53 protein-coding genes (1 of these 53 only partly in view) are annotated in these 56409 nt (G+C 66.5%); 27 read left to right on the top strand and 26 right to left on the bottom strand.

Annotation, left to right across the window (positions count from 1 at the left end; translation table 11 throughout):
* Window positions 1-1605, bottom strand: the 5' portion of a protein-coding gene (locus tag BC358_RS17935) for an acetate--CoA ligase family protein (RefSeq protein ID WP_079366887.1). 546 nt of this gene lie to the left of the window's left edge; only the first 1605 of its 2151 coding nucleotides appear in the window; its start codon is at window positions 1603-1605; its stop codon lies off the left edge, out of view.
* An 83-nt stretch (window positions 1606-1688) separates the two neighbouring features.
* On the opposite strand from BC358_RS17935, the gene BC358_RS17930 reads away from it, so the two are divergent.
* Genes BC358_RS17930 through BC358_RS17920 form a run of 3 tightly spaced genes read left to right on the top strand, consistent with a single transcriptional unit; the run spans window position 1689 to window position 4677 of the window.
* Window positions 1689-2402, top strand: a complete 714-nt coding sequence (locus BC358_RS17930; RefSeq protein ID WP_066150258.1) for a TetR/AcrR family transcriptional regulator — start codon at window positions 1689-1691, stop codon at window positions 2400-2402.
* Window positions 2399-3658 (top strand): alkyl sulfatase dimerization domain-containing protein, encoded by a 1260-nt coding sequence (locus tag BC358_RS17925; RefSeq protein WP_079366886.1) that lies wholly within the window; start codon window positions 2399-2401, stop codon window positions 3656-3658. The genes BC358_RS17930 and BC358_RS17925 overlap by 4 nt, the downstream gene beginning before the upstream one ends.
* Window positions 3659-3702: 44 nt before the next feature.
* Complete coding sequence (locus BC358_RS17920) at window positions 3703-4677, top strand: tripartite tricarboxylate transporter substrate binding protein (RefSeq protein WP_079366885.1); 975 nt, start codon at window positions 3703-3705, stop codon at window positions 4675-4677.
* On the opposite strand, the gene BC358_RS17915 is transcribed toward BC358_RS17920, so the two are convergent.
* The 4 genes from BC358_RS17915 to grpE all read right to left on the bottom strand — a co-directional run bounded on the left by BC358_RS17915 (window position 4664) and on the right by grpE (window position 8812).
* Complete coding sequence (locus BC358_RS17915) at window positions 4664-4924, bottom strand: hypothetical protein (protein WP_143434359.1); 261 nt, start codon at window positions 4922-4924, stop codon at window positions 4664-4666. The genes BC358_RS17920 and BC358_RS17915 overlap by 14 nt on opposite strands.
* 41 nt (window positions 4925-4965) lie before the next feature.
* Complete coding sequence (gene dnaJ, locus BC358_RS17910; RefSeq protein ID WP_079367110.1) at window positions 4966-6102, bottom strand: molecular chaperone DnaJ; 1137 nt, start codon at window positions 6100-6102, stop codon at window positions 4966-4968.
* A gap of 86 nt (window positions 6103-6188) precedes the next feature.
* On the bottom strand, window positions 6189-8135 hold the full coding sequence (gene dnaK, locus BC358_RS17905; protein WP_079366883.1) for a molecular chaperone DnaK: 1947 nt from the start codon (window positions 8133-8135) through the stop codon (window positions 6189-6191).
* A gap of 128 nt (window positions 8136-8263) precedes the next feature.
* Complete coding sequence (gene grpE / locus BC358_RS17900; protein ID WP_079366882.1) at window positions 8264-8812, bottom strand: nucleotide exchange factor GrpE; 549 nt, start codon at window positions 8810-8812, stop codon at window positions 8264-8266.
* A 135-nt stretch (window positions 8813-8947) separates the two neighbouring features.
* Between grpE and BC358_RS17895 the strand changes: the two genes are divergently transcribed.
* Window positions 8948-9793, top strand: coding sequence for a fumarylacetoacetate hydrolase family protein (locus BC358_RS17895; protein WP_066150274.1), 846 nt, complete (start codon window positions 8948-8950; stop codon window positions 9791-9793).
* A 7-nt stretch (window positions 9794-9800) separates the two neighbouring features.
* On the opposite strand, the gene BC358_RS17890 is transcribed toward BC358_RS17895, so the two are convergent.
* The 14 genes from BC358_RS17890 to BC358_RS17825 form a co-directional block, all read right to left on the bottom strand.
* Window positions 9801-10148, bottom strand: coding sequence for a helix-turn-helix domain-containing protein (locus BC358_RS17890; RefSeq protein WP_066150278.1), 348 nt, complete (start codon window positions 10146-10148; stop codon window positions 9801-9803).
* A gap of 125 nt (window positions 10149-10273) precedes the next feature.
* On the bottom strand, window positions 10274-10801 hold the full coding sequence (locus BC358_RS17885) for a MarR family winged helix-turn-helix transcriptional regulator (RefSeq protein ID WP_143434358.1): 528 nt from the start codon (window positions 10799-10801) through the stop codon (window positions 10274-10276).
* Between the two features lie 43 nt (window positions 10802-10844).
* The gene (locus BC358_RS17880) at window positions 10845-12536 is read right to left on the bottom strand and encodes an acyl-CoA dehydrogenase family protein (RefSeq protein ID WP_079367108.1); all 1692 of its coding nucleotides are present in this window, start codon (window positions 12534-12536) and stop codon (window positions 10845-10847) included.
* Between the two features lie 60 nt (window positions 12537-12596).
* Complete coding sequence (locus BC358_RS17875) at window positions 12597-13280, bottom strand: flavin reductase family protein (RefSeq protein ID WP_079366881.1); 684 nt, start codon at window positions 13278-13280, stop codon at window positions 12597-12599.
* Window positions 13281-13312: 32 nt separating this feature from the next.
* Complete coding sequence (locus BC358_RS17870; protein ID WP_079366880.1) at window positions 13313-15037, bottom strand: tannase/feruloyl esterase family alpha/beta hydrolase; 1725 nt, start codon at window positions 15035-15037, stop codon at window positions 13313-13315.
* A 26-nt stretch (window positions 15038-15063) separates the two neighbouring features.
* A complete protein-coding gene (locus tag BC358_RS17865) occupies window positions 15064-15798 on the bottom strand; it encodes an ABC transporter ATP-binding protein (RefSeq protein WP_066150287.1) in 735 nt (244 codons plus the stop codon).
* The gene (locus BC358_RS17860; RefSeq protein WP_079366879.1) at window positions 15799-17568 is read right to left on the bottom strand and encodes an ATP-binding cassette domain-containing protein; all 1770 of its coding nucleotides are present in this window, start codon (window positions 17566-17568) and stop codon (window positions 15799-15801) included.
* Window position 17569: 1 nt separating this feature from the next.
* Complete coding sequence (locus BC358_RS17855; protein ID WP_079366878.1) at window positions 17570-18610, bottom strand: branched-chain amino acid ABC transporter permease; 1041 nt, start codon at window positions 18608-18610, stop codon at window positions 17570-17572.
* Window positions 18611-18722: 112 nt separating this feature from the next.
* A complete protein-coding gene (locus BC358_RS17850) occupies window positions 18723-19856 on the bottom strand; it encodes an ABC transporter substrate-binding protein (RefSeq protein ID WP_079366877.1) in 1134 nt (377 codons plus the stop codon).
* 55 nt (window positions 19857-19911) lie between these two features.
* Window positions 19912-20331, bottom strand: a complete 420-nt coding sequence (locus BC358_RS17845) for a thioesterase family protein (protein WP_079366876.1) — start codon at window positions 20329-20331, stop codon at window positions 19912-19914.
* 10 nt (window positions 20332-20341) lie between these two features.
* Window positions 20342-21106, bottom strand: a complete 765-nt coding sequence (locus BC358_RS17840; RefSeq protein ID WP_066150303.1) for an SDR family NAD(P)-dependent oxidoreductase — start codon at window positions 21104-21106, stop codon at window positions 20342-20344.
* Between the two features lies 1 nt (window position 21107).
* Entirely contained in the window at window positions 21108-22358 is a 1251-nt protein-coding gene (locus BC358_RS17835; RefSeq protein WP_079366875.1) for a thiolase family protein, read from the bottom strand.
* Window positions 22359-22368: 10 nt separating this feature from the next.
* Entirely contained in the window at window positions 22369-24225 is a 1857-nt protein-coding gene (locus tag BC358_RS17830; protein ID WP_079366874.1) for a feruloyl-CoA synthase, read from the bottom strand.
* Between the two features lie 37 nt (window positions 24226-24262).
* On the bottom strand, window positions 24263-25054 hold the full coding sequence (locus BC358_RS17825) for a crotonase/enoyl-CoA hydratase family protein (RefSeq protein WP_066150310.1): 792 nt from the start codon (window positions 25052-25054) through the stop codon (window positions 24263-24265).
* A gap of 113 nt (window positions 25055-25167) precedes the next feature.
* Here BC358_RS17825 and BC358_RS17820 point away from each other — a divergent pair, with 113 nt between their 5' ends.
* Complete coding sequence (locus tag BC358_RS17820) at window positions 25168-26031, top strand: amidohydrolase family protein (protein ID WP_079366873.1); 864 nt, start codon at window positions 25168-25170, stop codon at window positions 26029-26031.
* A gap of 9 nt (window positions 26032-26040) precedes the next feature.
* Here BC358_RS17820 and BC358_RS17815 read toward each other — a convergent pair whose 3' ends face one another.
* Entirely contained in the window at window positions 26041-27168 is a 1128-nt protein-coding gene (locus BC358_RS17815) for a 5-methyltetrahydropteroyltriglutamate--homocysteine S-methyltransferase (RefSeq protein ID WP_066150315.1), read from the bottom strand.
* A gap of 139 nt (window positions 27169-27307) precedes the next feature.
* Between BC358_RS17815 and BC358_RS17810 the strand changes: the two genes are divergently transcribed.
* On the top strand, window positions 27308-28102 hold the full coding sequence (locus tag BC358_RS17810; RefSeq protein WP_079366872.1) for a GntR family transcriptional regulator: 795 nt from the start codon (window positions 27308-27310) through the stop codon (window positions 28100-28102).
* 37 nt (window positions 28103-28139) lie between these two features.
* Complete coding sequence (locus tag BC358_RS17805; protein WP_066150321.1) at window positions 28140-29177, top strand: TRAP transporter substrate-binding protein; 1038 nt, start codon at window positions 28140-28142, stop codon at window positions 29175-29177.
* A gap of 73 nt (window positions 29178-29250) precedes the next feature.
* Here BC358_RS17805 and BC358_RS17800 read toward each other — a convergent pair whose 3' ends face one another.
* From BC358_RS17800 to BC358_RS17780, 5 genes are read right to left on the bottom strand one after another with little or no spacing between them, the layout of a single operon-like run.
* On the bottom strand, window positions 29251-30177 hold the full coding sequence (locus BC358_RS17800) for an SMP-30/gluconolactonase/LRE family protein (RefSeq protein WP_079366871.1): 927 nt from the start codon (window positions 30175-30177) through the stop codon (window positions 29251-29253).
* Window positions 30178-30212: 35 nt separating this feature from the next.
* Entirely contained in the window at window positions 30213-31199 is a 987-nt protein-coding gene (locus BC358_RS17795) for a tripartite tricarboxylate transporter substrate binding protein (protein WP_079366870.1), read from the bottom strand.
* A gap of 23 nt (window positions 31200-31222) precedes the next feature.
* Window positions 31223-32161 carry an NAD(P)-dependent oxidoreductase gene (locus BC358_RS17790; RefSeq protein ID WP_079366869.1) on the bottom strand — a complete coding sequence of 313 codons (939 nt, stop codon included), beginning with the start codon at window positions 32159-32161 and terminating at the stop codon, window positions 31223-31225.
* Window positions 32158-32841: an RraA family protein gene (locus tag BC358_RS17785; RefSeq protein WP_079366868.1), complete on the bottom strand. Its 684-nt coding sequence runs from the start codon at window positions 32839-32841 to the stop codon at window positions 32158-32160. Before BC358_RS17785 ends, BC358_RS17790 begins: the two co-directional genes overlap by 4 nt.
* 30 nt (window positions 32842-32871) lie before the next feature.
* On the bottom strand, window positions 32872-33843 hold the full coding sequence (locus tag BC358_RS17780; protein WP_066150335.1) for a tripartite tricarboxylate transporter substrate binding protein: 972 nt from the start codon (window positions 33841-33843) through the stop codon (window positions 32872-32874).
* 124 nt (window positions 33844-33967) lie between these two features.
* Here BC358_RS17780 and BC358_RS17775 point away from each other — a divergent pair, with 124 nt between their 5' ends.
* The 7 genes from BC358_RS17775 (at window position 33968) to BC358_RS17745 (ending at window position 40968) form a co-directional block, all read left to right on the top strand.
* On the top strand, window positions 33968-34747 hold the full coding sequence (locus tag BC358_RS17775; protein ID WP_079366867.1) for an IclR family transcriptional regulator: 780 nt from the start codon (window positions 33968-33970) through the stop codon (window positions 34745-34747).
* Between the two features lie 174 nt (window positions 34748-34921).
* On the top strand, window positions 34922-35950 hold the full coding sequence (locus BC358_RS17770) for a TRAP transporter substrate-binding protein (RefSeq protein WP_066150342.1): 1029 nt from the start codon (window positions 34922-34924) through the stop codon (window positions 35948-35950).
* 156 nt (window positions 35951-36106) lie between these two features.
* Window positions 36107-36628, top strand: a complete 522-nt coding sequence (locus BC358_RS17765; RefSeq protein WP_066150345.1) for a TRAP transporter small permease — start codon at window positions 36107-36109, stop codon at window positions 36626-36628.
* Between the two features lie 19 nt (window positions 36629-36647).
* A complete protein-coding gene (locus BC358_RS17760) occupies window positions 36648-37964 on the top strand; it encodes a TRAP transporter large permease (RefSeq protein WP_066150348.1) in 1317 nt (438 codons plus the stop codon).
* Between the two features lie 120 nt (window positions 37965-38084).
* Complete coding sequence (locus BC358_RS17755; protein ID WP_079366866.1) at window positions 38085-39074, top strand: tripartite tricarboxylate transporter substrate binding protein; 990 nt, start codon at window positions 38085-38087, stop codon at window positions 39072-39074.
* Between the two features lie 7 nt (window positions 39075-39081).
* On the top strand, window positions 39082-39993 hold the full coding sequence (locus BC358_RS17750) for an NAD(P)-dependent oxidoreductase (protein ID WP_079366865.1): 912 nt from the start codon (window positions 39082-39084) through the stop codon (window positions 39991-39993).
* A gap of 18 nt (window positions 39994-40011) precedes the next feature.
* A complete protein-coding gene (locus BC358_RS17745; RefSeq protein ID WP_079366864.1) occupies window positions 40012-40968 on the top strand; it encodes an AEC family transporter in 957 nt (318 codons plus the stop codon).
* 12 nt (window positions 40969-40980) lie between these two features.
* Here the strand turns inward: BC358_RS17745 and BC358_RS17740 are convergent, their stop codons facing one another.
* On the bottom strand, window positions 40981-41883 hold the full coding sequence (locus BC358_RS17740) for a LysR substrate-binding domain-containing protein (RefSeq protein ID WP_066150360.1): 903 nt from the start codon (window positions 41881-41883) through the stop codon (window positions 40981-40983).
* Between the two features lie 123 nt (window positions 41884-42006).
* Between BC358_RS17740 and BC358_RS17735 the strand changes: the two genes are divergently transcribed.
* From BC358_RS17735 to BC358_RS17675, 13 genes are all read left to right on the top strand, one after another.
* The gene (locus BC358_RS17735) at window positions 42007-43053 is read left to right on the top strand and encodes an amidohydrolase family protein (protein WP_079366863.1); all 1047 of its coding nucleotides are present in this window, start codon (window positions 42007-42009) and stop codon (window positions 43051-43053) included.
* Between the two features lie 29 nt (window positions 43054-43082).
* Window positions 43083-43766 carry a 4-carboxy-4-hydroxy-2-oxoadipate aldolase/oxaloacetate decarboxylase gene (ligK, locus tag BC358_RS17730; RefSeq protein ID WP_079366862.1) on the top strand — a complete coding sequence of 228 codons (684 nt, stop codon included), beginning with the start codon at window positions 43083-43085 and terminating at the stop codon, window positions 43764-43766.
* A 9-nt stretch (window positions 43767-43775) separates the two neighbouring features.
* The gene (locus BC358_RS17725) at window positions 43776-44711 is read left to right on the top strand and encodes an amidohydrolase family protein (RefSeq protein ID WP_079366861.1); all 936 of its coding nucleotides are present in this window, start codon (window positions 43776-43778) and stop codon (window positions 44709-44711) included.
* A 12-nt stretch (window positions 44712-44723) separates the two neighbouring features.
* Entirely contained in the window at window positions 44724-45167 is a 444-nt protein-coding gene (gene ligA, locus BC358_RS17720; RefSeq protein WP_079366860.1) for a protocatechuate 4,5-dioxygenase subunit alpha, read from the top strand.
* Window positions 45168-45169: 2 nt separating this feature from the next.
* Window positions 45170-46048 carry a class III extradiol dioxygenase subunit beta gene (locus BC358_RS17715; protein WP_079366859.1) on the top strand — a complete coding sequence of 293 codons (879 nt, stop codon included), beginning with the start codon at window positions 45170-45172 and terminating at the stop codon, window positions 46046-46048.
* 15 nt (window positions 46049-46063) lie between these two features.
* The gene (locus tag BC358_RS17710) at window positions 46064-47014 is read left to right on the top strand and encodes a Gfo/Idh/MocA family oxidoreductase (RefSeq protein ID WP_079366858.1); all 951 of its coding nucleotides are present in this window, start codon (window positions 46064-46066) and stop codon (window positions 47012-47014) included.
* Between the two features lie 34 nt (window positions 47015-47048).
* Window positions 47049-47636 (top strand): hypothetical protein, encoded by a 588-nt coding sequence (locus BC358_RS17705; protein WP_079366857.1) that lies wholly within the window; start codon window positions 47049-47051, stop codon window positions 47634-47636.
* 25 nt (window positions 47637-47661) lie between these two features.
* Entirely contained in the window at window positions 47662-48663 is a 1002-nt protein-coding gene (locus BC358_RS17700; protein ID WP_079366856.1) for an aldo/keto reductase, read from the top strand.
* A 73-nt stretch (window positions 48664-48736) separates the two neighbouring features.
* Window positions 48737-51505 (top strand): type I restriction-modification enzyme R subunit C-terminal domain-containing protein, encoded by a 2769-nt coding sequence (locus BC358_RS17695; protein WP_079366855.1) that lies wholly within the window; start codon window positions 48737-48739, stop codon window positions 51503-51505.
* A 98-nt stretch (window positions 51506-51603) separates the two neighbouring features.
* A complete protein-coding gene (locus tag BC358_RS17690) occupies window positions 51604-52857 on the top strand; it encodes a restriction endonuclease subunit S (RefSeq protein WP_143434357.1) in 1254 nt (417 codons plus the stop codon).
* Window positions 52858-52872: 15 nt separating this feature from the next.
* Entirely contained in the window at window positions 52873-54222 is a 1350-nt protein-coding gene (locus BC358_RS17685) for a hypothetical protein (RefSeq protein WP_079366853.1), read from the top strand.
* A gap of 181 nt (window positions 54223-54403) precedes the next feature.
* A complete protein-coding gene (locus BC358_RS17680) occupies window positions 54404-55225 on the top strand; it encodes a DUF262 domain-containing protein (protein WP_218669503.1) in 822 nt (273 codons plus the stop codon).
* A gap of 60 nt (window positions 55226-55285) precedes the next feature.
* Window positions 55286-56382 (top strand): IS3 family transposase gene (locus tag BC358_RS17675; protein WP_256861428.1). Its coding sequence is split into 2 segments (ribosomal slippage): window positions 55286-55538 and window positions 55538-56382, totalling 1098 coding nucleotides; the frame shifts between segments, so codons are not numbered across the junction.
* The last annotated feature ends 27 nt before the right edge of the window (window positions 56383-56409 follow it).

Genomic DNA, 56409 nt, shown 5'->3' with positions numbered 1-56409 from the left:
CACGATCTTGAGCACCACCGCCGAGCCCATTCGCCCGGCCGCGGCCACGGCTTCGTCGGCGCTGTGCACCAGGGCGTGCGGCACCACGCGCAGGCCGGCCTGTGCCAGCGCGGCCAGCGACTCGGGCTCGTTCAGCGCCCGCGCCGGCAGGCTGAGCGGTGGCGCCGGCGCATCGGCAGGCGCCACCGGGGCGTCCAGGCGCTGGGCCAGGCGCGCCAGCGCGGACACGGTGCGCACGGCCTCGGTGGGTTCGCTGAACACCATGCAGCCCAGGGCCTCCAGGGCCTGCCGGCGATCGGGTGTGAGCAGGGTGCTCAGGGCCAGCAGCTTGTCGGGGTAGTCTCTGCGCAGGTTCGTGACCAGCGACTCCAGCACAGGCCAGAAGCGTTCGGCGGTGCCGGCGGCGGCCAGGAAGCCGATCCAGCTCGCGTAGCCACCCTGGTCCAGCATCAGGCGCGCGGTGCGTTCGATCAGCGTGGCATCGTTGGTGACCTGGCCCGTGATGTCGACCGGGTTGGTGGGCGCAGCGAACGGCACCCACTCGCGGATGGTGGCCTGGGCCGTGTCAGGCATCGGCCTCAGGTCGAGCCCGGCCTGGCTGGCCTCGTCGGCCATCAGCACGCCGACGCCCCCCGAGACGGTGAACAGGCCCAAGGACGCATCGCGCGGCAGACCGCCGATCGCCGCGGCTGCGGCAACGCCGAAAAACTCGGTGATGTCTTTGGCGCGGTGCACGCCGTATTCGCGGAACACCGCGTCGTAGACGGCGTCGTTGCCCGCCAGCGCCGCGGTGTGCGAGGCGGCTGCCTTGGCGCCCGCCTCCGTGCGGCCAACCTTGACGATGACCACCGGCTTGCGCGCGGCCTGTGCTGCGGCCAGTGCCTGGCGCAGTCGTGGGCCGTTGCGGCAGCCCTCCATGTAGCCCATGATCACCCGCGTCTGCGGGTCGTGCGCCAGCCACTCCACGCAGTCGGCGAAGTCGATGTCCGCCTCGTTGCCGGTGGTGATCCAGTGCGACAGGCCGATGCCGCGCTCGCGCGCCAGCGCGTAGGCATAGGCACCGAATGCACCCGACTGGCTGACCAGGCCGATCGGCCCGTGCCGCACCTGGCCGCTGGCCGGTGCCGGCGAGAAGGTGGCGTAGAGCTGTTCGCCCACGTTCATGAAACCCAGGCAGTTCGGACCCAGCAGGCGCACGCCGCCACGGCGGGCGATGGCAGTGAGCTCGGCCTGCTGGCCCGCTCCGTCGTCGCCAGTCTCGGCAAAGCCCGAGGTGAACATCACCACGCCCTTGACGCCAGCGGCCACAGCGTCTTCCAGCGCGGCGCGCGAGAGCGAGGCAGGGATGGCGAAGATGGCCAGGTCCACCGGCTCGCCAATGGCCTGCAGCGAGGGGAAGGCCGGCAGGCCCTGCACCGTGGTCTGTTTCGGGTTGACCGGCAGCACCCGGCCAGCGTAGCCAAAGCGCTTCATGAAATCGACCGGGATGCCACCGATCTTGCTCACCGTGTCGGAGGCACCGACCACCGCGACCGAGCGGGGGGCAAAGATGGCCGAGAGCGTCTGCAGCCGCTGGCCGGTGTCGTTCTGGGGTTTGTCGCTCATGTGTCTCCTGTCCGTTGCTCTTGTCAATTTAATGTGACTGAACTAAAGTAATTCGAGCGAATTAAAACAGCCGGATTGCACAAATGTCAAACACCAGCACCACTCTCAGTCGCAAACGCGTCAGCCAGGTCACCATCCAGCGTGCGACCGAATCGCCCGACGCACAGCTGTCGGCGACGGCTCGCCACATGCTCGACGTGGCCGAGCCGCTGTTTGCGGAAAAAGGCATCGAGCAGGTGTCTCTGCGGGAGATCGTCGCGGCCAGCGGGCAGCGAAACCTCTCTGCCGCCCGCTACCACTTCGGCAGCCGCGAACAGCTCATAGCCCTGTTGCTGGCCAGGCGTCTATGGTTCATCAACGAGGACCGTCATGCGCGGCTGGACGCGCTTGAAGCCGCCGGGCGTGCTGGCGATGTGGAGGCGCTGGTGCGCGAGTCGCTGGACGCACTCGCCAGCACCGTGCGCGACCAGCCCTGGGGTGCGGACTACGTGCGGGTGGCGGCACAGGCCACTTTCAGTCCCCGGCTGAACCCCTACGACATCGTCGACCCGATCTATCTGAGCGGCCACACGCGCATTGCCCGGCTGCTGCGCGCGGCACTGCCGGATCTGCCCGAGCGCACCTTCCATGACCGCATGCGGCTGATCAGCAACGAAATCGTGTTCACGCTGGCGCGCTGGATCAGCGACCACGGACCTGTGACATCACCCACGCGCCGCCGCTACGACGCTCTGGTGCGACACACCATCGAGTTCCTCGTCGCCGGCATGAAAGCCCCCTCCGGAGAACCGACATGAACACCAAGCCTTCCACAAGCGATGCGTTTCTGATCACGGGCGAAGGCGTCGACGCGGTGGCTCCCGGCCTGTGGATCGTGCGTGGTCAGGGCAACACCTTCGTCGCAGAGATCGACGCCGGGCTGGTGGTGATCGACAGCGGCCCTGGCGGAAAGGTCACCAGGGGCATGATCGATTCGCTCCGGACTGTGTCCGATCGGCCGGTGCATGCCATCTGCTTCTCGCACGGGCACATCGGCTACAACAGCGGCCTGCCGCTGTGGCTGGAACACGCGCGGCAGCGTGGCGACGCGCCGCCGCGCGTGATCGCCCATGCCAATCTGCCACGGCGCGCTGCGCGCTACCGCGAGACCATGGCGCTGCAGGAACGCATGGCCGAACTGCAGTTCCGCCGCGAGCCCGGCACCATGACCGGCAAGTTCCCGGTGCACGACCCGGCTGAAGTGTTCGATACGGTGCTCGTGCTCGGGGACCTGAACGGCCGCCACGTGGTGCTGATCTGGAGCCCGTCGGAAACCGACGACGCGGTGGCGCTCTGGTGCCCGGCCGAACGGGTGCTGTACGGCGGGCCGGCAGTGATCGACTCGATTCCCAATCTGGGCACGCCCTTTCGCACGCAGCGCGACACGGTGCGCTGGGCCGGCACGCTGGAGCGCCTGGCGCACCTGCGGCCACAGCGCGTGGTGCGCGAATTCGGTCCCTGCATTGAGGGCGAACAGGAGGTGCAGCGCGTGCTGCTGGACACCGCGCGCGCCCTGCGCTGGGTGCGCGACGAGGTGGTGCGGCTGATGAACCAGGGCCTGGGCGAGCGAGAGATCCTGGAGGCCGTGCGCTTTCCAGCCGACCTGTTCGCTCAGCCCTGGATGCAACCCACCTATGGCGACCCGCACTGGATCGTGCGCGACGTCTACCGTTCCGAGAATGGCTGGTGGGACCGCAACCCGACCCAGCTGCACCCCGCGGCGCCGTCGGCGGTGTCGGCCGCGCTGGCGCGGGCCCTCACCGACAAACCCGCGGTCCTGGCCGAGGCCCGGCGCCTGGCCGACCGGTCCGAGTGGCAGCTGGCACTGCACGTCGTCGACCTGCTGGCGCTGCTCGATGTCGACGACCCTGATGTGCACACCGCCCGGCAGTTGAAGGCGCACTGGCTGCGCCGGCGGGCCAGCGATGTGCGCAGCTATGTGTCCAAGAGCCTCTACCACGGTTGCGCGGACCTGCTCGAAAAAGGGCAGCAGGCCCGCTTCGGCATTCATTGACTTCCCTGTTCGCCCATCACACCCACCCCAAAAAGGAGACAAACATGTTCAAGTCCATCGTGGCCTCCCTGGCCGTCTCGTTGCCGCTGGCCTGGTCCGGCAGCGCGCTCGCACAACAATGGCCCACCAAGCCCGTGAAAGTGGTGGTGCCCGGCGCAGCCGGCAGCGGCACCGACATCACCGCCCGCATCTTCACCGACGCGCTCAGCCGCAAGTTCGGCCAACCCTTCGTGGTCGACAACCGGGCGGGTGCCAACGGCATGATCGGCACCGAATACGTGGCCAAGCAGCCGGCCGATGGGTACACCCTGCTGTTCTCGTACACGGCGGCGCAGGTGGTCAACCAGAGCCTCTACCCCAAGACCGGCTATGACGGCGCCAAGGACTTCGCGCCCATCGTGCAGATCGGTTCGGGTGGCAACTTCCTCGTCGTGCCCGCGTCCATGCCGGTCAAGGACCTCAAGGAGTTCATCGCCTACGTGAAGGCCAAACCTGAAGACGAGCTGGCCTACGGTTCGTGGGGCAACGGCTCGGGGGGCCACCTCAGCATGGAGGCGCTCAAGCAGCAGACAGGCGTGAAAATCCGCCACGTGCCGTACAAGTCGTCGGCCGCCGCCAACACCGACCTGGCCGGTGGTGTCATCCAGGTGGCGTTTTCCGCCACGGCCTCAGCGTTGCCGCTGATCCAGGCGGGCAAGATCAAGGCGCTGGCCATCAGCGGACCGAACCGCCTGTCCACCATGCCCGAGATCAAGACCATGACCGAGCAGGGCGTCAAGTTCGACCTGGCCTCTTGGTATGGCATGTTCGCGCCCGCTGGCACGCCGCCGGCCATCGTCAATGCCATCAACGCCGAGGTGCACCGCGTCCTGCAACTGCCCGAAATGCGCGAAACCCTGAGCAAGGCGGGTCTGAGCGACTGGCCCGTCAAGACGCCTGAAGAGTTCGGGGCCACGGTGCGCAACGACGTGAAGGAGTGGGGCGACATCGTGCGCAGAGGCAACATCAAAGTGGATTGAGGCGCGCAGCCAGGAAGGAGGGGGCTGCATCATCCAGGCCGTGCAGCGTAGCGAAGTGGTTCCTGGCCTGCACCGACCTCGTCTTCGTCGCGCCGATCGACTGGTTCAGCTTCCCCGGCACGCTCAAGGCGCAGATGAGCGCCCAGCGCCTTTGACTGATCACCACCAATGGCGACCGCGCCAAGGCGCAGCGCATGATCGACTCGACCGCCATGTCGAAGTGCCATGAAAAAGGGGCGACGGTCACCCGTCGCCCCTTTGCATTTCTGAACCCTTCAGCGCGAAATATCAGCTGAAGAAGTCCTTCGCTTTCTCGAACCAGCCCTTGTCGTTCGGGCTGTGCTTGTGGCCGCCCTTCTTGAACGACTCGTCGAGTTCCTTCAGCAGCTTGCGCTGGTGTTCGGTCAATTTCACCGGCGTCTCCACCGCCACGTGGCAGTACAGGTCGCCCGGGTAGCTGCTGCGCACGCCCTTGACGCCCTTGCCGCGCAGGCGGAAGGTCTTGCCGCTCTGCGTGCCTTCGGGCAGGTCGATGGTGGCCTTGCCTTGCAGCGTGGGCACGTCGATCTCGCCGCCGAGTGCGGCGGTGGTCATGCTCACCGGCACCTGGCAGTGCAGGTCGTCGCCCTCGCGTTCGAAGATGTCGTGCTTGCGCAGCCGGATCTCGATGTAGAGGTCGCCAGCCGGGCCGCCGTTCTGGCCCGGTTCGCCGTTGCCGCTGGAGCGGATGCGCTGGCCGTCGTCGATGCCGGCGGGGATCTTGATCTCCAGCGTCTTCTGCTTCTTGATCTTGCCCTGGCCGCTGCAGGCGGTGCAGGGCTCGGGGATGATCTTGCCGCTGCCGTGGCAGTGCGGACAGGTCTGCTGCACGCTGAAGAAGCCCTGGCGCATCTGCACGACGCCCTGGCCATGGCAGGTGCTGCAGGTCTTGACGCTGGTGCCCGGTTTGGCGCCGGTGCCCTTGCAGGTCTCGCAGTCGTCCCAGCTGGGAATGCGGATCTGCGTTTCCTTGCCGCTGGCCGCTTCTTCCAGCGTGATCTCCATTGCGTAGGACAGGTCCGCGCCGCGGTACACCTGCCGGCCGCCACCGCCGCGGCGGGCGCCGCCGAAGATGTCACCGAAGATGTCGCCGAAGGCCTCGCCGAAGCCGGCAAAACCTTCCGCACCGGGGCCGCCCGGGCCGCGCATGTTGGGGTCCACGCCGGCGTGGCCGTACTGGTCGTAGGCCGCCTTCTTCTGCGGGTCCGACAGCATCTCGTAGGCCTCTTTGGCCTCCTTGAACTTCTCTTCGGCGCCCTTGGCGGCATCACCCTGGTTGCGGTCCGGGTGGTACTTCATCGCCAGCTTGCGATACGCCTTCTTGATCTCGTCGTCCGAAGCGTTCTTGGGCACGCCCAGCACTTCGTAAAAGTCGCGTTTGGCCATGGTGGTCAATCGGGGTTCTGTTGAGCACAAACGCCGCGCCAGGTTGCCCCGACGCGGCGGTAACGGTCAATCGGCGGGGCGGCCGATCAGCCCTTCTTCACTTCCTTGACTTCGGCGTCGACGATGTCGTCGTCCTTGGCGCTGGACGAGGCACCGGCGCTGGCCTGTTCGGCCCCACCGGCGGCACCCGCCGCGGCGGCGGCTTCGGCCTGCGAGGCGGCGTACACCTTCTCGCCCAGCTTCTGGCTGGCGGTCATCAGGGCCTCGGTCTTGGCTTCGATGGCGGCCTTGTCGTCGCCCTTGGCGGCTTCTTCCAGGGCCTTGATCGCGTCCTCGATGGCGCTCTTTTCAGATGCTTCGAGCTTGTCGCCGTGTTCGCCCAGGCTCTTCTTGACGCTGTGCACCGAGGCCTCGGCCTGGTTGCGAGCCTGCACCAGTTCGACCTTCTTGTGGTCTTCGGCGGCGTTGAGTTCGGCGTCCTTCACCATCTGCTGGATCTCGGCCTCGGACAGGCCGGAGTTCGCCTTGATGGTGATCTTGTTTTCCTTGCCGGTGCCCTTGTCCTTGGCGCCGACGTGCAGGATGCCGTTGGCGTCGATGTCGAAGGTCACTTCGATCTGCGGCATGCCACGCGGTGCGCTGGGGATGCCTTCGAGGTTGAACTCGCCCAGCAGCTTGTTGCCGGAAGCGATTTCGCGCTCACCCTGGAACACCTTGATGGTCACGGCCGGCTGGTTGTCCTCGGCGGTCGAGAAGACCTGCGAGAACTTGGTCGGGATCGTGGTGTTCTTGGCGATCATCTTGGTCATGACGCCGCCCATGGTCTCGATGCCCAGCGACAGCGGGGTCACGTCCAGCAGCAGCACGTCCTTGCGGTCACCCGAGAGCACCTGGCCCTGGATGGCGGCGCCCACGGCCACGGCCTCGTCGGGGTTCACGTCCTTGCGCGGGTCCTTGCCGAAGAACTCCTTGACCTTCTCCTGCACCTTGGGCATGCGGGTCATGCCGCCGACCAGGATCACGTCGTGGATGTCGCCCACGCTGATGCCGGCGTCCTTGATGGCGGTGCGGCAGGGCGCAATCGTGCGCTCGATCAGCTCTTCCACCAGGGCTTCCAGCTTGGCGCGGGTCAGCTTGATGTTCAGGTGCTTCGGACCCGAGGCGTCGGCCGTGATGTAGGGCAGGTTGATGTCGGTCGCGGCCGAGCTGGACAGCTCGATCTTGGCCTTTTCGGCGGCTTCCTTCAGGCGCTGCAGGGCCAGCACGTCCTTGGACAGGTCGACGCCTTGTTCCTTCTTGAACTCGCCGATGATGAAGTCGATGATGCGCTGGTCGAAGTCTTCGCCGCCCAGGAAGGTGTCGCCGTTGGTGGACAGCACTTCGAACTGCTTTTCACCGTCGACGTCGGCGATCTCGATGATGGACACGTCGAAGGTGCCACCGCCCAGGTCGTACACGGCGATCTTGCGGTCGCCCTTTTCCTGCTTGTCCAGGCCGAAGGCCAGGGCCGCAGCGGTGGGCTCGTTGATGATGCGCTTGACTTCCAGACCGGCGATGCGGCCGGCGTCCTTGGTGGCCTGGCGCTGGGCGTCGTTGAAATAGGCCGGCACGGTGATGACGGCTTCGGTCACGGGCTCGCCCAGGTAGTCCTCGGCGGTCTTCTTCATCTTGCGCAGGATGTCGGCACTGACCTGCTGGGCCGAGATCTTCTTGCCGCGCACTTCCACCCAGGCGTCGCCGTTGTCTGCGGCCACGATGGAGTAGGGCATCAGGTCGATGTCCTTCTGCACTTCCTTCTCGGTGAACTTGCGGCCGATCAGGCGCTTGATGGCGTAGAGCGTGTTCTTGGGGTTGGTCACGGCCTGGCGCTTGGCCGAGGCGCCGACCAGCACTTCACCGTCTTCCTGGTAGGCCACGATCGACGGCGTGGTGCGCGCACCTTCCGAGTTCTCGATCACCTTGGTGGTGTTGCCTTCCATGATGGACACGCAGCTGTTGGTGGTGCCCAGGTCGATGCCGATGATTTTTCCCATGTTCTGCTCCGTTTTCGAAAGTTTGAATAAGTGTGTGGGGTGGGTGTGGACCCGTTGTGGAGGAGGTGTGGATAACCGGTGGGCTTTTCAAGTCCTGAACGCCGGTTTTCTTCTCCGTCCGCGGTTCTTTATTTGGGGGCCGCGACCGTGACCAGGGCGGGGCGCAGCACGCGCTCGGCGATCAGATAGCCCTTCTGCAGCACGGTCACCACGGTGTTGGTGGGCTGGTCGGCCGGCACCAGACTGATGGCCTGGTGCTGGGTGGGGTCGAACCTGGCGCCGACCTCGGGCGCAATCGCCACCACCTTGTGGCGCTCCAGGGCGCTGCGCAGCTGCCGCAGCGTGGCTTCCGAGCCCTCGCGCATCTGCTCCAGTGTCGCTTCCTGGATGGCCAGACCGGCTTCGAAGCTGTCGAGCACCGGCAGCAGGCCCTCGGCGAAGCTCTCCACCGCGAACTTGCGGGCCTTGGCCATTTCTTCCTCGGCGCGGCGCATGGTGTTCTGGGCCTCGGCCTTGGCGCGCAGGAACTGCTCGGCCAGCTCGGCGTTCTTGGCCTTCAGCTCGGCGACCTCGTTGGTCAGGGCGGCCAGTGCGTCGGCTTCTGCCACCGCGGCGGCGGCCAGGGCTTCTTCGGTGCTCTGCGGGGCATTTTCAGCGGGGTTCTGGGCTTGGGTCATGTCAAAAGTTCAAGTAAATCAAGGGCGTAGATCGCCGTGTGCGGTAGGTGGGGGCGCCGCCGGCCCGTTCAAGAGGTGACATCCAGAAACACGCGATGGCGGTGAGAATCGGGGCTTTTTGCACGGAACCCTGTCATGAAACTCTTTCGCCATGGCCCGCTGGGCGCCGAGAAACCCGGTCTGATCGATGCCCGCGGCGGGCTGCGCGACCTCTCGGGCGTGGTGCCGGACATCGCCGGCACCGTGCTGGGGCGTGATTCTATGGCCCGGCTGCACGCGCTAGACCCGTCCACGCTGCCGCTGGTGGCCGAGGGCCGGCGCATCGGCGCCTGTGTGGGCGGCGTGGGCAATGTGGTCTGCATCGGCCTGAACTATTCCGACCACGCGGCCGAGTCTGGCATGAAGGTGCCCGGCCAGCCCATCGTGTTCAACAAGCACAACGGCGCCATCAGCGGCCCGGACGACGACATCTGGCTGCCGCCCGGCTCGCAGAAGATGGACTGGGAGGTGGAACTGGGCATCGTGATCGGCGAGCGTGCCTTTCATGTCAGCGAAGCAGACGCGCTGCAGCACGTGGCCGGCTTCTGCCTGGTCAACGATGTCTCGGAGCGCGCCTACCAGACCGAGTACGAGGGCCAGTGGACCAAGGGCAAGAGCTACCCCACGCACTGCCCGGTCGGCCCCTGGCTGGTCACGCCCGACGAACTGGGCGACCCGCAGGACGTGGACCTCTGGCTGGACGTGAACGGTGTGCGACGCCAGACCGGCAACACCCGGACCATGATCTTCGGCGTGGCCCAGATCGTGAGCTACCTCAGCCGCTTCATGGCGCTGCAGCCGGGCGATGTGATCCCCACCGGCACGCCGCCCGGCGTGGGCATGGGCCAGAAGCCGCCGGTGTTCCTCAAGGTGGGCGATGTGGTGACGCTGGGCGGACGGGGACTGGGCCAGCAGCGGCAGAAGGTCGTGCCGACGCCTTGACCCGGTTTCAGGGGGCGTGCGCGGCGGCCGTTGGGGTGGAAACCGCCATCGCCGCGCGGGCCTGCTGATGGGCCCAGCGGCCGGCGAACTGCTGCACGTCGACCATGCGGCGTGCCAGGTCGGCGCCCTGGTGGGTGAGGCGGTAGCCGTCGCCGGTGTGGTCCACCAGTCGGGCGGCCCGCAGTTCCTTCAGACGGGTGTTGAGCGTGTTGGGGGTGACGCCACCGATGCTGTCTTGGAGCAGGCGGAAGGTCTGCGGATGCCCGTCGCTCAAGGCCCAGATCACACGCATCGCGTAGCGCGACTCGAGCAGGTCGAACAGCTGAATGACCGCCGCATGGTCTTTGGCACTCATGGTTTGTCTCCTGGACCAGCCTTCTGCGTCGAGGCTTGAAACCACTATACGGCGGGCGCTAGCAGTTCGCTAGCTGGAAAGCCAGTCCCACCGGGAAAGCACGCTCGGGATTTACCCGGATTGCATCACCTGGAATAGACGCGCTGAAGCAGCTCCTTGAGCTGGTCCAGCTCCTGCTCCGACAGGCGGCTGGCCACGTCCCGTTCCAGCTTCGTCGCTGTGGCCTGGGCGTCTTTCTGCAGCTTGCGGCCTGTGGGCGAGAGGTGCAGGCCCTGGGCGCGCCGGTCGGTGGGGTGCGGCCGGCGCTCGATCAGGCCGCGCTTGTCCAGGCTCTTGATCATGCCCACGAGGTTGGGCGGCAGGATGTCCAGCGCGGCGCAGATCTGGCGCGAGGTGATGCCGGGGTTGTGGGCGATCAGGGTCAGCACCGAAAAATCCACCGGGCGCAGGCCGTAGGGCGCCATGCGCTGCAGGAACACGCCGATGACCGCCAGCGCGGCGCGCCGGGCGTTGTAGCCCAGCAGGGTCTCCAGGTAGCTGGTGTCGATCCGGCCCTCGCTGTCGGCCAGGGGCGTGGTGCGGGCCACGGGCTCGGCGGTCTTGCGTGGGCTGCGCGGGCGGCGCAGGGCGTTGGCGACGGTCGTTTCGGACATGGTTGCAGAGGATACCGGTATCAAGGCCCTGCGCTGGCGGGGCTCAACCCGCCAGGGTGGTCTCCATCATGGCCACGCGCATCCCGAACTCGGGCCAGACCCAGCGCCAGAAGCCGGTCTGCGCGGTCTGCCAGCGGGCGGTGCCGGCGCCGGGCGTGGCGCCGATGCGGGCCCAGGCCCAGGCCATCAGCAGCAGCGCCACGGCGCGCAGGAAGTCGTCGGCCAGCCAGTGCGGCAGATCGGCCGGCGCGTCCTTGGTGGTGGCGCGCGGCAGCAGGCGCTCACGCAGGAAGCTGGCGAAGCCATCGAGCTGTGACTTGGCGCGGACCGCCTGTTCGTCGCCGCCCAGGTCGGCGGACAGCTCGCCCAGCAGGGTCAGCAGCGCCGCGCCGCCGTCGGGCAGGGTCTTGCGCAGCAGCAGGTCGATGGCCTGGATCTCGTTCGTGCCCTCGTAGATCATGGCCACGCGCGAATCGCGCACGATCTGCTCGATGCCCCATTCGCGCACGAAGCCGTGGCCACCGAAGACCTGCAGGCAGGCGCTGGCGCCGTGGAAGGCCTGGTCGGTCCAGGCGGCCTTGAGCACCGGCGTGACCAGCGCGCACCAGCGGCCGGCGGCCTCGCGGCGCGCGGCGTCGCCGTGGTGCTTGAGGATGTCCAGTTCGAGCGCGGTGCGGTAGGCGACCACGCGGCCGGCGTCGATCCAGGCGCGCTGTGCGTCGAGGATGCGGCGCATGGCCGGGTGTTGTTCGATCAAATCCGCTTCGCCAGCTTTCGCCGTGCCGCCGGGCGCGCGCATCTGGCGGCGCTCCTTCGAGTACGCGTCGGCCTTCTGCCACGCGGCTTCGAGCAGGCCGATGCCCTGCAGGCCCACGTGCAGCCGGGCGGCGTTCATCATCACGAACATCGCGTTCAGGCCCTTGCCGGGCTCGCCGACGATCCAGCCCGGCGCCTCGTCGAAGCGCATCACGCAGGTGGGGCTGCCGTGCAGGCCCATCTTTTCCTCGATGCGCTCGCAGACCGCGGCACTTCGGGTGCCGTCCTCGTAGAACTTCGGCACCAGGAACAGCGACAGCCCCTTGGGGCCGGGCGGCGCGTCGGGCAGGCGCGCGAGCACCAGGTGCACGATGTTGTCGCTCAGGTCGTGCTCGCCGCCGGAGATGAAGATCTTGGTGCCACTCAAGGCAAAGCGGCCGTCGGGCAGCGGGACCGCCTTGGTGCGGCACAGGCCGAGATCGGAGCCCGCGTGCGGCTCGGTCAGGCACATGGTGGCCAGCCACTCGCCGGTCGCGACCTTCTCAAGGTAACGCGCCTTGAGTTCGTCGGATGCGTGGTGCTTGATGCACTCGTAGGCGCCGTGCAGCAGGCCGGGCGCCATGGTCCAGCCGTGGTTGGCGGCGCTGAGCATCTCGTAGAGCATGGCCTCCAGCACGGCGGGCAGGCCCTGGCCGCCGTCTTCGGTGGCGCAGGCCAGCGCCGGCCAGCCGGCCTGCCAGAAGGCCTGGTAGGCGTCGCGGAAGCCTGGCGGCATGGTGACGGCGCCGTCCCTGAACTGCGCGCCGATCTCGTCGCCGTCGCGGTTGAGCGGGACCACGACCTCGGCCACGAATTTGCCGGACTCTTCGAGCACCTGCTGCATCAGGTCGGCGTCGGCTTCCGCCCCTTCACCCGAGTACGCGGGCAGCGCCTGCAGCTGTTGCGGGGCCTGCAGCACGGACTGCAGGACGAAGGCCATGTCGGCGGTGGCGGGCTGGAAGTGGTTCACGGTGAGCAGAAGCGGAGAGAGAGGAAAACGTCAGCGGCCGCTGGTGGCGTCCTGGGTCTTGTCGGGCGATCCTTCGAGACCGGCCAGCAGCGCCTTGTTGCTGCCGGGAATGACCATCTGGAACTTGTTGTCGACCACGGTGTAGTCGTAGTAGCCCATGCGCGCGATGGGCTGGATCTTGAGCACGTCGATCAGGCCGTTGCCGTCGATGCAGTCGTCGTCGATGTGGATGCCGATCACGCGGCCGAACACCACGTCCACCGTGCCCATGGGCGGGCGGCCGGGAAAGCGCACGGTGTTGAGGTACTCGCACTCGAACTGGATCGGCGAGCCCTTGATGCGCTTGGGCTTCACAAGACGGCTGTCCAGCTTCTCCAGCCCGGCGCGTTCGAATTCATCGACGCCCGGTGGCAGCTCCTCGGCGCTGATGTTCACCGCCTCGCGCAGCGCATAGGTCGCCATGTTCCAGACGAACTGGCCCATCTGCTCGGCGTTGCGCACCGAGTCCTTGCGCTCGCCCTGCGTGCTCTGGTTGGCGCTGAACATGACGATGGGCGGGTCGAAGGTCACGTTCTGGAACTGGCTGTAGGGCGCGAGGTTGTCGCGGCCCTGCGCGTCCACCGTGGAGATCCAGCCGATGGGGCGGGGGACCACGCAGGACTTGAACGGGTCGTGCGGCAGGCCGTGGGGGGTCTTGCCTGGTTCGTAATACATGGCGGAGCTCCGTTCGGTGGACGTGTGGGGGGTCAGCGGCAGGCGAAGCTGGACGCGTCTTCCATGCTGCCGCTGCCCTTGTAGGTCGCGACCCTGGGGTAGGCGCACAGCGGTCGGCTGCGGTTGGGCGCCCAGCTGGCGGGCAGCTCGCTGTTGGCGCCGCCGGGGTTGCCGGCGCCACGCGCGGTGGCCTTCACGGCCTGCGGGGCTTCGCCCTGCTCGACCCACTTCACCAGCGGCGAGAGCAGGTCGAACTGGTCGGTGGACGGGCCGCCGCTGCAGTGCGCCATGCCCGGCACCGGGAAGAAGCGGGCGAAGCTGTCGGCCTTGCCGCCCAGCGCCTGGTCCAGGCGCAGCAGCCACTGGCGCGTGTCCTCTGCGGAGAAGATCGCATCGGCCACGCCGTGGTAGACGATCATCTTGGCGCCGCGGTCTTTCAGCTTGGCCAGATTCACCGGGTTCTCGTGGCCGGGCGGCGTCATCAGCGACAGGCCGGATTCGCGGTAGACCTCGTTGGTGGCGCTGAACATCGGCAGGCGGGCGCTGATGTCGACCTTGAGCGGATCGAACATGCCCGGCGGCACGCTGAACACGGTGCCGACCGACAGCGGGTCCAGCGCCACCGAGTTGGCGAACTTCCAGGTGCCCCAGTTGTCACCGGCCAGGCCGGGGTCGTAGGGGAAGGCCGAGTAGATGGATGCGCCCGAGCTGGTGCGGCCACCGGCGAACACGCGGGCCACCACGTCCTTCTGCGCCGCGCTCAGGCACTGGCCGTTGCGGTCCCCAGTGCAGGTGGCCACGTCGGTCTTGATGTTGAAAGCGGCCTGGCAGGCCTGCATGGCCTGGACCATGCCGTCCTTGGCTCCGTCCAGTGCGTCGCACTTGCCCAGGATGGCGTCGGCCACCAGCTGGCGTTCGGCCTTGGTGAAGGCGCCGCTCAGGTCCGGGATCTTGGCATTGGGGTTGAGCGGGTGCTGGGTGGTCGCGCCGGGCACCGCCAGCGGCGCCCACTGCTGCGCGCCCCAGAGCTGGGCCAGCGCGGCGTTGGGCAGGCGGTAGCCGGGTGCGCCGACAAGGTAGCCGTCGTAGGCCTGGCCGCGCGCGGCCTCGACCATGGCGTGGCGCCCGCCGTTGGAGCAGCCGCCCAGGTAGGAGCGGTCCGGGCCCTTGCCGTAAGCCGATGCGATCAGTGCCTTGGCCATGGGGGTGAGCTTGGCCACCGCCTGGTAGCCGTAGTCCAGCCGCGACTGGGCTTCGAGGCCGAAGTAGGGCGTCTGCGGGCCGGTGTGGCCGGCGTCGGAGCTGATGACGGCGAAGCCCTGCATCAGCGCGCCGGTCAGCGGGCCGCCGCCCAGTGCCCCGTCGGCCGTCTTCACCGAGCCGTCCAGCCCGCCGTTGCCCTGGTAGTAGAAGCGGCCGTTCCAGGCCTTGGGCAGGCGCATCTCGAAGCCGATGGCGTAGTCGCGGCCGTCGCTGCCTTTGCGTTTGTGCATCGCGCCCTTGACCAGACAGTGTTCGGCCACAGGCTGGCCGGCCAGCATGAGGCCACCCGCGGCCACGGGTTCGGCGGAGTCGATGTGCGTCTGCTCGAACCGGAACTGGCCGGCCAGCCCTGCACACTGGTTCAGGCTGGCCCCGGTGGCGGGAGCCAGCGGTGCAGGCGAGGTGCCCGGCGCGGTGGTGCCGCAGGCGGCGACAAGCAGACCCAGCCCCAGCGGCAAGGGCAGCAGTTGCAGGCGGCGCAGAGTGTGGTTCATCGGAGTCTCCTTGGGGGTGGTTGGGATCAGGGGCGCTTTCTCGCGGTGCCGAGATAGGTTTCGATCACGCGGGGGTCGCTGGCCAGCTCCATGGCAGGCCCTTGTGCGCTGAGTTCGCCCATCTCCAGCACATACCCGTGGTCGGCCACTTGCAGTGCGGCGCGTGCGTTCTGCTCCACCAGCACGATGGTCACGCCGGTCTGGCGCAGCCGCTCGATGATGGAAAAGATCTCGCGCACGATGAGCGGCGCCAGGCCCAGGCTGGGCTCGTCGAGCATCAGCAGGTCGGGGCCGGACATCAGGGCGCGTCCCACGGCCAGCATCTGGCGTTCACCGCCCGAGAGCGTGCCGGCCAGTTGCAGCCGGCGCTCCTGCAGTCGCGGGAAGATGGCGTAGACGTCGTCGAGCCGGCTGCGCCATTTCGCGTTGCCCTGGCGCATCTGGCGAAAGCCGCCGAGCAGCAGGTTGTCTTCCACCGGCATGGTGCCGAAGAGTTCGCGCTTCTCGGGCACCAGCGCCATCCCGCTCATCACGCGCTCTTCGAGCGTGAGGGTGGTGATGTCCTGGCCACGGAACAGGATCGAGCCCTGACCGGGCAGGATGCCCATGAGCGTGTTGAGCAGGGTGGACTTGCCCGCGCCGTTGGGGCCGATGACGGTGATCACGCCGCCCGGCTGGGCCTCGATGTCGATGCCGTGCAGCACCTCGGCGCGGCCGTAGCCGGCGCGCAGTCCCTTGACTTGAAGAATCGGGTTGCTCATTTAGTGTTCCGTTCCCAGATAGGCCGCGCGCACCTTCGGGTCTTGCTGTACCTGTTCGGGCGGTCCTTGCGTGAGCAGCGTGCCGAACTCCATCACCACCAGGTGGTCGCAGATCTGCATCACCAGATCCATGTCGTGCTCCACCAGCAGGATGCTCATGCCTTCGCCCTTGAGCTGGCGCAGCACGTCGGCCAGGGCCTGCTTCTCCTTGTGGCGCAGGCCGGCGGCGGGCTCGTCGAGCAGCAGCAGCGTCGGATCGGCGCACAAGGCCCGTGCGATTTCCATCAACCGTTGCGGACCCATGGCGAGGTTGCCCGCCTGTTCGTGCAGGTACTCGCCCATGCCGATGCGCTCCAGCTGGCGCTGCGCCTCGCGGAACAGCTGCCGCTCCTCGGCGCGGTTGGTGCGCAGCATGGCGGGCAGCACGCCCTTGCGGCCCCGCGTGTGCGCGCCCAGTGCCACGTTCTCCAGCACGGTCATGTCCGGAATCATCTTGACGTGCTGGAACGTGCGCGCCATGCCCAGCTGTGCGATGTCGCGCGAGGGCGTGCCGATGACGTTGCGGCCCTGGAAACGCACCTCGCCGCTGGTGGCGGGCAACACGCCGGTGATGAGGTTGAACGTGGTGGATTTGCCCGCACCGTTGGGGCCGATCAGCCCGACGATCTGGCCGGCGTGGATCTGGAAGCTGATGTCGTTCACCGCGACCAGGCCACCGAACTGCATGCGCGCCTTCTGCACGTCCAGAACCAGTTCTCCATTGGCAGGCTTGGCGCGTTCGGGCAGCGCGGCCGCGTTCTGCCAGTCCACCTTGCGCGGCTTGGACGGCATGTGCTTGCCCACCATCGACCACAGGCCGTCGGGCAGGTACTTGAGCATCACCACCAGCGCCACGCCGAAGACGATCACCTCGTAGCTGCCGCTGGTGCCCATCAGCTTGGGCAGCAACACCTGCAGCTGGTCTTCCAGGACACGGATGAGGCCGGCGCCGACGATGGCGCCCCAGACGTGGCCCACGCCACCGATCACCGCCATGAACAGGTACTCGATGCCCATCTTCAGGCCGAAGGCCGAGGGGTTCACCGTGCGCTGGAAGTGCGCCAGCAGCCAGCCGGCCACCGAGGCAAACAGCGCGGCCAGCACGAAGATGGTCACCTTGTAGCGGAAGGTGCTGATGCCCATGGCTTCGGCCATCTGCGAGCCGCTCTTGAGCGAGCGGATGGCGCGCCCGGCGCGCGAGTCGAGCAGGTGCAGCAGCGCGGCGGCGAAGGCCAGCAGGATGAACCAGGTCAGCACGAAGAACGCACGCCCCTGGCCGATGTCGAACCCCGCCACCGACAGGCTCTGGATGCCCAGCAGGCCGTCATACTTGCCCAGTGCGTCGAGGTTGCCCATGAGGTAGTACAGCGACAGGCCCCAGGCGATGGTGGCCAGCGGCAGGTAGTGGCCCGACATGCGCAGCGTAATCAGACCGACGATCAGCGCGCTGCCGGCGGTGAGGGCCAGGCCGATGAACAGCGTGATCCAGGGCGACATGCCCAGGTTGAGCGTGAGCCAGGCCGTGGTGTAGGCACCGATGCCGACGAAGGCCGCCTGGCCGAAGGAGGTGAGCCCGCCCACGCCGGTCAGCAGGACCAGTCCGAGCACCGTCATGCTGTACATGCCGATCATGTTGAGCTGGGTGATCCAGAAGTCGGGCAGCGGGAGCAGGGCGATCACGGGAATCGCCAGGGCCAGGATCAGCAGGCCGAGATGTTGGTGTTTGGGCATGTCAGTGGTCCTCGTCGGAGTGCTTGCTGCGCAAGGACCTGACAAGCAGGACAGGGAGAATCAAAGTGAACACGATCACTTCCTTGAAGGCGCTGGCCCAGAACGAACCGAAGGACTCGATCACGCCCACGCCCATCGCCGCGATGAGGGCACCGGGGTAGCTCGAGAGGCCGGCCGCGACGGCGGCCACGAAGCCCTTGAGGCCGATCAGGAAACCCGAGTCGTAGAACACGGTGGTGGTCGGGCCGATCAGCAGGCCCGAGAGCGCGCCGATGAAGGCCGCCATGGTCATCGTGAGCTGGCCCGACGACTGGGACGAGATGCCCATGAGGCGTGCGCCGGTGCGGTTGACCGCAATGGCGCGCAGGGCCTTGCCGCGCAGCGAGCGCTCGAAGTAGAGCCAGAGCATGGCGATGAGGGCCACCGTGGCTGCAAACGTGATGATGGTCTGGCCCGACAGCATCACGGGGCCGATGGTGTAGCGCTCGTCCCAGAAGGCCGGGTTCCGGAAACCTTCCGCACCGAAGAACACCAGTCCCAGGCCGGTCATGGCGAAGTGCACACCGACCGAGACAATCAACAGCACCAGCGGCGTGGAGCTCTCCAGCGACTGGTAGGCCACGCGGTAGATCAGCGGGCCATAGACCGTCACCACGGCCACGCTGAGCGCGGCCTGCACCCACAGCGGGAACTGCTGCGGCGCGGCCCAGATGGCCACGACGGAGACCACGACGGGCAACACGAGCATGCGTCCCGCGGCCTTCAGCGCTGGCCATGTGCCGCGCTGCTGGCGCCAGCATTCGGTCAGCTCCATCAGCGCGGCGAGACCGGCGAGCAGCAGCAGCAGCCAGACCGTGCCGGGCACCTGGCCGGTCTGGAAGATGGCCAGGGTGAGCGCGCCGTACGCGACAAACTCCCCCTGGGGAATGAAGATGATCCGGGTGACGGTGAACACCAGGACGATGGCCAGGCCCAGCAGCGCGTACACGGCGCCGTTGGTGAGGCCATCCAGCGCCAGGATGCTGGCGATAGAGAAATCCATAGAAAGCCTTAGCGAGAAAGGGACGCGTCCAAGAAGAATCTCGAACGCAGGCGCGCCGAAACCAGGTGTCGCTCCCCCTCCCGCCGGAGGCGGAAGGGGGAGGCGTTCCGAATCACTCCACCTTGAACTTGCCGTCCACCACCTTGAGCATCACGCCGGTCTCGTTGGTGTAGCCCCAGTGGTCGCTCTTGGTCCAGTTCATCACGCCGTGCGCGAACACGGTGCGGCCCATGGTTTCAAGCGCGTCGCGCAGACCGGCACGGAACTCCGGCGTGCCGGGCTTGCCGCTCTTGAGCGCCAGCGGCACGGCCTTGTTCAGGGCAATGGCCGCGTCGTAGCTGTGGCCGGCGAACTGGTTGCGCGTGCCGGGGCCCATCAGCTTCTCGTAGTTGGTGACGAAGTCCACGGCCAGCTTCTTGGAAGGATGGCTGTCAGGCAGCTGCTCCGCGATGACGGCCGGGCCGGACACGACGAAAGAACCTTCGACGTCCTTGCCACCGATGCGCACCAGGTCGGGCGTGGCGGCCGCATGCGTCTGGTAGATCTTGCCCTTGTAGCCGCGCTCGATGACCGCCTTGTGCGGCATCGCAGCGCCCGAACCCGAAGCCACCACCAGGATCGCATCGGGGTTGGCCGAGCTGAGCTTGAGCGCTTGCGGCGTCACGCTGGTGTCGGTGCGGGCGAAGCGCTCGGTGGCCACCACTTTCATGCCGGCCTTCTCGGCCAGCGGCGTGAGTGCCTTGAGCCACAGCTCGCCGTAGGCGTCGGTGTAGCCCAGGAAGCCGATCGTCTTGACGTTCTGCTTCTTCATGTGCTCGACCATGGCGTGGGCCATCACGTCGTTGCCCTGCGGCAGGCGGAACATCCACTGATCGGCGCCGGGCGGCACGCCCACGGGCGACGCCGCCAGCTGGACCGTCTTGGCTTCCGTGGCGACCGGGGTCATGGCGGCAGCCACTGGGGTCAGGCAGGAGCCGATGATCAGGTCGACCTTGTCTTCGGTCACGAAACGGCGTGCGTTGGCCGCACCCTTGCCCGGGTCGCTGGCGTCGTCCAGGATGATCAGGTTGACTTTCTCGCCCGCGATGGTGGTGGGGAACAGCTTGAACTGGTTCTGCATCGGAATGCCCAGGCCGGAGCCCGGTCCGGTGAGCGAGAGGCTCACGCCGATGTTGATGTCGGCCAGCGCCGCGGTGCTGCTGAGGGCTGCAATGGCCACGGCTACGAGGGTCTTGACGGTTTTCACTGGATGTCTCCTTCTTGGGGTGGTGGTGGAAGAACTCAGGGGGAAACGGGTGGGTTCAGCTGCACAGGGCCTTGATGTCTGCGGGCACGGGAATCGCCTTGATGCGGTCGGGCGTCTCCGGCGGGCGTATCACGAAGGCGCGTGTTTCCGTGCCCTCGCACAGCACGTCATCGCCCCGTTTCACCACGTGCCGGTGGATGAACACCTTGTCGCGCCATTCGATGACGCTGGTGTGCACCTGCAGCCGCTCGCCGTAGGTGGCGGGCTTCATGAACTTGGTGTGGATCTCCAGCAGCGGCGTGCCGATGATGCCGGTGGTCTTGACCAGCTCGCGCCAGGGCGGCACGCCGCATTGCACGAAGAAGTTCAGCGACGAGGCGTCCATCCATTTGCTGAAGTTGGGGAAGAAGACGATGCCGGCGGGATCGCAGTCGCCGAACATCACCTCCACCTCGTAGACAACGGTCTTGCTCATGGTGGTCCGTTCAGCGGGGCGCCATGCGCAGGGCGCCGTCCAGGCGGATCACCTCGCCGTTGAGGTGGCCGTTGCTGACGATGTGTGCAGCCAGCTGGGCGAACTCCTCGGGCTTGCCCAGACGTTGCGGGAACGGGATGCTCTTGGCCAGGGATTCCTGCACCGGCTCGGGCAGTTCCTTGAGCAGCGGTGTGGCGAACAGGCCGGGTGCGATGGTGCAGACGCGGATGCCGTGCTGCGCCAGGTCGCGCGCCATCGGCAGCGTCATGCCGGCCACGCCGGCCTTGGACGCGCTGTAGGCCTGCTGGCCCACCTGGCCGTCGAAGGCGGCGACGCTGGCGGTGAAGACCATCACGCCGCGCTCGCCGTCTTCCATCGGCTCCAGCTTGGCGCAGGCGGCGGCGAACAGGCGGGCCGCGTTGTAGGTGCCGATCAGGTTGACGTTGATCACGCGGGCGAAGTCGGCCAGCGGCGCGGCGTTGCCGTCCTTGCCGACCACGCGCTTGGCACTGCCGATGCCGGCAATCTGCATCAGGATGCGCGCCGGGCCGTGGGCCGCGGCGGCGGCCTCGACAGCGGCCTGCATGCTGTCCGGGTCCGACACGTTGCATTGCACCGCCACGCCGCCGATGTCCTTGGCGACGCGCTGGGCGTTCTCGAGGTTGAGGTCGAGCACCGCGACCCTGGCGCCCAGGCGGGCCAGTTCACGCGCCGTGGCTTCGCCGAGGCCGGAACCCCCACCGGTGACGAGGGCCGCTTGTCCTTGGATGTTCATGTCAGTGTCCTTCCGGGTTCTCAATGAGGAGGGCAATGCCCTGGCCACCGCCCACGCAGGCGCTGGAGATGCCGTACTTCTTGCCGCTGCGCTGCAGCTCGCGCGCCAGGGTCAGCGTCAGGCGCACGCCGGTCGCGGCCAGCGGGTGGCCCAGCGCGATGGCGCCGCCGTTGACGTTGAGCCTGTCGATGTCCATGCCCAGTTCCTTCGCGACCGCGAGGGTCTGCGCGCCCTGGGCTTCGTTGACCTCGAAGCGCGCGATGTCGTCGAGCTTCAGGCCGGTGCGCTCCAGCAGCAGGCGGATGGCGGGGGCCGGGCCGATGCCCATGATCTCGGGCGGCACGCCCACGGCGGCCGCGGCGACCACGCGCGCCAGGGGCTTGCGGCCTTGCGTCTTCGCATAGGCGCCCGAGCTCACCACGCAGGCCGCGGCCGCGTCGACCAGGGCCGAGCTGTTGCCGCCGGTCTGCACGCCGTTCTCGAACACCGGCTTGAGCTTGGCCAGCACCTCGACCGGCGACAGGCGCGGGTGGGTGTCGGTCGAGACCTCGGTCACTTTGCCCTGCAGGCGGATGCCGCGCGCCTTGTAGCCCTCGATCTCGAACTTCTCGCTGACCACGGGCACGATCTCGCCGGCCAGGAACCCGCTCTCCTGCGCGGCCACGGCCTTGGCAAAGGACGAGGAGGCGAACACGTCGACTTCCTCGCGGGTGATGCCGTATTTCTTCGCCAGGTTCTCGGCGGTCTGGATCATGTTGATGCCGGCCGCCGGGTCCTTGAGCGCCTCCCACATGTAGTCCTTGAACCCCACCGGCGAACCGAGCTTGAAGCCGGTGCGGTGGTCGAAGGCGGCGATGGGGTTGCGCGTCATGCTTTCGGTGCCGACCACCAGCGCCACGTCGGCGGCGCCACCCTGGATGTGTTCACCCGCCTGGCGGAACAGCTCGAAGCCGGTGCCGCAGATGCGCTGCGCCATGATGGCGGGCACCTCGACCGGCACGCCGGCGTACAGGCCGATGTGGCGCGGCAGGAAGAACTGGTCGAAGTCACCAGGCGCCATGTTGCCGGTGACCACCGAGCCGATCTCGCTGGGCGCGACGCCGGCGCGGGCCAGCGCCGCGCGCGCGGCCTTGATGCCCAGGTCGGTCGGCGAGATGTGGCCGAGCGCGCCGCAGTAGTCCACCATCGGCGTGCGCACGCCGTCGAGGATCACCACATCGGCGAACGCGTTGAAGAAGCCTTTGCTGGCCATCGGAAGCTCCTCAGATCGACGGCTTGATGATGTAGCGCAGGCCGTCGCTGTGCAGCTTGGCCACCGTGTCGGCGCGGTGCGTCAGCACGGCGCGCTGGTTGATCGAACCCTTGTCGGTGATCTCGCCACGGTCGATGGTGGGCGGGTCGGCCAGCAGGCACAGGCGCGCGATGCGGTTGGCCGAGCCGGTGGCGTTGCGCGCCAGTTCGTCCACGATTTTCTGGAACTGGGCGAGCACGCCGGGGGTGTCGAGCACATCGTGCAGCGACGCGTCGGCCGGCAGGTCCGAGAGCTGGCGCACGGCCGGGGTCGGGAACACCATGGCGCCCACCTCCTTCATGTTCAGACCGGTCAGCACCACGTCCTGGATGTAGGGCGCGCCGGCCGCGATGATCTTGCCGCGCAGCGGTCCCACGCTGACGAAGGTGCCGGTGGCGAGCTTGAAGTCCTCGGCGATGCGGCCGTCGAACTTCAGGCCCTGGTGCACATCGGTCTCGTCGATCCACTTGACCGCGTCGCCGGTCTTGAAGAAGCCTTCCTCGTCGAAGGCCTCGGCGGTTTCCTCGGGCTGGCGCCAGTAGCCGGGTGTGATGTTCGGGCCTTTGTAGCGGACCTCGGTCTTGCCCTGCATGTCGACCAGCTTGAGTTCCAGGCCCGGCGTCGGCAGGCCCAGGTCGCCGGCGTTCACGTTGGGGCTGGTGACAAAGATGCCGAAAGGACCGGACTCGGTCATGCCCAGGCCGGTGCCCATGACGATGCGCTCGCCCACCTCGCGCTCGGCGCTCTCAAACAGGCTGTCCCAGATCGGCTGGGCCAGCGCGGCGCCGGCGTAGAAAAACATGTTGACCTTGGCCAGCAGGGTCTTGCGCAGCAGGTCGTCGGTCTTCATCGCGTTGGCAATCGCTTCGAAACCGGTCGGCACGTTGAAGTAGACCGTGGGCGAGATCTCGCGCAGGTTGCGCAGGGTCTCGTGCATCAGCGCGGGCGTGGGCTTGCCGTCGTCGATGTAGAGCGTGCCGCCGTGGTAGATCACCATGCCGAAGTTGTGGTTGCCGCCGAAGGTGTGGTTCCAGGGCAGCCAGTCCACCAGCACCAGCGGCTTCTCGGCCAGCACCGGCATCGAGGCCGCCATCTGCGCCTGGTTCGCGCACCACAGACGCTGCGTGTTGATGACCGCCTTGGGCATCTTGGTCGAGCCCGAGGTGAACAGGAACTTGGCGATGGTGTCGGGGCCGGTGGCGGCCATCGCGGCGTCGACCGCGGGTGTCGGCTCGGTGGCCATCAGGGCGGCGAAAGAGGTCGTGTCGCGGCCCGGCACCGTGCCGTTCGTGCAGACCAGTTCCACGTCCTCGGCCACGGTGGCGAGCATGGCGCGGCTGTAGCGCAGCGCGTCGCTGGCGAACACCATCCCCGGTGTGAGCGTCTTGATGACGTGCTTGAGCTTGTCGTAGTCCTGGCTGATCAGCGAGTAGGCCGGCGAGGTCGGGCAGTAGGCGACGCCGGCGTAGAGGCAGCCCAGCGCGAGCAGTGCGTGTTCGAGGTCGTTCTCGCTGAGGATCAGCACCGGGCGCTCGGCCGAGAGGCCGCGGTTGAGCAGGCCCTGGCCGATGCGGCGCGCGGCGTCCAACGCCTGCGCGAAGCTGATGTGCTTCCAGTCGCCGCTGCTGCCGTCGACGTTCTTCACGCGGCGCGCAAACAGGGTCTGGTCCGGGCGCTCCTTCGCCCAGTGCACCAGCCGGTCGGTCAGGCGCTCGGGGTAGGGGCCCAGGTCCTGGTCGGCGCGCAGGTAGTGCACGCCGGTCTCGCCGTCGCGCACGGTGGCGCGGGTCACGCCGAACTTCAGGGGGCGGTATTTCGCTGTGCTCACGTAGTCTCCTCGGGTCTTCTGTGCGGCGTCTGTTCGGTCAGTCGGCTTTCTTGACTTTTGCCGCCTTGCCTTCGAGGAAAGCGCGCACGCGCTCCTTGGCTTCCGGCGCCGACTGCGCAATGGATGCCATCAGCGCTTCGGTGAACAGGCCATGGTCGGCCGGCTGTTCGGCAATGCGGGGCAGGGCGTGCATGAGCGCGAAATTGGTCATGCGCGCGTTGGTGGCGATGCGCGTCGCCAGCTCGATGGCCTTCTCGCGCGCGGTGCCGCCGGGCACCAGGTACTGCGACAGGCCCACGCGCTCGCCATCGGCGGCGTTGTAGACGCGGCCGGTGAGCATCATGTCGGTCATGCGGGCGGCCCCGATCAGCTTGGGCACGCGCACCGCGCCACCGCCGCCGACGAAGATGCCACGCGTGCCTTCGGGCAGGGCATAGAAGGTGGTCTCGTCGGCCACGCGGATGTGGCAGGCGCTGGCCAGCTCCAGGCCACCACCCACCACCGCACCGTGCAGGGCGGCGATGACAGGCACGGTGCCCTTCTCGACGCATTCCAGCGCGGCGTGCCACATGCGCGAATGGAACACGCCTTCGGCGGCGTCGCGCTCGCTGAGTTCCGACAGGTCCAGGCCGGCGCAGAAGTGTTCGCCCTCGCCATCGACCACGGCCGCGCGCACACTGGCGGGCAGGTTCTGGAAGGCGTCGCGGATGGCCAGGATGAGGCCGTCGTTCAGCGCGTTGCGCTTGGCGGGCCTGTTCATGGTGACGATGGCGATTTCCTGTTGCTCGCCGTGCAGCTGCACGCTCAGGTCGGGGTGTTGGAACGTCATGATGGTGAGGATTTCTGCGCTTGTTGAGTGTTGAAATTATTGTTATAAACAATAACCAAATCAAGCGAGACATCCTCCAATCTCATCAGTACTTACCCTAGTGAGGAAACAGCATGGACCACCAGAACCTGATCGCCATCGACATCCACACCCACGCCGAAGTGAGCTGCTGGAACCCGTTCGACAACTACGGCGAGGAGTACGACCGCGCCGCCGACAAGTACTTCGGCAGCAACCGCCGACCGACCATCGAAGAGACGGTGGCCTACTACCGCGAACGCAAGATCGGCCTGGTGATGTTCACCGTGGACAGCGAGTCCAAGCTGGGCCGCCGGCGCATTCCGAACGAGGAGATCGCCAAGGCCGCGCGCGACAACAGCGACATGATGATCGCCTTCGCCAGCATCGACCCGCACAAGGGCAAGATGGGGGCGCGCGAGGCCGAGCGCCTGATCAAGGAAGAGGGCATCAAGGGCTTCAAGTTCCACCCCACGGTGCAGGGCTACCACCCCTACGACAAGATGGCCTGGCCGATCTACGAGGTGATCAACGCCCACAAGCTGCCCGCCATCTTCCACACCGGGCACAGCGGCATCGGATCGGGCATGCGCTGCGGCGGCGGGCTGCGGCTGGAGTACAGCAACCCCATGCACTTGGACGACGTGGCGATCGACTTCCCCGACATGCAGATCGTCATGGCGCACCCCAGCTTCCCCTGGCAGGACGAGGCGCTGTCGGTGGCCACGCACAAGCCCAACGTCTGGATCGACCTCTCGGGCTGGAGCCCGAAGTACTTCCCCAAGCAGCTGGTGCAGTACGCCAACACGCTGCTCAAGGACCGCATCCTGTTCGGCAGCGACTACCCGCTGATCACGCCCGAGCGCTGGATGAAGGACTTCGAGGTCGCAGGCTTCAAGCCCGAGGTGATGCCCGGCATCCTCAAGGGCAATGCCGTGCGCCTCCTCGGGCTGTCCTGACCGGGGCGTTCAGTCGCCCCAGACCTCGCGGGCGGTTTCCACCACCAGCGCCAGCTTGCGGCGCTGGTCTTCCACGGCGATGTTGTTGCCGTGCACGGTGGACGAGAAGCCGCACTGCGGGCTCAGTGCCAGCTGGTCAAGCGGTGCGTACTGCGCGGCCTCGGCGATGCGGCGCTTGAGGTCGTCCTTGCTTTCCAGCTGCCCGAACTTGGTGGTCACCAGACCCAGCACCACGGTCTTGCCGGGCTTGAGGAAGCGCAGCGGCCGGAAGTCGCCCGAACGGTCGTCGTCGTACTCCATGAAATAGGCGTCCAGGTGCATCTCCGAGAGCAGGGCCTCGGCCACCGGCTCGTAGTTGCCGGCCGCCGCGTGGGTGCTCTTGAAGTTGCCGCGGCACAGGTGCATGCACAGGGTCATGCCGGCCGGCTTGCGCGCCACCACCTTGTTGATGAAGGCTGCGTAGCGGTGCGGCAGCTCGTTGGGGTCGTCGCCGCGCTGGCGCGCCGCCTCGCGCATCTTCTCGTCGCAGAGGTAGGCCATGTTGGTGTCGTCCATCTGCACATAGGTGCAGCCCGCGTCGGCCAGGCTCTGCAGCTCGTCGCCATAGGCCTTGGCCACGTCGTCGTAGAACACCGGGTCCAGTTCGGGGTAGGCCTCCTTGCTGATGCCGGCGCGGCCGCCGCGGAAGTGCAGCATGGTGGGCGAGGGGATGGTGACCTTGGGCACCAGGCCGCTGATGCCCAGCGCCTCCACCTGCGACTTGAGGTACTGGAAGTCGGCCAGCTGGATGTTCTTGGCGTGGCGCACCTTGTCGATCACGCGGATCACCGGCGGCGCCAGTTCTTCGGTGCCGTCGGGCCGCACGATGGTCACCGGGATGTCGGTCTTCACGCCGCCGAGCTGCTCCAGGAAGTCGATGTGGAAATAGGTGCGGCGGAACTCGCCGTCGGTGATCGACTTCAGGCCCACGTCGGCCTGGAACTTCACGATCTCGGTGATGGCCTTGTCCTCCACGGCGCGCAACTGCTCGGCCGTGATCGACTTCTTGTTGAAAAACTGGTCGCGCGCTTCCAGCAGGTAGGCCGGGCGCAGGAAGGAGCCGACGTGGTCGGCACGGAACGGGATGCGGGTGCTCATGGTGTCTCCGTGTGGTGGTTGCCAGCGGCATCGTAGCCAACACAACGGCGTTCTGACTGGATACAGAGACTCATGGATTTCCCTGATATCGGGTTCTCTCTGAGGGAAATTTCAGGGTTTCTGTATACATTGGGTATCCATGAACACGGTCCAGGACCTTCAAGCCGATGCAGCGCTCGCCTCCACACCCAGCGGGTCGTCCGAGACTGCCCAGGTGCGCGCGCTGCTGCAGCTGCGCGAGCTGATCCTCTCGGGCGAACTGCCCGGTGGCACCCGCATTGCGGAGCTGGCCATCGTCGAGCGGCTGGGCATGTCGCGCACCCCGATCCGCGCCGCGCTGGTGCGTCTGGAGCAGGAAGGCCTGCTAGAAGCCCTGCCCAGTGGGGGCTATGTGGTGCAGAGCTTTTCCGAGCGCGACGTGGCCGACGCCATCGAGCTGCGCGGCACGCTCGAAGGCCTGCTGGCCCGGCTGGCGGCCGAACGCGGCGCGCCCCTGGTGGTGCTGGCCGAGGCGCGCCAGTGCCTGGACCGCATCGACGCGCTGCTGACCGCGCCCAAGCTCGACGACGAGGCGTTTTCGGCCTACGTCGCGCTCAACAGCCATTTCCACGCACTGCTCTACGAACTGGCCGACAGCCCCACCATCACGCGCCAGCTGGAGCGCGCTGCCAGCCTGCCGTTCGCCTCGCCCTCGGGCTTCGTGCTGCTGCAGGCGCAGTCCACGCGGGCGCGCGACATGCTCATCGTCGCGCAGGACCAGCACCGGCAGGTGCTGGACGCGATCGAGCAGCGCGAGGGCGCGCGCGCCGAAGCCATCATGCGCGAGCACTCGCGGCTGGCCCGCCGCAACCTGGTCGACGTGCTGGCGGCCCACCCTTCCGAACCACTGGCCGGCAACATGCCGGCGATCCGCATGATCCGGCGCCGCCGCTGAACCCATCCATCCCGTTTTTCAACCCAAGGAGACACCCATGAAGCTCATTCCCCGTCGCACCGCCCTGGCCACCCTGGGCGCGGTGGCTGCCCTGGCGACGGCCGGGACCGCGATGGCCCAGACCGTGACGCTGCGCCTGCACCAGATGCTGCCGCCGCAGGCCACCATTCCCGCCCGTGCCATCGTGCCCTGGGCGCAGAAGGTCGAGGCCGAGTCCGGCGGCAAGATCAAGGTGCAGCTGTTCCACGCCATGCAGCTGGGCGGCGCGCCGCCGCAGCTGTTCGACCAGGCCAAGGACGGTGTGGTCGACCTGACCTGGACGGTGCTGGGCTACACGCCGGGGCGCTTTCCCAAGACCGAGGTGTTCGAACTGCCGTTCATGAGCAGCTCGGCCGAGGCTTCGTCCAAGGCTATCCAGGAATACGTCGAGAAGTTCGCCGCCGACGAGTTCAAGGACGTCAAGCTGATTGCCGTGCACACCCACGGCCCCGGCCTGTTCCACACCAAGCAGCCGGTGGTGGGCCTGGAGTCGCTGCGCGGCATGAAGATCCGCGGCGGTTCGCGCATCATCAACAACATGCTGACCAAGCTGGGCGCCACGCCGGTGGGCATGCCGGTGCCGGCGGTGACCGAAGCCCTGTCCAAGGGCGTGATCGACGGCACCACCATTCCCTGGGAAGTGACGCCCTCGCTGAAGGTCACGGAGCTGGTGAAGAACCACACCACCTTTGCCGGCAAGGAAGGCCTGTACACGCAGACCTTTGCCTTCTCGATGAACAAGGCGTCCTACGAGAAGCTGCCGCCGGACCTGAAGAAGGTGATCGACAACAACTCGGGCCAGGTGGCCGCGGCGCTGTTCGGCAAGGCCATGGACGACGGCGACAAGGCCGGGCGCGAGATCGCCGTCAAGGCCGGCAACAAGATCACCGAGCTGGAGCTGGCCGAGGTGCAGCGCTGGAAGCGCACCGCCTCGACGGTGGAGACCGACTGGGTCAACGAGGTGAAGGCCAAGGGCATCGACGGCGCCAAGCTGGCGTCCGAGGCGCGTGCGCTGATCGCCAAGTACAACAAGTAAACCGCCCGATCAGTGACCAGACGAGGGGCTGCCGGCTACGGTCGGCAGCCCTTTTCTGTTGGGGTGATTCGCATCAAACGACTTGGTCGGGTCGGTGGACCTTTGCACCCGGATGGCTCATCCCCGCGCGCAGCACCGAGCCACTGGTCGACTCGGTGCAGTACAGCGTCTTGCGCTCCGGCCCGCCGAAGGCGAGGTTGGTGAGCGAGGCGCCGGTCTCGGCGCGCAGCACCTGCACCGGCTCGGCCCGGTGGTTGAGCACCCACACATAGGCCAGTCCCGGGTTGGCCACCAGCAGCTGGCCCGCGCTGTCCATGGCCAGTCCGTCGGGGCCGCTGGGGCCGTAGGAGGTGAAGAACTGCCCGGCCTTGGACACGCCGCCGTCGGCCAGCAGCGGCATGCGCCAGACGCAGTTGCCACGTGTGGCGGCGACGAGCAGGAATTTCTCGTCCAGCGACAGCACGATGCCGTTGGGGCTGGGCACGTTGGCCAGCAGCAGGTCCAGCCGGCCCGAAGGGCTGAGCCGGTAGACGCGGCCCGTGGGGTCGTGCAGGCCGGTCTGGCCCTGGTCGGTGAAATACAGGTTGCCCTGTGAGTCGAACGTGAGGTCGTTCAGGCCCTTGAAGCTCTCGGTGTTGCGCCGGCCCAGGTGGGGCCGCACCGCGCCGCTGCGGCTGTCCACCACCATCAGGCCGTTGCGGTAGTCGGTCACCAGCAGCTCGGTGGCGTTCAGGAACTTCATGCCGTTGGGCTCGCCGTCCCACTGCGCCACCAGTTCCCACTCGCCTTGCGGGTCGATGCGGAACACGCGCCCGAACGGGATGTCGGTCACGTAGAGGTTGCCGGCGCCGTCGAACACCGGGCCTTCGAGGAACGAGTCGACCTCGCGCCCGCCCATGTTGGCGTCGCTCCACACCGTGCGCTGGCGCTGGCGGAAGCGCGCGGGCAGGGTGGTGAAAACGTCGAGTGCGCGGACTTCGGGCGGCTGGAGCAGGAACATGGTGACCTCAGGCGAAGCGGGCGATGGCGGACACCTTACTGCTTCTCGAACGCCGTGTTGGTCACCACCTTGCCCCAGCCGTCGGTGCTGTCCTTGAGCAGCTTGGCGAACTCGTCGGCACCGGCGTGGCGCGGCTCGGCGCCCATGCCGGTGGCAAAGGCCTTCATGTCGTCGGTGGCCATGGCGGTGGCGATCTCCTTCTGCAGGCGCTGCACCACTTCGGCCGGCGTGCCCTTGGGCGCCCACAGGCCGGTCCAGTTGACCACGCCGCGCCACGACACACCGGCCTGCTGGAAGGTCGGCACGTCGGGCAGGGCGGCCAGGCGCTGGTCGCCGCTGACGGCCAGCAGGCGCAGCTTGCCGCCCTTGACGTTGCCCATCAGCCCGGTGGTGGAGGCGATCTGGAAGTCGATGGTCTGCGAGAGCAGGCCTGCCGTGGCTTCGCCCGCGCCCTTGTAGGGGATGTGCATGAAGTTCACGCCGCTGGCGATGCCCAGGGCCTCGCTCGCGAAGTGCGGCGTGGTGCCGGGGCCGCCGGTGCCATAGGTGACGGTGTTGGGCGCGGCCTTGGCCTGCGCGGTCAGATCGGCCAGGGTCTTGTATTTGGAGCCGGCGTTGACTGCCAGACCCATGGGTGCGAACACATAGGCGCTCACCGGCACCAGCTGCGTGGCGTGGTCGAACGGCAGCTTCCTGAAGATGTGCGGCAGCAGCGAGTAGGTGGTGTCGTTGGCCAGCAGGGTGTAGCCGTCGGGCTGGGCCTGGGCCACGAAGTTGGCGCCGATGGTGCCGGTGGCGCCGGGCTTGTTTTCCACGATGAAGCTCTGGCCGGTCTGCTCGGTGAGCTTCTGTGCCATCTTGCGCGTGACCACGTCCACGGCGCCGCCGGGTGCGTAGGGCACGACGATCTTGACGATCTTCGAAGGCCAGGCGGACTGGGCCTGGGCGGTGCCGGCCAGCAGGCCGAGGCAGGCGAGGGCGGTGGCCGAGAGCAGCGCGCGGCGTGCATTGAATGTGTTCATGAATGTCTCCGTTGTGGTGTGGGTCAGGCGGTGGCGGCTTCGCTGCGGGCCAGCACCGCCAGCGTGTTCTGCGCGGCGGCCACGCCCATGTTCACATAGGCGTCGCTGGTCACGCCGCCGATGTGCGGGCTGAGCACGAAGCCGGGCTGGCCGTGGAAGATGTGCGGCACGGTCATGGGTTCGACGGCGAAGCTGTCCAGCCCCGCCATGCGCACCTGGCCCGACTGCACGGCGGCCAGCAGGGCGGGCTCGTCGATCAGGCCGCCGCGCGCGGTGTTCACCACGATCACGCCCGGCTTGCAGCGCGCCAGCGTCTGCGCGTTGATGAGTCCCTTGTTCTCGGGCGTGAGCGGGCAGTGCAGCGAGATCGCGTCGGCCTCGCGCCAGAGCGTTTCCAGGTCCACTGCGCTCACGTAATCGGGCAGGTTCTTCGCGAACGGGTCGAAGCCGATCACGCGCAGGCCCATGGCGTCGGCCATCTTCGCAAAGCGCAGGCCGATGGCGCCCAGGCCGACCAGGCCCACCGTGCGGCCGCCCAGCTCCAGGCTCTTGTGCGTGGCCTTGTCCCAGTGGCCGTCGTGCATGCGCTGGTTCAGCTGCACGACCGACTTGGCACAGGCCAGCAGCAGGGCCATCGCCTGTTCGGCCACGGCCGCCGCGTTGGCGCCCACGGCGGCCGTCACGGCGATGCCGCGTTCGGCGGCGGCCGCCTTGTCGATGGTGTCGGTGCCGCTGCCGTGTTTGGAGATCACGCGCAGCGCGGGTGCTGCGTCCATGGTCTCGGCGTTCACGCCGCTGTAGCGCACGATGATGCCGACCGGGTTGTGCGCGCGCGCCAGCGCCACGATGTCGTCCTGCGTCGGCGTCTTGCCGGCAAACACCACCTCGTACCCGCTCAGCAGGGCCAGCGCCTGCGGCGCCAGGTCCGCGGCGGTCACGAGAATGACGGGCTTGGTGCTCACAGGGTCTCTCCTTCCTTGAGCACGCCAGCCGCCACCAGCGAGGCGGTCAGCCACGAGGCCGAGGTGTTGCCTTGCTGGATCTGGGCGATGCGTTTGGCCTCGGCCTGCACCTTGTGTTCGGCCAGCGGCAGCAGGCCGGGCAGCACTTCGCGCTCGACCACCACCACGCCGTCGCCGTCGCCGATGACGAAGTCGCCCGGATGCACCGTCACGCCGCCGATGCTGATGGGGTGACCGATGCGGCCGCCGTTGTTCTTGGTGGGGCCGTTGGGGTTGGTGCCGACCGAGAAGACCGGGTAGTCCATCTCGTCGATCTCCAGGCTGTCGCGCACCGCGCCGTCCACCACCACGCCGGCCAGTCCGAGCTGGCGGCAGGCGGTCATCATGATCGTGCCCATCAGGGCCGAGGTCTGGTCGCCCTTGCCATCGATCACCAGCACGTCGCCGGGTTTGGCCAGCGCGATGGCGGCGTGGATCATGAGGTTGTCCCCGGGGCGCACCTCGACGGTGAAGGCCGGGCCGGCCACCTTCATGCGCGGGCGCAGCGCCTGGATGCGCCCGTGCAGCGCGCCGCGGCGGCCGTTGATGTCGGAGAAGATGGCCGGCTGGAACCGGGCGGCCTGCGCCACCAGATCGGGCGCGACGCGCGGGAAGTCTTTGACGATGTCGGGCTGGGACATGGGGAACTCTCGGTCGTGAAGGGGAGGGAATCAGTCCAGCGTGGCACCTGAGGCCTTGACGATGGGCGCCCAGCGCGCGAGGTCGCTCCTGATCAGGCTGCCGAAGGCTTCGGGCGTGCCGCCGAGCACGTCGGCGCCCTGGTCGCTCAGCTTCTTTTTCACGTCGGCCGACTGCAGGGCCTTGTTGATCTCGGCGTTGAGCACGGCGACGATGTCCTTGGGTGTGCCCGCCGGTGCGACGAAGCCGAACCAGGTGACGGCCTCGAAGTCCTTCACGCCCGACTCGGCGATGGTGGGCACCTGGGGCAGGTCGTCCACGCGCTTGAGCGAGGTCACCGCGATCGGGCGCATCTTGCCGGTCTTGATCTGGCCGATCAGTGTGGGCACGGAGGACAGGTACAGCTCCACACGGCCGCTGACCACGTCGGTGGCTGCCTGGGCGGCGCCCTTGTAGGGCACGTGGGTGAAGTCGACGCCGGCCGACTTCTGGAACAGCACGCTGGCCAGGTGCGCCACGGTGCCGTTGCCCGAGAAGGCCATGTTCAGCGAACCCGGCTTGGCCTTGGACGCGGCCACCACCTCGGTCAGCGACTTGAAGGGCGAGGACTCGCCCACGACCATCACCAGCGGCGCATTGGCGACCAGGCCGACGGGGGTCAGGTCCTTGACCGAGTCGTACGGCATCTTGCTGTAGAGCGTCGGGTTGATCGCCAGGTTGCTGGTCTGGCCCAGCGCGATGGTGTAGCCGTCGGCCGGCGACTTGGCCACCACGTCGATGCCGATGTTGCCGCCGGTGCCTGGGCGGTTCTCGATCACGAAGTTCCAGCCCTTGGTGGTCTGGATCTTGGTGGTCACCTCGCGGGCGATCAGGTCGGTGCCGCCACCGGCCGGGAAGGGCACGATGACCTTGATGGGCTTGGCGGGGTAGGCCTGGGCGAAGGCGGCACCGGTGGCCAGCAGCAGGCTGGCGGCGGCGAGGGCGTGGCGGCGGGAAAGGTTCATGTCTTGTCTCCGGATGTCGGTGGATGGTGGTGGCCGCAGCGGTGGGGTTGCGGCTGGGGCGGACTGTACGGACGTGTTTCGTTCAATACAATGCTGTTTCAATAGTTGAAACACAGGCCAAGGCATGAAACCCTCCCGAAAAACCGCCGAGGCGCCCGAGACGGCCGACGCCGAGAGCAGCACCGGCGGCGTGACCGCCGTCACCCGCGCGCTGCGCGTGCTGGAGTGTTTCGGCATGGACGACCCCCAGCTCACGCTGGCCGAGATGAGCCGGCGCACCGGCATGCACAAGACCACCACGCTGCGCCTGGCGCGCACGCTGGCGGCCGAGAACTACCTGGTGCAGAAGGAGGACGGCAGCTGGCGCCTGGGCCGCGCGGCGGGCTGGCTGGGCGCGTGTTACCAGGCGGTGTTCGACGTGCACGAGGTGGTGGAGCCGGTGCTGCGCGCGCTGACGGTGCAGACCGGCGAGAGCGCCTCGTTCTACGTGCGCGAAGGCCAGCAGCGCCAGTGCCTGGCGCGGGTGGACGGGCCGCAGACCATCCGCCACCACGTGCGCGTGGGCATCGGCCTGCCGCTGAACCTGGGGGCGCCGGGGCGCGTGATCCTGGCGTTTTCGGGCGAGCCGGGCGAGCCCTACGAATTGATCCGCCGCCGGGGCTTCCACCTGTCCATGGGCGAGCGCGAGCCGGAGGTGTCCAGCGTGTCGGCGCCGGTGTTCGGGCTGCACTGGCGGCTGCTGGGCTCGGTCTGCATCTCGGGGCCGACGGCGCGCCTGCCGGAAGCGCGGCTGATGGAACTGGCGCAAACGGTGATGACCGCGGCCAACGAACTGTCGTATGCGATCGCGGGCACGCGGCGGCCGTCGCCTGCCGGGGGTGCCGCGGCGACCTGGCACCCATGACCCGGCCCGGTCGGAATGTCGTGAAATTAACTGTCTGGTACAGAGCAAACCGGCATAGCTGAAAGTCGCACCTGCTGCTTTTCAATAGGTGGCAAAGCGCGCACAGTGCAGCCGTTCTTCCGGGCTCCGGAAGCAGCCGACTGAGTTTCACCCTTTCCCCTGGACTTCGCTTTCATGAACATGCTTCGCCGCGGCGCGCTGATCGCGCTGGCTTCCCTCGGTTTCTCCGGTCTGGCCCAGGCCCAGACCGTCACCCTTCGCCTGCACCAGTTCCTGCCCCCGCAGGCGGTGATCCCCGCCAAGGCCATCATTCCCTGGGCCCGCAAGATCGAGGCCGAGTCCGGCGGCCGCATCAAGATCCAGGACTTCCACGCCATGCAGATGGGTGGTTCGCCGCCCCAGCTGTTCGACCAGGCGCGCGACGGCGTGGCCGACATCACCTGGACGGTGCTGGGCTACACGCCGGGCCGCTTCAACAAGTCCGAGGTGTTCGAGCTGCCGTTCATGTGCACCGGCGGCCCGGAGAAGTGTTCGCGCGCCTTCCACGAGTACGTGGAGAAAAACGCAGCCGACGAGTTCAAGTCGGTCAAGCTGCTGGCCGCCCACACCCACGGCCCCGGCCTGTTCCACACCAAGCAGCCGGTGACAGGGCTGGAAAGCCTGCGCGGCATGAAGATCCGCGGTGGCTCGCGCATCATCAACAACATGCTGGTCAAGCTCGGCGCCACACCCGTGGGCATGCCGGTGCCGGCGGTGACCGAAGCCCTGTCCAAGGGCGTGATCGACGGCACCACCGTGCCGTGGGAAGTCGCGCCGTCGATCAAGATCACCGAACTGGTCAAGAACCACACCAGCTTCGCCGGCAAGGACGGGCTGTTCACGCAGACCTTCGCATTCGTGATGAACCGTGCGGCCTACGACAAGCTGCCGGCCGACCTGAAAAAGGTGATCGACAACAACTCGGGCATCGAACTGGCGGCGTCGTTCGGTCGCGCCATGGACGAGGGCGACAAAGCCGGACTGGCGCTGGCGCAGAAGGCCCGCAACAACCTGGTGGCGCTCGACGTGGCCGAGACCCAGCGCTGGCGCCGCACCGCGTCGGTGGTCGAGTCCGACTGGGTGACGGAAATGAAGGGCAAGGGCATTGATGGCGCCAAGCTGGCGTCCGAGGCCCGCGCCCTGGTGGCGAAGCACAACAAGTAACAGCCTGAGGTCAGGGTCTTCGATTTCTTAATTAGAAATCAGTTTACCCATGTGAAATCATGAGATAGAGTCTCGCGCGCCCCCCGGAGGGCGCGCGCAGACCGTGTGAGAGACAATGAGCGCCCCGTGACGCTCAAGACAACAAAGGACCCGAGGATGATTTCGTTCATTTACCGCCTGGCCAACTGGACGGCCATCGTCGGCGGGATCGTGCTGGTGGCGCTGACGCTGATGGTGGTGGCCAGCGTGGCCGGTCGCGCCATGATCGGACTGGGTCTGGGGCCCGTGCCCGGCGACTTCGAACTGGTCGAGGTCGGCGTGGGCATTGCCATCTTCTACTTCCTGCCCTGGTGCTACCTGCGCGGCGGGCATGCCACGGTGGACCTGCTCTACATGCACATGCCCGCCTGGTTCAAGAAGGGCGTGGACCTGTTCAGCGATGTGGCCATGCTGCTGGTCTGGCTGGTGCTGACCTGGAAGCTCTGGGAAGGCATGCTGGAGAAGAAGGAATACCTGGAGACCACCTTCATCCTGCAGATGCCCATCTGGTGGGCCTATGCCTTCTGCCTGGTGGGTGCGGTGATCGGCTGCATCTGCTACGTCGCCAAGACCCTCACCCGTCTGGGCCTGGCGTCCGAGCCCAAGGGCTGGACCGTCGAAGCCAACGTCAGCCACTGAGACCGAGAGCCCGAGCATCATGAGCAACATCCAACTGGCCCTCTGGTCCTTCCCCTTCCTGCTGCTGCTGATCTTTGTGCGCGTGCCGATCGGCCTGTCCATGCTGCTGTGCGGCCTGGGCGGCTCCTGGGTCATCTACGGCAACGCCGACCCGATCCTCAACCAGCTCAAGCAGGTCACGTTCACCACCTTCTCGAACTACAACCTCTCGGTGATCCCGCTGTTCCTGCTGATGGGACAGTTCGCGGCGCTGGGCGGGCTCTCCCGCGCGCTGTTCAAGGCGGCCGAGGCCTGGATCGGCCACCGCAAGGGCGGTGTGGCGATGGCGGCCGTGGGTGCCTGTGCCGGCTTCGGCGCCATCTGCGGTTCCTCGCTGGCCACCGCGGCCACCATGGGACAGGTGGCCCTGCCCGAACTCAAGCGCGCCGGCTACGCCGGTGGCATCTCCACCGCCTGCCTGGCGGCTGGCGGCACGCTGGGCATCCTGATCCCGCCGTCGGTGGTGCTGGTGATCTACGCCATCCTGACCGAGCAGAACATCGCCAAGCTGTTCCTGGCCGCCTTCGTGCCCGGCATCCTGGCGGCCATCGGCTACATGATCACCATCGCCATCTACGCGCGCCTCAAGCCGCAGGAGATGGGCACCATGGCGCCCATGCCCATGAAGGACCGCATCGCCGCCACCGTGGCCACCTGGCCCGTGATCGCGATCTTCCTGGTGGTGGTCGGTGGCATCTACACCGGCATCTTCACGCCCACCGAGGGCGCGGCCATCGGGGCCTTCTGCACCGGCATCGCGGCCTGGGCCAGCGGCGGTCTCAACCGCAAGACCCTGCTGGACTCGGTGCTGGGCACCGCGGTCGCCACCGGCATGATTTTCATGATCGTGCTGGGAGCCGGCCTCTACAACACCTTCCTGGCGCTGTCGCAGCTGCCGCAGGAAGCCGCCGGTGCGGTGGCCGGCTGGGGGCTGAGCCCGATCCTGGTGCTGATCGCCATCCTGGTGCTGTATGTGATCCTGGGCTGCTTCATGGACTCGCTGTCCATGATCCTGCTGACCATCCCGGTGTTCTTCCCCATCATCATGGCGCTGGACTTCGGCCTACCGCCCGAAGAGCTGGCCATCTGGTTCGGCATCCTGGTGCTGATCGTGGTGGAGGTGGGGTTGATCACGCCACCGGTGGGCATGAACCTGTTTGTCATCAACTCGATGGCCAAGGACACGCCGATCACCCACACCTACCGCGCCATCCTGCCTTTTGTCACCAGCGACTTCGTGCGCACCGCCATCCTGGTGGCGTTCCCGTCGATCACGCTGTTCGTGCTGCGCCTGTGATCCTGTGCACCGGCTATCGAGACCTTGAATAGCTGAATGGGCCCGCGAGCGATTGCGGGCCTTTTTTCTGCTGGATACATTGACTTTCGTTCCCGACCACACCACCACAAGGAGACTTCCATGAGCTGTTCCGTTTCTCCGCTGCGCCGCGGCCTGCTGGCATCGGCCCTGGCGCTGTCCGCGCTGGGCATCGCTTCCACCGCACAGGCGCAAACCTTCCCGAGCAAGCCGCTGCGCATCGTGGTGCCGTTCGCCGCGGGCGGTGCGGGCGACCTCACGGCCCGCATCGTGGGCGCCGAGCTGAGCACCTCGCTGGGCCAGCCGGTGACGATCGAGAACCGGCCCGGTGCCGGGGGCGTGGTGGCTGCCGACACGGTGGCGCGCGCCGAGCCCGACGGCCACACGATGTTCCTGATGTCCAACGGCACCGCCGTCACGGCCAGCCTGTTCAAGAGCCTGCCCTACGACACGCTCAAGGACCTGGCGCCGGTCTCGACCCTGGGCACCTTCGACCTGGTGGTGGTGGTGCCGGCAGAGTCGCCGTTCAAGACCCTGGGCGAACTGGTCGCGTTCGCCAAGGCCAACCCCAACAAGCTCAACATCGGCAGCATCAACATCGGCAGCACGCAGAACCTGGCGGCCGAGCTGTTCAAGTCCAGCGCCGGCATCGACGCGCAGGTCGTGCCGTTCAAGGCCACGCCGGAACTGGTCGGCGCGCTGCGCGGCAAGCAGGTGGACGTGGGCGTGGAGATCCTCGGACCCACGCTGACCCAGATCAAGGCCGGCGCCTTCCGCGCCCTGGCCGTCACCGGCAAGAAGCGTTCGAGCATCCTGCCCGAGGTGCCGACCGCGGTGGAGCAGGGTGTCAAGGACTTCCAGGCCTCGTCCTGGAACGCGCTGGCCGTGCCCGGCAAGACGCCGCGCCCGGTGATCGACCGGCTGAACAAGGACATCGTCGCCGCGCTGGCCAAGCCCGAGGTGAAGAAGAAGCTGGCCGACCTGAACATCGACGCCGATGCCAGCACGCCGGAGGAAGCGGCAGCGCTGCTGGCTTCCGACATCAAGCGCTGGGGCGCGGTCATCGAGCGCGCGAACATTCCCAAGCAGTGAGGACCGCATGAGCGACGTGCGCATCGGCCTGATCGGCTACGGCGAGGTGGGCCGTGCCTTGACGGCCGGCCTCAAGGACCAGGCCGCCTGGACCGGTGCCTGGGACCTGAAGTTCTCGGACCCGGCGCTGCGTGACGAGCCGCTGGCGCATGCGGCGGCGGCCGGCGTCGTTGCCTGCGACAGCGCCGCTGCGCTGTGCGCCCAGGCCACGCTGCTGATCTCGGCGGTGACGGCGAGCAACACGCTCGCGGTGGCCGAAGCGGTGGCGCCGCACGTCCGGCCGGGCAGTGTGTTCCTGGACCTCAACTCGGCCTCGCCCGGTACCAAGCAGAAGGCCGCGGCGCTGATCGATGCGGCCGGCGCGCACTATGTCGAGGCCGGGGTCATGACCTCGGTGCCGCCCTACGGCATCCGCGTGCCCATGCTGCTCGGCGGCGCGCACGCCGCGCGCCTGCAGCCGGTGCTGGCGGCGCTGGGCATGGACGCCCAGGTCGCCAGCGAACAGCTGGGCATCGCATCGGCCACCAAGATGTGCCGCAGCGTGATGATCAAGGGCCTGGAGGCGCTGGTGATTGAGAGCTACGCCACCGCGCGGCACTATGGTGTCGAGGACGCGATGATCGCCACGCTGCAGGAAACCTTTCCCGGCATCGACTGGACCAGGCAGGGCGCCTACTTCTTCAGCCGCGTGGCCCAGCACGGCAAGCGCCGCGCCGAGGAGATGCGCGAGGTGGCGAACACCGTGCGCGAGGCCGGCTTCGAGCCCTTCATGGCCTCGGCCATTGCGCTCAAGCACGACTGGATGGCGGCGCAGGCGCGCGCGGGGCACTTCGCGGGCCTGGGCCCCAATCCGCCGTGGAAGGACTACGCGGACCAACTGCTCGCCCACCGTCCCGCCGCGAACGATCCGCTGTCCTGATCGCCAGGACTGCCTCCCATGCTCGACATCCTGGCCATCACCGGCCCGATTTTCCTCTGCATCGCCCTGGGCTATCTGATCACCCGCGGTGGCCTGTTCGACCGCGGCGACATGCGCGTGTTCGGCAAGTTCCTCATCAACCTCGCGCTGCCGGCGCTGCTGTTCAACGCGCTGTCGCAGCGCAGCGTGGGCGAGATCTTCAACGGCCCTTACCTGGCGGCCTATGCGCTGGGCGGCCTGATCATGCTGGCCGGCACCGTGCTCTGGTACCGCAAGGTGGCGCATGAAGGCATGGCCCGCTCGGCCATCATGGCCATGGGCATGACCTGCCCCAACAGCGGCTATGTCGGTTACCCGGTGATGCTGCTCACGCTGGGCGCGCCGGTGGCCGGTGTCGCGCTGGCGCTGAACATGGTGGTGGAGAACCTGCTGATCATCCCCATCCTGCTGGCGCTGGCCGACATGGAACGGCACGAGGCCGGCCACTGGCGACAGCTGGTGATGCAGACGCTGCAGGGGCTGGCGCGCAACCCGCTGATCATCGCCATCGTGGCGGGCTTCCTGGTGTCGGCGCTCGGCATTCCCATGCCGTCGCCGGTCTCGCGCACCGTCACGCTGTTCGCGCAGGCCAGCAGTGCGCTCTCGCTGTTCGTGATCGGCGGCAGCCTGGTGGGCCTGAAGCTGCAGGGCCTGCGCGCGGCGGTGGCGCAGATTGGCGTGGGCAAACTGGTGCTGCACCCGCTGTGCCTGCTGGCGGTGATGACCTGGCTGGTGCCGATCGGCGATCCGCAGCTGAAGGTGGCGCTGCTGCTGACCGGCGCCCTGCCGACGATGGGCATCTACGCCATCCTGGCCCAGCGCCACGGCCACGAGGGCCTGGCCTCGGCGGCGCTGCTGGTGGGCACACTGGCCTCGTTCTTCACGCTAAGCGGCCTGCTCTGGCTGCTGCGCCACAGCGCTGGCTGGCTGGGCTGACCAACCACCTGTTCAGAGTCCCAGTTCGGCGCGCACCTGGGTGATGAGGTCCAGCGTCGCGCGCTGCGTCAGCGTGGCCGGGCGCTGCGAACTGGTGGCCAGGCTCACGCGGGTGCGCAGCCGCGGTTCGGTCGGTCGCATGCGGTAGGCCGAAGGCCGGATCGAAGAAATCACGGCCTGGCGCGAAAGCAGGGCCGCGCCCGCGCCATCGGCCACCAGGTCGAGGATGGCCGAGACGCCGTCGATCTCCAGCGCCACAGTGGGCCGCAGGCCGATGGCGGCCATCTCGGCCTCCACATGCATGCGCAGCGCGTTGGGCCGGCTCGGAATCACCAGCGGCAGCGCGGCCACTTCGGCCAGCGGCACGGGTGGTGGTGGCGGTTCTTCCGCCAGGCCAGGCGGGCGCGGCTGCACCAGCAGCAGCTCTTCCTCCATCAGCGGCGTGATCTCGATGTCGGGCGCCGGCGCGGCGTTGTAGAGCACGGCGATGTCCAGCCGGCCGGTGTGCAGCCATTCCTGCATGGTGGCCGACAGACCCTCGCTGATCGAGAGGCTGGCCTCGGGCAGCTGGGCCCGGAAGGCGCGCGTCAGAGGCACCGTCATCACGCGCGCCAGGCTGGGCGGCAGGCCGATGGCCACGCGCCCGGCCAGCGCACCGCGCACCCGGCCCAGCTCTTCGCGCGCGCGCTCCACCTGGTGCAGGATGCCGCGGCCGTGCTCCAGCAGCAGCTTGCCGGCGTCGGTGGGCGTGGCTCCGCGGCCGTTGCGGATCAGCAGGTTCTGACGGAGTTCGACCTCCAGCAGGCGCACCTGGCGAGAGAGGGCGGGCTGGGCCACGTCCAGCGCCAGTGCGGCCTTGGTGAAGCTGCCCAGCTCGGCGACGCGCACGAAATATTCGAGTTGTTTGAGGTCCATCTCTGATCCGGAATAACGCTGCTCAAGATATGCATTTTCGCTCTATCTGGTAGCGGGGCGCGGTGCTGGTTGACCATGGGCCGTCCGCCCAGAATGTCGGCTGAACCACAAGGAGACCCGCGCATGAGCCTGCAGAAGCCCCTCATCATCGATTGCCACGGCCACTACACCACGGCCCCCAAGGCGCTGGAGAACTGGCGCAACCAGCAGATCGCCGGCATCAAGGACCCGGCCGCGATGCCCAAGGTCAGTGACCTCAAGATCAGCGACGACGAGCTGCGCGAGTCCATCGAGACCAACCAGCTCAGGCTCATGAAGGAGCGCGGCTCGGACATCACCATCTTCAGCCCGCGCGCCAGCTTCATGGCGCACCACATCGGCGACTTCAACGTGTCGTCCACCTGGGCCGCGATCTGCAACGAGCTCTGCTACCGCGTCAGCCAGCTGTTCCCCGACCACTTCGTGCCGGCCGCCATGCTGCCGCAAAGCCCTGGCGTGGACCCCGCCACCTGCATCCCCGAGCTGGTCAAGTGCGTGGAGCAGTACGGCAACGTCGGCCTGAACCTCAACCCCGATCCCTCGGGCGGCCACTGGACCAGCCCGCCGCTGACCGACAAGTCCTGGTACCCCATCTACGAGAAGATGGTCGAGTACGACATCCCCGCGATGATCCACGTATCCACCTCCTGCAACGCCTGCTTCCACACGACGGGCGCGCACTACCTGAACGCCGACACCACGGCCTTCATGCAGCTGATCCAGGGCGACCTGTTCAAGGACTTCCCGACGCTGAAATTCATCGTCCCGCACGGCGGTGGCGCGGTGCCTTACCACTGGGGCCGTTTCCGTGGCCTGGCGCAGGAGATGAAGAAGCCCCTGCTCAAGGACCACCTGCTGAACAACGTGTTCTTCGACACCTGCGTCTACCACCAGCCGGGCATCGACCTGCTGACCAAGGTGATCCCTGTGGGCAACATCCTGTTCGCCTCCGAAATGATTGGCGCGGTGCGTGGCATCGACCCCGAGACCGGCAACTACTACGACGACACCAAGCGCTACGTGCAGGCCACCGGCAACCTGAGCGATGAGCAGCGCTACCAGGTCTACGAAGGCAACGCGCGCCGCGTGTTCCCGCGCCTGGACGCCCGCCTGAAGGCGCAAGGCAAGTAATCCATCACAGAACCCGAGGAGAAAAGAACATGTACGAACTGGGCGTTGTCTACCGCAACATCAACCGCGCCGACCGCGCAGCCGCCGACGGCCTGGCCGCGCTGGGCTCGGCCACGGTGCACGAAGCCATGGGCCGCGTCGGCCTGCTCAAGCCCTACATGCGGCCGATCCAGACCGGCGTGCAGGTCAGCGGCACGGCCGTGACCGTGCTGCTGCACCCCGGCGACAACTGGATGCTGCACGTGGCGGCCGAACAGATCCAGCCGGGCGACATCGTGGTCGCGGCCATCACGGCCGAGTGCACCGACGGCTACTTCGGCGACCTGCTGGCCACCAGCTTCCAGGCCCGTGGCGCCCGCGCGCTCGTCATCGACGCCGGCGTGCGCGACGTGAAGACGCTCAACGAGATGAACTTTCCGGTCTGGAGCAAGTGCATCTCCAGCAAGGGCTGCATCAAGGAAACCATCGGCTCGGTGAACATCCCCGTGGTCTGCGCCGGCATGCTGGTGACCCCGGGCGACGTGATCGTGGCCGACGACGACGGCGTGGTCTGCGTGCCCGCCGCCCGCGCGGTCGAAACCCTGGCCGCCGCGCAGAAGCGCGAGAGCTTCGAAGGCGAGAAGCGCGACAAGCTGGCCAGCGGTGTGCTGGGCCTGGACATGTACAAGATGCGCGAACCGCTGGCCGCCAAGGGCCTCAAATACATCGACTGAGGACACAGCATGAGCAAACCCACTTCCGGTGACTTCACGAAAACCGCCGGCTGGCTCGACTGGTACACCGGTCCGTCCAGGCCGACCTTCCAGCTGCCCGCGGGCGCGGTGGACGCGCACTGCCACGTGTTCGGCCCCGGCGCCGAGTTCCCCTACGCCCCCGAGCGCAAGTACACCCCCTGCGACGCCAGCAAGCACGAGCTGTACGCGCTGCGCGACCACCTGGGCTTTGCCCGCAACGTGATCGTGCAGGCCACCTGCCACGGCGCGGACAACCGCGCCATGGTGGACGCCTGCGTGTCCAGCGGCGGCAAGGCGCGTGGCGTGGCCACGGTCAAGCGTTCGGTGACGGACGAAGAACTGCAGCAGCTGCACGCCGCCGGCGTGCGCGGCGTGCGCTTCAACTTCGTCAAGCGCCTGGTGGACTTCACGCCCAAGGACGAGCTGATGGAGATTGCCGGTCGAATCGCCAAGCTCGGCTGGCACGTGGTCATCTACTTCGAGGCGGTGGACCTGCCCGAGCTGTGGGACTTCTTCACCGCGCTGCCGACCACGGTGGTGGTGGACCACATGGGGCGCCCGGACGTGTCGCTGCCGGTGGACGGCCCGCAGTTCGCGCTGTTCGAGAAATTCATGCGCGAGCACAGCAATGTGTGGAGCAAAGTCAGCTGCCCGGAGCGCCTGTCCGTCACCGGGCCGAAGGCGCTGAACGGCGAGCAGAATGCCTACCAGGATGTCATCCCGTTTGCCAGGCGCATCGTCGAGCAGTTCCCCGACCGCGTGCTCTGGGGCACCGACTGGCCGCACCCGAACCTGAAGGACCACATGCCCGACGACGGCCTGCTGGTGGACTTCATCCCGCACATCGCGCCGACCGCCGAACTGCAGCGCAAGCTGCTGGTGGACAACCCGATGCGCCTGTACTGGCCCGAAGAAGTCAAGTAAGAGGAGACATCCATGGCACTCGACAAACCCTACAAGGACGTGCCCGGCACGATCATCTTCGACGCCGAACAATCGCGCAAAGGCTACTGGCTCAACCAGTTCTGCATGAGCCTGATGAAGGCCGAGAACCGCGAGAAGTTCAAGGCCGACGAGCGCGCCTACCTCGATGAGTGGCCGATGACCGAAGAGCAGAAGCAGGCCGTGCTGGCGCGCGACCTCAACTGGTGCATGCGCACGGGCGGCAACATCTACTTCCTGGCCAAGATCGGTGCCACCGACGGCAAGAGCTTCCAGCAGATGGCGGGCTCCATGACCGGCATGACCGAAGAGGAATACCGCGCCATGATGCTGGCCGGCGGCCGCTCGGCAGAGGGCAACCGCTACCTCGGCGAGGACGGCGACGCACAACCCCACCGGCAACCCCAGGGTGCGGCCGGCAAGAACAAAGGAGCCTGAGCATGGCCAAGATCACCGCATCCATCTTCACCTCGCACGTGCCCGCCATCGGCGCGGCCATGGACCTGGGCAAGACCCAGGAGGACTACTGGAAGCCGCTGTTCGCGGGGTACGAGTATTCCAAGCAGTGGATGAAGGACAACAAGCCCGACGTCATCTTCCTCGTCTACAACGACCACGCCACGGCCTTCAGCCTGGAGATGATCCCCACCTTCGCCATCGGCACCGCGGCCGAGTTCCAGCCGGCCGACGAAGGCTGGGGCCCGCGCCCGGTGCCCAAGGTCATCGGCCACCCGGACCTGGCCTCGCACATCGCGCAGTCGGTCATCCAGCAGGACTTCGACCTCACCATCGTCAACAAGATGGACGTGGACCACGGCCTGACCGTGCCGCTGTCGCTGATGTGCGGCGAGCTCGACCCGAAGAAGGACGCCTGGCCCTGCCCGGTGATCCCGTTCGCGGTCAACGTGGTGCAGTACCCGGTGCCCTCGGGCAAGCGCTGCTTCATGCTGGGCCAGGCCATCCGCAAGGCGGTGGAGAGCTACGACGACAACCTGAACGTGCACATCTGGGGCACGGGCGGCATGAGCCACCAGCTGCAGGGCGCGCGCGCCGGCCTGATCAACCGCGAGTGGGACAACAACTGGCTCGATCTGATGATCAACGACCCGGTGGCCTGCGCCAACGTGCCGCACATCGACTACGTGCGCGAGGCCGGCAGCGAAGGCATCGAGCTGGTGATGTGGCTGATCGCCCGCGGCGCCATGTCCGATGTGGTCGACGGCAAGGTCGTCGGCCCGGCGCCCACTGTGAAGCACCGCTTCTACCATGTGCCCGCGTCCAACACGGCCGTCGGTCACGCGATTCTTGAGAATGCATAACCCGAGGAACACACCATGACCATCAAAGTCGCACTCGCCGGCGCCGGCGCATTCGGCATCAAGCACCTGGACGGCATCAAGAACATCGACGGTGTCGAAGTCGTGTCGCTGATCAGCCGCGACCTGGAGAAGACCAAGGCAGTCGCCGACCAGTACGGCATCAAGCACATCACCACCAGGCTCGAAGACAGCCTGGCACTCAAGGAAGTCGACGCCGTCATCCTCTGCACGCCCACGCAGATGCACGCCGAGCAGACCCTGGCCTGCCTGAAGGCCGGCAAGCACGTGCAGGTGGAAATTCCGCTGGCCGACAGCCTCAAGGGCGCCGAAGAGGTGGTGGCTCTGCAGAAGCAGACCGGGCTGGTGGCCATGTGCGGCCACACCCGCCGCTTCAACCCCAGCCACCAGTACGTGCACAACAAGATCCAGGCCGGCGAATTCAACATCCAGCAGATGGATGTGCAGACCTACTTCTTCCGCCGCACCAACATGAACGCCGCCGGCCAGCCGCGCAGCTGGACCGACCACCTGCTGTGGCACCACGCCGCCCACACCGTGGACCTGTTCGCCTACCAGTGCAACAGCCCCATCGTGCAGGCCAACGCCATCCAGGGTCCGATCCACCCGACCCTGGGCATCGCCATGGACATGAGCATCCAGCTCAAGGCCGCCAACGGCGCCATCTGCACGCTGAGCCTGAGCTTCAACAACGACGGCCCGCTGGGCACCTTCTTCCGCTACATCGGCGACACCGCGACCTACATCGCGCGCTACGACGACCTGTTCACCGGCAAGGAAGAGAAGATCGACGTGTCCCAGGTGGCCGTGTCCATGAACGGCATCGAGCTGCAGGACCGCGAGTTCTTCGCGGCGATCAAGGAAGGCCGCGAGCCCAACTCCAGCGTCGCCAAGGTGTTCAACTGCTACCAGGTGCTGCACCAGCTGGAACAACAGCTGAACGCGTGATCCTTGAGGGCGGGGGCGGCGATATCCTTCACGGATGAACTGGAAAACCCTCGCCTTCGCTGCCCTGATCGGTTTCGGTCTCTGGCAGCACCTGCAGAACCGGCCGGTGAGCACCGGCCCGGGTGTGGTCGCCGCCGCGGAGCCGCAGCAAGGCGACACCCGCTCGGACGCCTTTGCTTTCAAGGGCTACACCCTGCAGCCGCTGCAGGACTTCACGATCGAGGCCCGCGTGCTCGGCAGCGAGACCTACCGCAGCGACCGTGAGTCCGCGCTCTCGCCGGTCGACCTCGTGCTGGGCTGGGGGCCGATGTCGGACAGCGCGGTGCTCGACAAGGTGAAGATCAGCCAGTCCAGCCGCTTCTACTACTGGCGCGTCGACGAGTTCCCGATCCCGCGTCAGGAGATCGAGCAGTCCAGTGCCAACATGCACATGATTCCCGCCGACGGCACGATTGAGCGCCGCCTCAAGGACGTGCGCCCCGGTCAGGTGGTGCGCATCGATGGCTGGCTGGTCGAAGCACGCGGCAATGACGGCTGGCGCTGGCGCAGCTCGCTCACCCGCAACGACACCGGCGCCGGCGCCTGCGAAGTCATCTTCGTGCGCGACCTGCAGGTGCTCTGATTTCCTCTTTTTCGAAAGCCCACCCATGCAACAACGCCAACTCGGTTCTTTCAAGGTCTCGGCCATCGGCCTGGGCTGCATGAACATCTGCCACGCTTACGGCGCACCGGTCAACGAACAGCAGGCCGAACGCGTGCTGCTGGCTGCGCTGGACGCGGGTGTCACGCACTTCGACACCGCGGCGCTCTACGGCTTCGGCGCCAGCGAGACGCTGGTGGGCAAATACCTGTCCAAGCACCGCTCAAAGTTCACCCTGGCCAGCAAGTGCGGCATGCAGGGCGTACCCAACGAACAGGGCGTGAAGGTGCGCGTGATCGACGGTCGCCCCGAAACCATCAAGGCCACCTGCGAAGACGCGCTGCGCCGCCTGCAGACCGACGTGATCGACCTCTACTACCTGCACCGCTGGGACAAGAAGGTACCGATCGAAGACAGTGTGGGCGCGCTGGCCGACCTGGTGCGCGAGGGCAAGATCCGCTCCATCGGCCTCTCCGAAGTCTCTGCGCCGACGCTGCGCAAGGCGCACGCGGTGCACCCCATCGCGGCGCTGCAGACCGAGTATTCGCTGTGGTCGCGCAACCCCGAGATCGCGGTGCTCCAGGCCTGCCGCGAACTGGGCGTGAGCTTCGTCGCCTTCAGCCCGGTGGCGCGCGGCTTCCTGTGCGGCCCGATGGACGTGAACGCCTTCGACGCCAAGGACATCCGCCGCAGCATGCCGCGCTTCTCGCCCGAGAACTACGCGAAGAACCAGGCCCTGCTGCCGGCCTACAGCGCCATCGCAGCCGAGGCCGGCTGCACGCCGTCGCAGCTGGCGATTGCCTGGCTGCTGCAACAGGGTGACGACATCCTGCCCATCCCCGGCACCACGAGCGTGGACCACCTGATGGACGACATCGGCGCGGCTGATGTAACGCTGTCGGCCGACGTGATCGCTCGGCTGAACGCACTGATCAACCAGCACACCGTGCACGGCGACCGCTACAACGCACAGGCCAACAGCGAGGTGGATACGGAGACTTTCGCCTGAGTTGGTGGGTGAGCGGGCTCTCGGTGTGCACCCCTAGAATGCAACAAGAGGAAACAACGACACCACCCGCCCCATGACGCCCGAGGCCCGCGCCCGCCAGACCATCGACGCGCTTCTCACCGCAGCCGGCTGGCACGTCTGCGATGTGGCCAGCGCCAACCTGCGGGCCGCCACCGGCGTCGCCATCCGCGAATTCCCGCTCGACGCCGGTCACGGCTTCGCCGACTACCTGCTCTACGTCAACGGCAAGGCCTGCGGCGTCATCGAAGCCAAGAAAGAGGGCGCCACCCTCAGCGGAGTGGAAGTGCAAAGCGCCCGCTACGCCCAGGGCCTGCCGTCCAGCCTGCCCGCGTGGCGCCGGCCCTTGCCCTTCGTCTTCGAGTCCACCGGGGTGGAAACCCGCTTCACCAACGGGCTGGACCCACAGCCCCGTTCCCGCCCGGTGTTCGCCTTCTTCCGGCCCGAGCTGCTGGTGCAGTGGTTGACCTACCTGCCGCCGCCCACGGCCAGCAACACCGGCGACATCAACGAAGCGCCCACCTTCCTGCGTCGCATGCAAAGCCGCCCCCCGCTGGTCACCGAATGGGGGCAGGGTGGCGCCCACTTCAAGCTCTGGCCGGCGCAGATCCAGGCCATCACCCACCTGGAAGCCAGCCTGGCCGCCAACAAACCGCGCGCCCTCATCCAGATGGCCACCGGCAGCGGCAAGACCTTCACCGCCATCAGCGCCATCTACCGGCTCATCAAGTTCGGCGGGGCGCGGCGCGTGCTGTTTCTGGTCGACCGCGGCAACCTCGCCCGCCAGACCAAGAAAGAGTTTGACGCCTGGGCCAGTCCGCACAACGCCTACAAGTTTGGCGAAGAGTTCATCGTCCAGCACCTGCAGGGCAACCAGCTCGACAAGAACGCCCGCGTGGTCATCTGCACCATCCAGCGCATGTTCAGCATGCTCAAGGGCAAAGACCTGCCCGACGAGGCCGACGAAGAAAGCACCGAAGGCGCCGAAGCCCTGTTCAAAGACCCCGAACCCATTGGCTACAACCCGGCCATTCCCATCGAAAGCTTCGACATCGTCGTCACCGACGAAGCCCACCGCAGCATCTACAACCTGTGGCGCCAGGTGCTGGAGTACTTTGACGCCTACCTCATTGGCCTCACCGCCACGCCCAACAAACAGACCTTCGGCTTCTTCAACCAGAACCTGGTCATGGAATACGGCCACGCCCAGGCCGTGGCCGACGGCGTCAACGTCAACTACGACGTTTACCGCATCCAAACGGAAGTGACCGAGCAGGGCGCCAAGGTGGACAAAGGCTACTGGCTCGAAGCGCAAGACAAAGCCACCCGCCGCAAGACCGCCTGGCAGCTCGACGACGACTTTGAATACCGCCCCGAAGAGCTGGACCGCGCCGTGCAGACGCCCGACCAGATCCGCACCGTCGTCCGCACCCTGAAGGGCCGCTGGCAGGCCGAGCTCTTCCCCCTGCGCAGCGAGCTGCCCAAGACCCTGGTCTTTGCCAAGGACGACAACCACGCGGAAAAGATCGTCGAAATCCTGCGCGAGGAATTCGGCCGCGGCAACGAATTCGCCCAGAAGATCACCTACCGCACCACGGGCGCCAACCCCGAACAGCTCATCAAGGACTTCCGCACCAGCTACTACCCGCGCGTGGCCGTCACGGTGGACATGATCGCCACCGGCACCGACATCAAGCCGGTGGAAATCGTCATGTTCATGCGTAGCGTAAAAAGCCGCAGCTTCTTTGAACAGATGAAAGGCCGCGGCGTGCGCGTGTGCAAAGACGATGACCTGCGCAGCGTCAACCCCGGCGACCACGTGCGCAAAGACCACTTCGTCATCGTCGACTGCGTGGGCGTGTGTGAACGCGACAAGACCGACAGCCGCCCCATGGACAGCCGCAAGGCCGTGCCGCTGGACAAGCTGCTGCAGGCCGTGGCCCTGGGCAATGTGGAGGACGAGGTCATCAGCAGCGTGGCCGTGCGCCTGACCCGGCTGGACCGCGACGTGAGCGACGCCGACCAGACCAAGGTGATGGAGGCCAGCGGCGGCCACAGCCTGCGCGACATCGCCCGCGGCCTGGTGCAGGCGCTGGAAACCGCGCGCGACGAAGACACCCCGCCCCAGCAGGCCGAAGCCGCGCTGCAACACGCCACCGAACCCCTGGCCAACCCCGCGCTGCGCGAACTCATCCTCAAGCTCAAGCAGAAGGCCGACCTCGTCATCGACACCGTCACGAGAGACGAATTGATCGGCGCCGGCTTTGCCGAGACCAGCGACCGCGCCCAGCAACTGGTGCAGAGCTTTGAAGCCTTCATCCAGCAGCACAAAGACGAAATCACCGCGCTGCAAATCCTCTACAACCGCCCGGTGCGCGCGCCCTTGCGGTTTGAAGACATCAAGGCCCTGGCCGACGTGCTGCACGCCCCGCCGCACCTCATTGACGAAAGCGCCCTCTGGCAGGCCTACGCCGCGCTGCAGAAAGGCAAGGTCAAAGGCAGCGGCCAGAAACGGCTGCTGACGGACATCGTCAGCCTGGTGCGCTTTGCCATGCAGCAAGACAACGAACTCGTCCCGTACCCCGAACGGGTACAGGCCAACTTCAAGGCCTGGCTGGCGCAGCACGGCCAGTCCTTTAGCCCCGAACAACAACACTGGCTGGAAATGATCCGCGACCACATCGCCGCCAACCTCGGCATTGAACTGGAAGACTTCGACTACGCCCCCTTCAGCCAGCAAGGCGGCCTGGGCCGCGTGCACCAGCTGTTTGGCGAACAACTGCCGCAGGTGATGGATGAGCTGAACCGGGAGTTGGTGGCGTGATGCGGGAAGCGCGCTTGGGCGACGCGGTCGCCTCGATGAAGAACGGCATTTACAAACCCGCATCCGAGTACGCAGATGACGGAGTCCCCTGCCTCCGCATGTACAACATTGAGGCAGGCTCTATCGTCTGGCGCGACATCAAACGCATGAAGGTCACGCCGACCGAACAGGCCGACTATGGGTTGCTGGAGGGTGATCTGCTTGTCAACCGCGTCAACAGTCGCGAACTTGTCGGTAAGGCGGCTGTCATCCCTGCAGGCATGGAACCCAGCGTGTTCGAGAGCAAGAACATCCGTGTCCGCCTCGATGCTGAAAAGGCTTTGCCCAAGTTCATCAGCTACCAGCTGTTCGCGCGTGGGAGCAGGCACTTTGCAAACAACGCGCAGCAGGTGGTGGGCATGGCGTCTATCAGCCAGGGCCAGTTGGCGGACTTCCCAATCGTTCTGACGGACCTGGACGAACAGCGCCGCATCGTCGCCGAGATCGACAAACAGTTCTCCCGCCTCGACGAAGCCGTCGCCAACCTCCAGCGCGTCAAGGCCAACCTCAAACGCTACAAAGCCGCCGTCCTCAAAGCCGCCGTCGAAGGCCGCCTCGTCGAAACCGAAGCCAGCATCGCCCGCCGCGAAGGGCGCGGCTACGAGACCGGCGAACAGTTGTTGCACCGTGTGTTGGTGGATCGCAAAACGAACTGGTCTGGCAAAGGCAAGTATGTGAAACCAGCTATGCCTGACCTCGGGTCATTGCCGGCACTGCCCGACGGCTGGATCTGGGCGACGGCGGAAGCGGTGTGTGATCCCGTGGTGGATTGCCACAACAAAACAGCGCCCTATGTGAACAGCGGCATCCCGCTCATTCGGACAACCAACATCCGAGACGGCCAGCTGCTGATGGACGGGATGCGCTTTGTGGACCAACCCACCTATGACTTCTGGTCCAGACGCTGCCCTCCCGCTCCGGGCGATGTGCTGTTCACCCGAGAGGCTCCCATGGGCGAGGCCTGCATCGTGCCAGCAGGGATGACTGTTTGCCTGGGGCAGCGCACCATGCTGATGCGGCCTTCGCCAGCCATCACGGCCAGCTTCCTGTTGGCTGCATTGATGTCACCGGTCATTGGCCATCTGATCGACCGCGTCGCGGTTGGCAGTGGCGTGAAGCATCTGCGTGTCGGCGACGTTGAGCGGTTGCCGATTCCGCTGCCGCCCAAGGCAGAACAGCTGCGAATCGTCACTGAGTTGGATCGGCTGCTCTCAGTACAACAGACTGTGGAAGCAGAGGTGGATGCCAACCTACGCCGGGCAGCTACGCTGAGGGCTGCTGTCCTCTCAAGATCATTTCAATCGACCCACTGACTGCGGGAACAACCGATGTCTTCACCCGTTGGCGGCTACCTGATTGCGTTCGACGAAGAGCAGCGAAACACCTTCTTGTCGGAGATTCGAGGGCTTGAGGACGGATTCACCGATGCCCTGAGTCGCAGCGATTGGCCTGTCCGGCAATGGGAGGTCTGTGGGTTGATGTTCACGCCGGGAGTCGTTACCCATTGGGCGCTTGCACGGCGGGGTGACAAGGTCGTCACAGGGAAGGTCCGAGTCGAGTTTGTCGAGGTCGTCGAAACGTCGATTCGGCTGGAGCACATTCAGGCTGGACTTGAGAATCCTGGTCAGGTGAAGGTGATCCGTTCTAGGTCGGGTTCAGGTGGTGCGATTGGGGCGCCTGCGTGGGCGGCGATGAAGGCCGTGATTGGGCGTATTGACCCAAGCTCTTTGGCTGCGCTTGAACGCCTTGAGCGGCTAAAGGTCCAAAGCCGTGAGCACATTCAGCGACCAGGCGCCTCGGTTGTTGCGTTGGAGCGAGACGCCTTGGGTATTGCCTTGGACACCTTTGACTCGACAGGGAAGCTCCGGCCGCGAACATTGAAAGGGTGGGTTGCGCCGGAGGGTGACAAGCTGACATCGTTCTTGGACGGGTTGGATGGTGTGCGGACGATTGAGGATCAGCTTATTGCGCATGACGCAGCGACGTTTCCAGATGCGGACGGTACGCGGTTCACAGCGATAGGTGCTGTCTTTCGTGTCGGCAATCGTTCCCTTGAGGTCTTCAACTTCAACCGGACTCGGGTCGAACACGCTACGGGCGCCGATTTGCTCTATTTCAACCAGAGGCACAACGCATGGACGCTGGTTCAGTACAAGTCCATGGAAAGAAATGAAAGCTCTCGGGAGAAAGAGGCCATCTATCGACCCGATGACACATTCGACAAAGAAATTGGGGAGATGAACGGATTCCGCGAAGAGACACCCGACGCGTGGGCGCCGACTGACGGGATCGACGGCTACCGGCTCAGTGGAGACGGGTTCTACTTCAAGTTCTGCTCCCGCGTTCAGCTGGAGGTTCTGTCAGAAGCGTTAATGCCGGGGATGTACCTGCCCCGCGAGTATCTGATCGCGTTGCTTGACGACCATGAGGCGCGGGGCAAGCGGGGCGGGCGCCTTGTGTCGTTCAAGAACACCGGGCGGCACATCACAAATTCGCTTTTCTCGGACTTGTTGCGAGATGGCTGGATCGGGACGCGGGGAGTCTCGTCTGAGAAGGTCGCGGAGATCGTTCGCAGGTCTGTGGAGTCCGATCGTTCTGTGACGCTGGCGAGGGCAAGGCCCGAGAGCGATGCACCCAATCCGACACAAACTCTTTCGGAAATTGGCGTTCACTTGTGAAGGTCTAGCTCATGGATTTGCCCTTGTGTCTATTCGTATCTTCGTGTCCGACGGCTACCGAGCTGGCCTGTGCATCGTCGAGAAGTCCAACTGGAGCGGCAAGGCGCGGTTGTTCCAGCGCTGATGCAGGAACTCTCCGCATGCAGCAATGAATTCATCAACCTAACAAGCATATTTACCGATGGCAGGCTCTACATTTCAAACCAATCCGTTCGATCTCTACAAGCTCTTGGACGACTGTCATCGCGGCAACATCCAGCTCCCTGACTTCCAGCGCAGCTGGGTGTGGGATGAAGATCGGATCAAGAGCCTGATCGCTTCGGTTTCCCGAGCTTTTCCCGTCGGGGCCTTGATGACGTTGGACACCGGAGGGGAGGTGAACTTTAAACCTCGACCTGTGGAAGGTGCTCCAGCAGAGGCAAAGAGCAATCGGCCGCAGTCATTGCTGCTGGACGGTCAGCAGCGGATGACTTCGCTGTACCAGGTCACTTTGCGCGGCAAGGTGGTGGAGACGGTGACGCCGAAAAAGAAGAAGGTCAAGCGCTGGTTCTATATCGACATCAACAAGGCGCTTGATCCTTCGCTGGATCGAGAAGAGGCCATCGTCGGAGTGCCAGAGGACCGCATCGTCCGAGGTGAGTTTGGGCGTGAGGGAGGGCCTGACCTGTCCGCCGCAGAGCGAGAGTACGAGCTGATGATGTATCCCGTGACACAGGTGTTTGACTGGGATAAGTGGCAGGACGGATTCGACAAGCACTGGAAGGGCGACGAGAACGAGCAGCGCCGTGAACTGTTCAGGCAGTTCAAGCGTGAAGTACTCGAGAACTTCAAGTACTACCGGGTGCCGGTTATTGCACTCGACCGGAACACGTCGAAGGAAGCTGTTTGCGTGGTTTTCGAGAAAGTGAACACGGGGGGCAAGCCCTTGGACGCTTTCGAGCTGGTGACAGCCATGTACGCGGCCGAGGGGCACGAGCTGCGAAAGGACTGGTACGGGGATTGAAGTCCCCTTGAAAACCTGAACCACCCGGAAGTAGAGAATTCCCCAAGACGGAGTCTCTACATGAAGAAATCCAGATTCAGCGAAGCGCAGATAGTCGGCATCCTCAAGGAGGTCGAGATGGGTGCCAAGGTCGGCGAGACGTGCAGGAAGCACGGCGTGAGCGAGCCGACCTACTACAAGTGGAAGAGTCAGTTCTCTGGCATGACGGTCTCGCACCTGGCGCAGCTTCGGCAACTGCAGGACGAGAACGCCAAGCTCAAACGCATGTATGCCGACCTGGCGCTCATGCACCACGCGCTCAAGGACGTTGTCGACCGAAAGCTCTGACCCCGGAGCGTCGCGAGATGGTCGTTCAAGCCCTCATGGCCGAGCACGGCATGAGCGAGCGCCGAGCCTGCCAGGCCAGCGGCATTGCCCGCTCCACACTGCGCTACCGACCCATTGCGCGCGACGACTCCGGGGTCATCACCTTCATCCAGATGCACATGGCGCTCAACCCGCGCCACGGCTTTGGCCTGCTTTACGACAGTGCCCGCCACCAAGGCAAGCCCTGGGGCAAGACGGTGCTTTGGCGCGTGTACTGCGAGCTGCGGCTGAACCTGCCACGGCGCGGCAAGAAGCGTTTGCCGGCGCGCATCAAGCAACCGCTGGAGGCTGCTGGCCAACCCAATCAGGGTTGGAGCTGCGACTTCATGGCCGATGCACTGTGGTCCGGCAGGCGATTCAGGACCTTCAACGTCATCGATGAGTTCAACCGCGAGGGCCTGCGTATCGAGGTCGACACCAGCCTGCCGGCAGCCCGTGTCATACGTGCCTTGAATGAGCTGGTGGAAGTGCGCGGAGCGCCGCTGTCGATTCGCCTGGACAACGGCCCGGAGTTCATCGCTCACGCTCTGTCCGAATGGGCGAAATCCAAGGGCATCGCGCTCAATCACATCCAGCCAGGAAAGCCCACGCAAAACGCCTATGTCGAACGATTCAACAAGACCTACCGAACCGAGGTGCTGGACTGCTATGTCTTCGAGTCATTGCAGGAGGTGCGTGATATGACGGCCGACTGGCTGCACCGCTACAACCACCAGCGCCCCCATGAATCTCTCGGCCGAATCCCACCGGTCGAGTACCGTGTCAAACTGTTCCCCAACCTCTACTTCTGACTGGCTCAGGAATTCGAGGGGACTTCA

Origin of the sequence: Hydrogenophaga sp. H7 (genome assembly GCF_002025745.1) — a bacterium.
Classification (GTDB): Bacteria; Pseudomonadota; Gammaproteobacteria; order Burkholderiales; family Burkholderiaceae_C; genus Hydrogenophaga; species Hydrogenophaga pseudoflava.
The sequence above is the reverse complement of the archived record's forward strand: the minus strand, read 5'-3'. Positions and strand labels throughout refer to the sequence as shown.

Excerpts from the sequence above, each read along its gene's own strand:
- BC358_RS17930 (WP_066150258.1), top strand. The coding sequence starts at position 1,689 with ATGTCAAACACCAGCACCACTCTCAGTCGCAAACGCGTCAGCCAGGTC.
- BC358_RS17925 (WP_079366886.1), top strand. The coding sequence starts at position 2,399 with ATGAACACCAAGCCTTCCACAAGCGATGCGTTTCTGATCACGGGCGAA.
- BC358_RS17920 (WP_079366885.1), top strand. The coding sequence starts at position 3,703 with ATGTTCAAGTCCATCGTGGCCTCCCTGGCCGTCTCGTTGCCGCTGGCC.
- dnaJ (WP_079367110.1), bottom strand. The coding sequence starts at position 6,102 with ATGGCCAAACGCGACTTTTACGAAGTGCTGGGCGTGCCCAAGAACGCT.
- dnaK (WP_079366883.1), bottom strand. The coding sequence starts at position 8,135 with ATGGGAAAAATCATCGGCATCGACCTGGGCACCACCAACAGCTGCGTG.
- grpE (WP_079366882.1), bottom strand. The coding sequence starts at position 8,812 with ATGACCCAAGCCCAGAACCCCGCTGAAAATGCCCCGCAGAGCACCGAA.
- BC358_RS17895 (WP_066150274.1), top strand. The coding sequence starts at position 8,948 with ATGAAACTCTTTCGCCATGGCCCGCTGGGCGCCGAGAAACCCGGTCTG.
- BC358_RS17890 (WP_066150278.1), bottom strand. The coding sequence starts at position 10,148 with ATGAGTGCCAAAGACCATGCGGCGGTCATTCAGCTGTTCGACCTGCTC.
- BC358_RS17885 (WP_143434358.1), bottom strand. The coding sequence starts at position 10,801 with ATGTCCGAAACGACCGTCGCCAACGCCCTGCGCCGCCCGCGCAGCCCA.
- BC358_RS17880 (WP_079367108.1), bottom strand. The coding sequence starts at position 12,536 with ATGGCCTTCGTCCTGCAGTCCGTGCTGCAGGCCCCGCAACAGCTGCAG.
- BC358_RS17875 (WP_079366881.1), bottom strand. The coding sequence starts at position 13,280 with ATGTATTACGAACCAGGCAAGACCCCCCACGGCCTGCCGCACGACCCG.
- BC358_RS17870 (WP_079366880.1), bottom strand. The coding sequence starts at position 15,037 with ATGAACCACACTCTGCGCCGCCTGCAACTGCTGCCCTTGCCGCTGGGG.
- BC358_RS17865 (WP_066150287.1), bottom strand. The coding sequence starts at position 15,798 with ATGAGCAACCCGATTCTTCAAGTCAAGGGACTGCGCGCCGGCTACGGC.
- BC358_RS17860 (WP_079366879.1), bottom strand. The coding sequence starts at position 17,568 with ATGCCCAAACACCAACATCTCGGCCTGCTGATCCTGGCCCTGGCGATT.
- BC358_RS17855 (WP_079366878.1), bottom strand. The coding sequence starts at position 18,610 with ATGGATTTCTCTATCGCCAGCATCCTGGCGCTGGATGGCCTCACCAAC.
- BC358_RS17845 (WP_079366876.1), bottom strand. The coding sequence starts at position 20,331 with ATGAGCAAGACCGTTGTCTACGAGGTGGAGGTGATGTTCGGCGACTGC.
- BC358_RS17840 (WP_066150303.1), bottom strand. The coding sequence starts at position 21,106 with ATGAACATCCAAGGACAAGCGGCCCTCGTCACCGGTGGGGGTTCCGGC.
- BC358_RS17835 (WP_079366875.1), bottom strand. The coding sequence starts at position 22,358 with ATGGCCAGCAAAGGCTTCTTCAACGCGTTCGCCGATGTGGTGATCCTC.
- BC358_RS17825 (WP_066150310.1), bottom strand. The coding sequence starts at position 25,054 with ATGACGTTCCAACACCCCGACCTGAGCGTGCAGCTGCACGGCGAGCAA.
- BC358_RS17820 (WP_079366873.1), top strand. The coding sequence starts at position 25,168 with ATGGACCACCAGAACCTGATCGCCATCGACATCCACACCCACGCCGAA.
- BC358_RS17815 (WP_066150315.1), bottom strand. The coding sequence starts at position 27,168 with ATGAGCACCCGCATCCCGTTCCGTGCCGACCACGTCGGCTCCTTCCTG.
- BC358_RS17810 (WP_079366872.1), top strand. The coding sequence starts at position 27,308 with ATGAACACGGTCCAGGACCTTCAAGCCGATGCAGCGCTCGCCTCCACA.
- BC358_RS17805 (WP_066150321.1), top strand. The coding sequence starts at position 28,140 with ATGAAGCTCATTCCCCGTCGCACCGCCCTGGCCACCCTGGGCGCGGTG.
- BC358_RS17800 (WP_079366871.1), bottom strand. The coding sequence starts at position 30,177 with ATGTTCCTGCTCCAGCCGCCCGAAGTCCGCGCACTCGACGTTTTCACC.
- BC358_RS17795 (WP_079366870.1), bottom strand. The coding sequence starts at position 31,199 with ATGAACACATTCAATGCACGCCGCGCGCTGCTCTCGGCCACCGCCCTC.
- BC358_RS17785 (WP_079366868.1), bottom strand. The coding sequence starts at position 32,841 with ATGTCCCAGCCCGACATCGTCAAAGACTTCCCGCGCGTCGCGCCCGAT.
- BC358_RS17780 (WP_066150335.1), bottom strand. The coding sequence starts at position 33,843 with ATGAACCTTTCCCGCCGCCACGCCCTCGCCGCCGCCAGCCTGCTGCTG.
- BC358_RS17775 (WP_079366867.1), top strand. The coding sequence starts at position 33,968 with ATGAAACCCTCCCGAAAAACCGCCGAGGCGCCCGAGACGGCCGACGCC.
- BC358_RS17770 (WP_066150342.1), top strand. The coding sequence starts at position 34,922 with ATGAACATGCTTCGCCGCGGCGCGCTGATCGCGCTGGCTTCCCTCGGT.
- BC358_RS17765 (WP_066150345.1), top strand. The coding sequence starts at position 36,107 with ATGATTTCGTTCATTTACCGCCTGGCCAACTGGACGGCCATCGTCGGC.
- BC358_RS17760 (WP_066150348.1), top strand. The coding sequence starts at position 36,648 with ATGAGCAACATCCAACTGGCCCTCTGGTCCTTCCCCTTCCTGCTGCTG.
- BC358_RS17755 (WP_079366866.1), top strand. The coding sequence starts at position 38,085 with ATGAGCTGTTCCGTTTCTCCGCTGCGCCGCGGCCTGCTGGCATCGGCC.
- BC358_RS17750 (WP_079366865.1), top strand. The coding sequence starts at position 39,082 with ATGAGCGACGTGCGCATCGGCCTGATCGGCTACGGCGAGGTGGGCCGT.
- BC358_RS17745 (WP_079366864.1), top strand. The coding sequence starts at position 40,012 with ATGCTCGACATCCTGGCCATCACCGGCCCGATTTTCCTCTGCATCGCC.
- BC358_RS17740 (WP_066150360.1), bottom strand. The coding sequence starts at position 41,883 with ATGGACCTCAAACAACTCGAATATTTCGTGCGCGTCGCCGAGCTGGGC.
- BC358_RS17735 (WP_079366863.1), top strand. The coding sequence starts at position 42,007 with ATGAGCCTGCAGAAGCCCCTCATCATCGATTGCCACGGCCACTACACC.
- ligK (WP_079366862.1), top strand. The coding sequence starts at position 43,083 with ATGTACGAACTGGGCGTTGTCTACCGCAACATCAACCGCGCCGACCGC.
- BC358_RS17725 (WP_079366861.1), top strand. The coding sequence starts at position 43,776 with ATGAGCAAACCCACTTCCGGTGACTTCACGAAAACCGCCGGCTGGCTC.
- ligA (WP_079366860.1), top strand. The coding sequence starts at position 44,724 with ATGGCACTCGACAAACCCTACAAGGACGTGCCCGGCACGATCATCTTC.
- BC358_RS17715 (WP_079366859.1), top strand. The coding sequence starts at position 45,170 with ATGGCCAAGATCACCGCATCCATCTTCACCTCGCACGTGCCCGCCATC.
- BC358_RS17710 (WP_079366858.1), top strand. The coding sequence starts at position 46,064 with ATGACCATCAAAGTCGCACTCGCCGGCGCCGGCGCATTCGGCATCAAG.
- BC358_RS17705 (WP_079366857.1), top strand. The coding sequence starts at position 47,049 with ATGAACTGGAAAACCCTCGCCTTCGCTGCCCTGATCGGTTTCGGTCTC.
- BC358_RS17700 (WP_079366856.1), top strand. The coding sequence starts at position 47,662 with ATGCAACAACGCCAACTCGGTTCTTTCAAGGTCTCGGCCATCGGCCTG.
- BC358_RS17695 (WP_079366855.1), top strand. The coding sequence starts at position 48,737 with ATGACGCCCGAGGCCCGCGCCCGCCAGACCATCGACGCGCTTCTCACC.
- BC358_RS17690 (WP_143434357.1), top strand. The coding sequence starts at position 51,604 with ATGTACAACATTGAGGCAGGCTCTATCGTCTGGCGCGACATCAAACGC.
- BC358_RS17685 (WP_079366853.1), top strand. The coding sequence starts at position 52,873 with ATGTCTTCACCCGTTGGCGGCTACCTGATTGCGTTCGACGAAGAGCAG.
- BC358_RS17680 (WP_218669503.1), top strand. The coding sequence starts at position 54,404 with ATGGCAGGCTCTACATTTCAAACCAATCCGTTCGATCTCTACAAGCTC.